Origin of the sequence: Lysinibacillus zambalensis (assembly GCF_040183165.1) — a bacterium.
Lineage (GTDB): Bacteria > Bacillota > Bacilli > Bacillales_A > Planococcaceae > Lysinibacillus > Lysinibacillus zambalensis.
On the sequence record NZ_JBEGDG010000027.1, the window covers coordinates 1 to 54,863 of the forward strand.

The window sequence follows — 54,863 nt, forward strand, 5'->3', positions numbered from 1 at the left end:
TTTCGTTCACCAACTCAAGGTTAGTTACTAAAAACTTTATTGATTACGTTTTGCTTGTTCAGTTTTCAAGGTTCATTACGTTGCTGTTTTCTCAGCAGCAACTTTTATATAATATCATGCCGCAAACTCGATGTCAACAACTAATTTATTTAAAGTAGATGTTGTTTTCAGTAGTTATCTTAACGACTTGTATAATATTACACCCATAATTCAAAAAGGTCAACACTTTTTCTGATAAAAATTTATACTTTTTCATTTCATTGAAAAGCTTCCTATATAATAATTGATTTAATTTCAGTTTAATTCTTAAGCATTTCAACTAAATCATACTTATTGAAAGGTGATTAAATGAGAAATTACATTGTTTTTTTCACGTTTAGAAGTGAGCGACTTTTTGAAAGAGAAGTTAAATGTAAATATAAATTAAACAAAAAGACTCTTTCCTTTTGATATAATTCCATTAATACTAATAGATGACCACTATGCGGAAAGGAGTTATGTAAAAATGTCCTATATGAACAAAGATCTTGCTCGTACATTAGAACAACAACATAAGCGAAGTGTTAGAGGTTTGTTTTTAAAAATCCAAGACTTAAATAATAATTGTACATTATTAAGAAAACGACTTGAACCACATATCGACTTAGCAGTTTATAAGCATGCTATTGATTACGTCAATCAATTCGTTTCTCATACGACCATCCTCAACTTAAAATTCATTACAAATACACAAAATTTAGAAGTCGTTGTGTTACATACACTTTTATTAACGCATATAGTAGAAAGCGAAGATTCGCATACTTTTGAATATGAACATAAATTACTCCAAGGGTATATTCATGAAATATTTGCGTTAAACGATCATGCCAAAGCTCTTTATACAAATCACCAGGAAAAGATGCTTCATTATATGGAATCTCAACCAACATAAAAAAGACGATCTTCGTAGCGCATTACTACTTGATCGTCTTTTTTCTTCATTCAGTTGAAGAATCCCACTTTTAAAGGTGATGAGATAGATATGGATATGGTTCCTTTCAAATGCTGCAAAGACACCTACTGAAATAGAGGGACTCAATCTAAGAGCGCCACGTCCTGTGGCATTACCGAAATGACCGACATCGTGTCGGCCCTCGTGCAGACCTAAGCACAATTCAAAATCCGGACGCATTGTTTATCTGTGCGAACGCGAAGCGACAGCAACAATTACGCCAAGGCGAAATTGATTTTCTTTATTTATTTTCGTCTATTAAACCTTTAATAATCATTGATCGAACTGGTAAGAACTGCTCTCCTGTATCACCATAAGTGAGAATGACATCATCACCTTCTTGTAAATAAATCGCAAGTGGTTCAGTTTCCGAGCTTACCAAATAATTTTCTCCATTATTAAGTAATAATGATACAACTGTATAGTCACCAAGACGTTCCTTGTATACGCGAAGCACCTTTCCACTTACATTTTTCTCTTCTGCCTGTGAACTTCCTTCTACTGTACTTCCTCCGCGACTTAAGGCTGTTTTATATAATTTCAAAGCCTCTTTAGGAGTTGACGCATAAACGGAAATTTCAGGATTTGCCGCAGATACGATGAAATAATTTTGTAAGAAACCATTTGAATCAAGCACCGCAGTTAGCCAGCTAGCCTCACCGTAAAAGTTATACAACACTGGCATTTCTCCAGACCATTTCTTCTCTATAAATTTCTTCTCAATAATTTGCAAGTTACCTTGTGAATCCATATAAGAAGCATCTAAATTTCCAGTGTAATAAGTTGCTTGACCTGTTCGGGCATTTGTTAACGAATAGCCAAGCATTGAATCGACACCTTCTTTAGGGCTCGTAAAGTCTGTGAAATAATACATATCGCCCTTCTCATCAAAAATTGGGCTAACATTTGCCTCTGTTCCCTCATCTGAAGGAAGTTTCACATCTTTCTTACCAAACTTACTATTCCAAAAACCGTGGACATAGTTACCGAAATAACTATTTTGTAAACTTACTGTCTCTGGAGAAACCGCTCCATCAATAAATTCTGGGACATCCTCCAGCTTGATCACTTCTGACTTTCCTGATAGCGCATCTACAAGCACGATCCCTTTTACGTCGAAGCCATTACGTGCTGAAATAAATTCACCATATGAACGGATATAATATGGCTTACCTTCATCATCTATTTCAAGTTGAACATCTCCGCTAAAAATAAGGAATGGATGTTGCAAACGTATATGACGCTCTAAATTTGAGTTTAAATAAGCAGACGGTACATACTTCATTTCCTGCTCAACAAATTTAGGATTATCCGCTGAATCCGTTGCACTCATTATAAAGTAACCAGGAGTCGTTCCTCCATTGAACCATTTAAAGAAACCAGAGAACTCAACTGGTGCTATATAAACATACTCGCCATTCACTTTTTGAATTTGTAAGCGCCCTAACTCGTAATAACTAGTATTCGGTACTTGCCCGAACGCTTTTTTCATCTTATTACGTGCAAATTTAGGAGGCACACTAGCTGGGGTTTGTGTTTCATCGAATGGTTTTATTTCAACCTTTTCCTTCATTTCAGCTGATTCAAATTTTTCATTCGCGTTCCATAAAGGTGCGGATAATACAAACACCGCAACAACTAAACTAGCTAAAAATAAAACACCCTTTATTTTTCTTTCGATACCACTTGCAAGAAGCGCCCCGCCTAATGTTAATAAAATAATAGCAGGCCAAAAAGCAAGCCAGTTTACATCCATTTTTGTCACATAAACTGTTATGCTAGTAGCTAAAAATCCTAGTACAAATACACCTATAAAGAAGTATCCAATTACCTTTTTAGATCCATCTTCTCGCTTTTTCGTTATAAGCGGTGTTAATAAAACACTCGCGATTAATCCAATCACTGCCGAAGCTATTAATAGCTTGGTCATTTCGTTCACCCTCTCTTATCTACTGTCCACTTATTTACGGCTACATACTAAAAAAGTTTCATTCATACGATGAGTATAGAAACCCCTTTGTAGATTTCCTTTACAAAAGAATAAAGGAAATTCTGACATAGATAAAGAATTTCAAAGAAAAGGAGATGAGAAATTTGTCTAAAAAAATTTTATTAACATGTATTATTTTGTTTGGTCTTTATTATATTTTTTTCTTTTCCCATATTACAGAAAGCTTGATACTTATCTTTAAAGTCATACCAATGCTGTTAATCATTATTTTAGCGGCTTTACCCAAAAATTCAGGCGTTAAAAAGTATCAATTACTGATTATTATCGGACTTGTATTTTGTATGATCGGTGATTATACGCTACAGTGGTTTCTAATTGGGCTATCAAGCTTCTTAATCGGGCATATTTTTTATATTTTCGCCTTCTTATCTACTAATGAACGACAAGTACCTACTTGGGCGAAGATTGTCTTACTCGTTTATGGGGTAAGTATGGCTTTGTGGATTGCAGGTACGGTATTTTCATCAGGAGAAGTCGTGCTTGGTATCGCGGTCATTGCCTATATTTCGGTCATATTAACGATGGGTTGGACTGCGATTCGAACAGGTTCTAAATTTGCAACGATTGGGGCTCTGCTATTTATCTCATCAGATTCCTATTTAGCTATTAACAAGTTTGTTATGCCCTTACCATTTTCACACGAGGTAATTATGTTGACCTATTACGGTGCCCAAATACTAATTGCGTTAAGCATTCTTCAATATTCCGAAATCCGAAGTAAAGTGTTACAATAATATCAATTATGCCTCGGTATAATTCCGTTACATTTACCAGAGGCTAGCGGATGTTTGGACACCCGCTGAAAGAAGTTAAACATACACACTAGGAGGCCATACTTATGAAAGAACAAGTAATCGAGCGTTTAATTCGTTATGCAAAAATTGATACACAATCTGATTTCACAAGCGAAACAACTCCTTCAACTCAAAAACAATTTGACTTATTGCATGTACTAAAAGATGAACTAGCTGCAATAGGCTTAACTGATATTACATTAGATGAAAATGGTTATTTATTTGCGACACTCGAAGCAAATACAGATAAAAATGTGCCTACTATTGGTTTTCTAGCACATGTGGACACTACAACAGATTTCACTGGTACAAACGTTAATCCACAGCGCATTAACAATTATGATGGTGATACGATTCAGCTAAATGAAAATCTAGCGATGTCGCCAGCAGATTTCCCTGAGCTTAAAAATTATGTAGGTCAAACGTTAATTACAACGGATGGTACGACATTATTAGGCGCTGACGATAAAGCTGGTATCGCAGAAATTATGACTGCCATGGAGTACCTAGTAAAAAATCCTTCTATTAAACACGGTAAATTACGTGTAGCGTTTACGCCTGACGAAGAAATTGGTCGCGGGCCTCATAAATTTGATGTAGCTGCCTTTGGAGCAGACTATGCTTATACGATGGATGGCGGACCACTTGGCGAGCTACAATACGAAAGCTTTAACGCAGCAGGTGTAAAGGTTGTGACAAAAGGTACGAGTGTACACCCTGGTTCTGCTAAAAATAAAATGATCAATGCTATCACAATGGCGATCGCCTTCCAAAATGAAATGCCTACCGATGCCGTGCCAGAAAAAACGGACGGCTATGAGGGCTTTATTCACTTAATGGGCTTTAACGGTGCGATTGAACATACTGAGCTTACTTATATCGTCCGTGATCATGACCGTCAAAAATTCGAGGCGAAAAAACAATTAATGCTTGAGGCTGCAGCAAAAATTAAAGCGCAATATGGCGAAGATGCTTTAAGCATTACAATAGAAGATCAATATTTTAATATGGGTGAAAAAATTGAACCTGTAAAAGAAATCGTTGACGTTGCACGCACAGCAATGGAAAAGTTAGATATTACTCCGATTACATTACCAATCCGTGGTGGTACTGATGGTTCACAGCTTTCTTACATGGGCTTACCAACACCAAACATTTTTGCAGGCGGCGAAAATATGCACGGTAAATTCGAATATGTATCTGCGGAAACAATGGAAAAAGCAACACAAGTTATTATTGAAATCGTACAGCTCTTTGAACAACAAGGAAAATAGTAACGAAGAAGGGTTCACCCCCTTCTTCATATTTTTTATAAACAGGTGACTGAATTTTCAAATTACACAAAGGACTTTGAGGTGACTGTATTGAAAGAAATTGCATTAGGCATTTTAGCCTCACTTTTTTTGCCGTTACATTTATATTGAATCATGCAATGGAAATGCAGGGCGGTAGCTGGCTATGGAGCGCATCCCTACGCTATTTCTTTATGCTACCGTTTTTACTAGCAATCGTCTTCTATAGAAAAGGCTTTTCTCAACTATCAGGTGAAATGAAAGCACAGCCTGTAGGTTGGCTTCTTTGGAGCTTTATTGGGTTCGTATTGTTCTATGCCCCACTGACATTTGCAGCAGCATTCGGTCCAGGATGGCTCGTTTCCGGAACGTGGCAATTTACAATTGTCGCTGGCGTATTACTCGCTCCCCTATTTGTTTCAGTAGTAGCCGGTAAAACAGTACGTCAAAAAATACCACTTATTTCATTACTAATTTCATGTGTCATTTTAGTCGGCATTTTACTTATCCAAGTACCACAGGCACAATCTGTTCCATTTAAAAGTTTAATGCTTGGCATTTCACCTGTTGTCATCGCTGCTTTTGCATACCCTCTCGGTAACCGAAAAATGATGGAAATCTGTGGCGGACGCATCGATACATATCAACGAGTTCTTGGGATGACCATCGCCTCGATGCCCGCATGGATCATTTTAGCTATTTATGCAATGGCAACGGTAGGGCTCCCTTCAAGTAGCCAAGTCATACAATCATTACTTGTAGGTATAAGCTCTGGTGTCATCGCCACTACTTTATTTTTCATTGCGACTGACCGCGTTCGCAATCATCAAGGCAAGCTCGCAGCAGTAGAAGCAACACAATCAACTGAAATACTCTTTGTCATTATTGGTGAAGTATTGTTGCTCGGCATCGCATTCCCAAATCCAATTGCTCTCACGGGTCTAGGTGTCATCATTGTTGGCATGCTATTACATAGCTACTATACGATGATACTAGGAAAAAAGAGTGCTGTTCCTAGTAGTAGTTCTACTGAAAGATTGGAAATTTAAAAAAGTACATTACTAAATGTAGTGTACTTTTTTTATTCTAAAGGCACTTATATATCATTGTTTTAGATGTTCCTACTATTTCATAATCTTTAAAGCCTAGTTTTTGATACATATTAATGGCCGTGTCATTTTCGAGGTCTACACTAAGTGAAATGGTATTGTATCCTTCATCCTTTGCTTGTTGAATTATTTTATGCATCAGTAAAGTTCCCATCCCTCTTCCTCTTACTTCTTTCGAAACAGCCATTCCTATTTCAGGCGTATTGCCATCAATATAACCATAGCTTTTATTATTGTCATTAAACAACCTATACCAGACTGCACCAACGGATTTATTTTCTGCGTCAACAGCAATCAACACTTTATCTCCCTTTCTCCCCCAACCTACATGATATTTTCTTATGCCAGATGCGTTGAGCAAAGCTTCTTTTGATGGTTTATTCTCAGCAATATGAATAGACTCATATAACATATCTAAAAAGAACTCAAACTCGTTTTTATCTCCTTCGAAGTTTCTAATATAAAGCATAAAATAATCATCCCTCTTTTTTAAGGTATATTATATATTAAATTGTAATTTTTGGTATAATTATTAGAAGTTAAATGTACATTAGGGTTGAGTTCATTTTTAAAGGAATACTTTGAAGATTTATCGGAACATAATCTCATTTTATCGGAACAATTTCAGCTTTTATCGGAATAATATCTCGTTTTATCGGAACAATCGCGGTTTCGATCAAAAAAAGACGACTCAGTCACAATGGAATGAGTCGTCGAGAGATTTTACGTTCCCAAAAAATGAGGGGGGTTTTAGGAGCGCTTTATCATGAACTAGCAAACTTCTGGAGAAAAGTAGCTAAAGTTCATCCTCTCTACACTGTATTGTAGACGAGGAATAATCTTTATACGATAATGATAATCATTATCAATTAAAAAGTCAACAGTAATCTGAAAATTTATTAAAGTTTTTTTAAATTTCTTTCCTCCGAAAGAAATTTATGTCACAATGCCTTCTTCAGTGAACGACGATATTGCCATTGCTTTAGCTGAAAATGTAGAAAACAACCTATACAAAAGCCTGCAATTGCTATTGATGAAGCTACAGCAACCATTCCCGTAAAGATATAGCCAACTACCTGCCATTTAAGCCAGTAACCTAAAATTCCACCTGCTAAACATAAGCTAGCAATACTGGAATTAAATTTTTGCTGCTGCGCATCCTCTGGTATATATGTAGATGGCGCTTTTTTTAGAAACAGCTTCCCTACTCGAATAATAGGATTAAAATTGCATAAAACACCAAGTAAATTTGCTATTAATGGAATTGCTAAAATCCAAAAGACGCCTGATATCCACGTTAGAATGACGCTTACAAAAATCGTCCATTGATTGAGTCGAACGAGCGGTCTTGGAATTGCATGAGGCTGTGACATTTAAAAACCTACCTTTCAGATATGTTTAATGTATTTTACTATATTGCAATCCATTTGTGAAGCAAAAATGATTAATTTATAATAAACCTAATAATGATTGAAAGAAAAGGTGATGACCATGCCAGCATTAACGATGGATCAAGTTCGACAATTGAATTCCTATAGCATTTATACGACAGAACCAAAGCGGACATTATTTACATTAGCTGATATACATAAGGACTTTTACCATCCTGATTTTTTAAACTTGATGATGGGTATTACAGATGCAGCAACGGAAACAGCCGCTATTTCTCACTTTGCACGCCGCTACGGTATGTTTTTTGCTATGCAACTTTACATGCTCGCCGCCTATGATGAGGTGTGGAACGGTAAACCGATCGAGCTTCGTTTTGATGCGGCAAAAGAATTCGACAGTTTTACAGTTGCCATGTTTGTTAACCCAAACGATTGGCGCTATGTCGAGGAGGAAGAACGTCAAGCCGTTATTGAGAAGATTCTATATGATGGGCATGTTATCGTTCAGCAGCTTCGTAAAGTAACATCTATTTCCCCTCTCACTATTTGGGAAAACTTCTTTGGATATTTACTATGGCACTATCATATATTGCTTTCTAATCCCGGTCTTGCTGATCAAGCGATGGAGGATATTGAAACTTTAGAGGACCCTAAAACATGGGCTCGTTTCTCCAACAAATCTTGGTGGGCCCAATATACGGGAGGTCAAAGCCCCACTAATTTAGTGAACGTCCCAGTACGAAAATCATGTTGTTTTTCTAAAGACATCCCTGGTTTAATGGCTTGTGGCTTTTGTCCGATGAAATAAAAAAGTCTTACCCCTCACATTAAAAATATTAATGAAAAAGAATCCATGTTGATCAATCTTTTATTCAAACTGGATTCTTCTTTTTATTTTTGTAGCTATTACTATTTTTTTACTATTACTAAAAAAATTAAAACTTTTTCCAATCTGAGTCGTCTCTTTAGTGCGCGATATCTTACGGAGGATAAAAATGATTAATCAAAATCCATTTGAGGTGATTGAAGAGATTTACGAGGAGCATTACACATATTTGCGGAATTTTTTAATTGGATTAACTAAAAGCTATGACGTAGCCGATGACATCATCCAAGAGTTATTTGCAAAAATCTTAACAGATCCATTAAAAATTCAAGAAGTTACTTATATGAAAAGTTGGTTAGTAAAGGTAGCTAAAAATACACTTCTCGATCATTACAAAAAAAGAAAACCCGAGCTGTTTCATGATGAAAGTGTAATTGAAAATTTATTAATTGATAATCAAACACCCGAATCAAAGGCAATCATAAATTCCCAAATTACAACTACTTTAGGTTATTTATCGACGAGTGATAAGGCCATTTTTTTAGCAAAGTTTCATTATGGTTATGATTACCAAGAAATAAGTGCACTTTTGAATATACCTATCCCTACATTAAAGTCCAAAATATTTAGGATGAGAAAGCAGATGGCTAGAAAGAGGTGAAAAAGATGGAGGATTCCCAAAAGATTCATATTCTTTCGCGGGAGTTAATCTCTGTATTTGATGAGTTAGAACAAGAAACTAAAGAAGTAGTTTTGGAACATATCCAAGACTGCAATGAGTGTAGGCAATTATTTAATGAATTAGCTGAGGGAAATTATCCGATGTTAGAATTGAGCGAAGAAGTAGAAATAAAGCCATTGAAGAAATTAGTTCAGTTTAATCACGGCCTTAAATGGTTATTTATTTCCATTAGAGCTCTCATTTTATTTTATATCCTATATTCCTCTTTTCATTTTTACAACTGGGAACTGTCTGCTGATGCGGCCATTGAATATATCAAAAGTGCCACTTTCATGTTCTATTTCCCAGCAGCTATTTTTTTATCAGTATTCACGATGACCTTTTTCACCAAAAGATGGGTTATACTCTCAATTCTTTTTGATTTAGGGGTTATATTTTTTTTAGACACACTGATATCGATTTTCTATTAATACAAGGGGTGTACGAATTGGGAATGATAGTTTTAGTTGGTTTCATTTTAGGGGCAAGTATTTTCCTTTTTACTTTAATAGCTTTGAAAAAAACTGGAAAGTTCTACTTGGCTCCAATTGTGACATTTTTAATTGCTGTGCTTACTGTCCTATATGGATTGTTCAAAGTGGGAGGCTTTGAAGGGATGGGTTTCGGAATTATTGGAGTAGGCATTTTGACAGCTGCCATAGGCGGGACGTTGTTACTTCCTTTCATGAAAGGTATAAAACAATCTGAATTTAATAAAGTGGATAAATCGATCTTATTGATAGTCCCAGTCCTTATTTTTGCTATTATTGGTTGGACGATTACTTCAAATAAAGGTTATTGTGTCAATGAAGAAGGCGTTATAGAGGCTGGTAACGATACTTCCTCCTACTACGAGGTATCTACGATTTCTGAAGGAATGAAACAAATCCATATCCAATTAGGCGAGAAATATGAAGGAATGCATCTGGAAGTAAAAGATGTAAAGACCTTAGGGAACACTGAAATTACAGTTAAAGTTGTCGATAAAGGAAATGCAAAAGAGGGGCTCCCATTTATAGAGATAGGCCTAGAAAAAATTGTCGAGCCGCTAGTGGTCCAAACAACTGATGGAGAAATAATCAATTCTAAATCTAATAACTAAAAAAACTACTTTAATGTAGTATAGTTAAATACCCTACCTCGAAAATTAATCGACACTATTTTTAACCCCGTCCTAATTCAGAACGGGGTTGTGTTTGTTTGAGCCTTTAAAATTAAATAACTTTATTGTATTTTACATGGCTTTGTTTGTTTATCGTGGCTATAAGTCTATTTTAGATCAGCTTGCGTTGAAAGCCCAGCAGGAACGTAGTGACGAGGATAATCAATTATGCTTCGGCATAATTGCGTCCGGAATCGGCTTTGTGCTGGCACAAAGAACTCCGTTCCGATTATGTGACATCCGCCAAGCCCGCGGAAAGCGCCAACTCGGAGTGAAAATCAACCATTGTTTATTGATACACCTTAATTTATATATTTTTCTTTAGCCTACAAGGTAAGGATTTTTTTGTTATTTATTTTTCATAAACGAGGAACCAATCATTTTGATCCTCATACATATAAGTACCTGTATACCCCTGCTTTAAAAGCTGTTGCTGACCAACTGTATCCCCCATTGAGATCGACTTCTTTTCTGTAAAGATTGGTAGCTCTTGTCGCAAGTCCTTATAAAAAATATATCGTAGCTTATCTACATACTTAATCTTTAATCCCTTTACGACTAATCCTTGAGAAAATTTATCTTTTAAACTAGGGATATTATATGGCTTGACCGTTGAGCATACATAATCATATTTTGCTAAATCGATATGACTCATGACAATTTGGGCTAATGTTTTTTGTAATCCGTAGCCACGGTATGTCGGTGAGACATTCGATATTTCTTGGTATAAAACTTTATGAAATTCATCCTCGCCAATCTCACAGTCATAGCCAAGGTGCTCTTCATCGACAGGTGGGTTCAATAGTGCACGAAAGGCAATTAACTCCTCCCCTATGTAAGCGCCTATCATCATGCCATTGCCGCTTAAAATATAGTCAAATTCCTCCGTGCTTAATGGCTGTAATATACTTTGGTCTGCTAATGATTCATAAACTTCAAGCTGCAATTTTTCAATTTCTTGCATATGTTGAAGGTTTAATGTTGTAACAAAAAACGGCGTTTCCCCAAGCATACCTTCATAAATTTTCTCCATTTCGCCGCCTCCTTAGTCTGTTACAATTGTTGAGAACTTACATAATTCTTTAAGGATTTCTTCATCTACGTCGACACCTAATCCTGGGTTTTCATTTAAACAGATAAATGGAACATCATAGTGTAAGTTTCCGACATCCTTAGAGAACTTTAATGGACCTGTTAATTCTACACTTGTCATTATTTTTTTAGAGAATGCTACGTGGAAGCCAGCTGCTGAACCAACGGATGATTCTACCATTGAACCGATTTGACATTCAATGCCTGCCATTTCAGCCATAACTGCTAGTTTCATAGCAGGATAAATGCCACCACATTTCATTAATTTAATATTAACTTTATCTGCAGCACGCTTTGCGATAATTTCACGCATTTCACGTACACCACGAAGTCCTTCATCAATCATTAATGGAACATCAGATTTTGACTTCACCTCTACCATTCCATCAATATCTTCACTATCTACTGGCTGTTCTAACCAATCGATATTCAGATCTTTTAATGCACGTAAACCTTGTAATGTAGTAGATGCATTGCCCCACCCTTGGTTTACATCTACACGGATTGCAATGTCCTCACCAACTCGTTCACGCACCGCTTTGATACGAGCAACATCACGAGTTACCTCTGTTCCTACCTTCATTTTAAATGATTGATAGCCCATTTCTACTCGATTAGCTGCCTCTTCTGCCATTGCCTCAGGTGTTCCAATGCTCAATACATGGGTAATCGGGAATTTCTCATGATAACGTCCGCCTAGTAGTTGATACACTGGAACTTGTAACGCTTTCCCTGCAATATCAAAACAAGCAATGTCAATCGCTGCTTTTGCCGCTGGGACATCTTTCACTACTTTGTTCATTTTATCGTGAAGCTTTTCAAAGGCCATTGGATTTTCTCCAATGATTGCAGGAGCAAGCTGGTTCTTTAATAGCGCGTATGTGCTTTCCCACGTCTCCCCTGTTACGTGTTCATCTGGTACAGCTTCACCGTAGCCTACAATCCCTGTGTCTGTCGTAACCTTCAAAATAATAGAAGGCATCGTATCATATGTAGCATAACTGATGATAAATGGATCAATAAGTGGTAAATGGATTGCAAAAATTTCTACTTGTTGGATTTTCATTTTTATCAGTCTCCTGTATAATATAGTTGTCGCTAATACGTCGCTAATTATCAAAAAAATATAGAAGCAAAGGAACATGCCTATGTCTACTAAAATAGCGGTTATCTGCTCTAAAGCATTTATGAAGCGTATAAATAGTATCGCACAAAACATAGAGAATATTCAAATAGATTTTTATCTTTACAAGCAACCTACAGAGGCACCTGTTTTGTTAAAGGAAATTAAGCCATGTGATGCCCTTTTATTCGGCGGCACGTTGCCCTATTTACATGCCCAGTCCGCATTGTCAGAGCTACCAATACCTTGGAATTATATAAAACAAGATGAGACGGCTATTTCTACAACTTTATTATCGCTTGTAGCGAATCATGCGGTACCTTTAAATAGAATTTCCATCGATGTTATGAATCCAGCTATTGTCGAAAATGTTTTAACAGAAATAGAGTATGTTGGTCCAAAACCATATATACAGACTATTTCTATCACTAAACTTACTCAATCTATATTGCAGCATCATATCGCTTTATGGGAGGCTAACAGCATTGATTTTGTCATAACAAGTATTCATAGCGTGTTTGATGAATTACAAGCTCTTCAAATACCGGCAATGCGTATGTTAGATGCAACTAACTCCATTATTCAATGCCTAGAAGAAACGAAATCTCAATCACTTCTTACAAAATCTGAATCTGTGAAAGCTGCCGTTGGACTATTAGAGGCTTCTGAAAATAAACCTATAGACGATAACATGCTCACGCAAATCACAGCCATTACGCATTCAACTTATAAAGAAATTTCACCTTATTCTTTTGAACTATATACGACAGCTGGGCATTTGCAAAAGGCACTCGAAAAAGAGAACTTACAGAACTTATTACAACAAACCAATCAATCATTTAAGTTAGCATTTGGGTATGGTCACTCTATAGTTGAGGCTAACCATAATGCCAAAAATGCAATAACATTTGCTAAACCTTGTGAAATTTATATACTCGATGAGCATAAAAACTTGCTAGGTCCATTCCCGAAATCAGAGCTGAGTCTAACTTTAAAAACAGATGATCCCTACATTTTACAAATGGCAAAGCAAACAAGCTTAAGTCCATTAAATATTTCTAAGATCATTCATTTTAGCAGGGAGCGCCAATCAGCTCAATTTACATCTCATAACCTTGCAGAACACTTACAAGTTACACGCCGCACAACAGAGCGCATTATTAAAAAATTAGTGGATAACGGATATGCTAAAGTGGTTGGTGAAGAAATGCCTCACCAACAAGGTCGCCCACGTACAATTTATGAATTGAACTTTGCAGTCTATTGAAAAATGACAAGCTCTCGCAGAAATTTCTTCGTCCGCGAGAGCTTATCATCAGGAAAAGTGACTTTTAACACTTGGATTTAGTCAGCCATGACCATATTAGTATCGTTTAGTTCTTCCTCTTTTTTGCGCTTCTCTGCCGCTTCCATTTCTTCAGGTGTTAGCTTAACAATCGCAAATCCGATATATGCATAAAAAATTGAAATAATAGGTACTAGGAAGTTAATAATTGCATATGGTGCGTATTCCATTGCCCCTACACCCAACGTCGCTAAAATAAAGACTCCACAAGTATTCCATGGGAAGAATACAGAAGTTAGTGTTCCCCCATCTTCTAACGCGCGAGATAGGTTTTTCGAATGTAAGCCACGCTCTCGATACACATTCGCAAACATACGTGATGGTACAACAATTGAAATATACTGCTCAGAACATGTAGCATTTGTTGTAATACATGCAGCAATCGTTGAAGCAACTAAGCTTCCTGTAGATTTAGCAAATTTCACAATGACATCCATAAGTGCTTTTAACATGCCGGAATATTCTAACACTCCACCGAATGTCATAGCCACAATCGTCATTGAAACCGTATTCATCATTGAATCTAAGCCACCACGGTTAAATAGGTTGTCCACCATTTCATTGCCAGTTGAAATAACAAATCCTTCTTGTAAAGCATGTACAGCCATTGTAGGTGTACCGCCTTGTACGAAGATTTGTAGTAAGAATCCTGAGATAATTCCGACAACTAAAGCTGGAATCGCAGGCACTTTTTTCGCTACCAATACAATTACACCAACTGGTACAAGCAATAACCAAGGAGAAATAACAAAACTTTCCTCCATTACTTTTAATGTTGTTAAAATGCTTTCTGATTGCATTGAAATATCCGCGAAGCTTCTTCCCATAATTCCAAATACAACGATTGCAATGACTAAAGCTGGAATAGTCGTATAAAGCATGTGCTTAATATGATCAAATAAGTCGGTACCTGTTAAACCTGCTGCGAGGTTAGTAGTATCCGATAACGGTGACATCTTATCACCAAAGTATGAACCTGAAATAACCGCTCCGGCAATCATTGCTGCAGGGATTCCCATACTTAAACCAATACCCATTCCAGCAACACCGATTGTAGCCATCGTTGACCATGAGCTACCAATCGCCAATGAAACAATTGAACATAACAGCATGATTGTTACTAAAAACCAAGCTGGAGAAATTAATTTTAAACCAAAATAAATCATTGTCGCTACGACGCCGCCACCAATCCATGCGCCGATTGTCAAACCTACTAAAATAATAATAACAATTGCAGGTAAAGCTAGACGTATCCCCTTATACATCATTTCCTCAATTTCCATCCATTTAAATCCATGCATTTTGGCAACTACTGCTGCTACAGTTGTTCCGATAATAAGTGGTACGTGAGGACTTTGCTCTAACACAACTACTGTAATTAACATAGCTATAATCATTATTACAAAAGGCAGAAGTGCCCAACCAGCATTAATATCTTTTTTCATGAATCCATCCCCTTTTTTTGCACCAGTTGCCAAGCTAGTTTGTCAAAGACGCAAATAATTTTTTACGTTTTTTAGCATAATATTCAAAAAATTAAAAGTCAACGCAAAAATTTTATGCTTCTCGAGCGATTTCTACTGTTTTAGCGCAATAAAACGCTTTCAAATAGCTATTTGGAGCAATGCGGAATATTCATATATTTCTATAAAAAAGAAAATAAAAAGGAACTCTATCAAAAGAATTTTGACAGAGCTCACTCTCATAATCATTATTCGTATTCAGGTTTTTTTTCTAACACACAAGCAAGTACTTTCGCAGCGTCCATTAATGCACTTCTTTCAAAAGTCATTTTTGGATGATGCAATCCAGGCGTTAAGTTGGCTCCAATACCTATCATCGTTGCTTTTAATTCAGATTTTTTAACTGTGTAAAAATGAAAATCATCACTTCCAGGTGTTGTGATTTCCCCTGCTAGATGCTCTTCCCCAAGTGTTTCAATAATTGCGTCTTTAGCCATACGTGCGGCAACTGAAGAAACCTCAGCACCAGGTGTAAAGTCTATCCATTTCCAGTCTATATCAATCTCAAACTGCTGTTGGATCGATTTTAAGCCAAATTCAATACGACTACGAAGTAACTCTAGTTGATTATTATGTTGCGCTCGAATATCCAACGAGAAGCTCGCAATGCCTGGAATAATATTCGTACTACCACCATCCGCAACAATCTTCGTTAGCTTTGCAGAATGAGGCTCGAAAGGTGATAAATGTATGCTATTGAGCATTTGTTGTATGGCCATAATCACATCGATTGCATTTTTCCCTTGGTGAGGTCTAGCACCATGGGCATCTGTACCTCGAATAGTTCCTTCTAAAAAATAGGCTGCCCCATGATGAATCGCAGGCGATACCTTACCAAGTGGCAGTTCTTCAATTGGTCTTAAATGAACACCAAATAAATGCGATACACGATCAACCGCTCCTCGCTCAAAGGCAGCACAAGCTCCATTCCCAAGTTCTTCAGCAGGCTGGAAAATAAAACGAACACGATGTTGCAATGGTCGATCTTTCAGCAGTAATAAAGCCCCAAGTACCATCGTTATATTGGCATCATGACCACATGAGTGATTTGCTTGCCATTTCCCATCCACTTCCTGCCATAATGCGTCTATATCTGCACGTACAGCAATAATTTCATCACCTGTACCAATTTCAGCAACTAGCCCCGGAACATCTCCTAACAACCGATAGGATACGCTTAACTCATCTAAAATCGACGCGATTTTTTTTGTCGTCTCGAATTCCTTCCAACTGACCTCTGGGTATTTATGAAAATGTTCAAACCATTGGTAAATTGTTTCCTCTAACACTGCATTTGACATAACCACACCTCTATACGCATTTTTGTTTCCCATTATACATGAAACGAATTCATAAAAAAAAGAGGACAATAACTATAGATTGTGGTTGATTTTCGTTCTGACTGGGCGCGTCGAGTCGTCGCCCAGTCAGAACGGAAATTATTCCGATAAAATGAGAAAACATTCCGATAAAGCGAGATTTTGTTCCGATAAATCTTCAAAGTATTCATCTAAACCAACGAAGGTTGGTCACAAAGGCGTTATCACTCCTCTAACGCTAATCCCCGAGAAGTCGCCCAGCCGGAATGAAGATCCACCTAAATTCATTAGCATACATTCCTACAAATACTACTCCCAACTTTTATGTAAAAAAACAAAGGACTGTGTTAAAAGTAATTTCTACCTTTAGCACAGTCCCTCAAATAAATATTATAAACTTGTAAAAAATCCTTCAGGATATTCTTCATAATGTACCATTGTTAGTTGCTCCTCATTTTTTTCCTCTTCGATATTTAGCTCCAATTCCTGATCCATTAAATACGTTTCAAATTTCGAGTTAAAAATTTTGTCCATTTTTACACCTCCTCGATTCATTTAATTGAATTTTCTGATAAAAGAATTATACAATGACCTTTGCAGAAAAAGCAATAAACGATGCTCATTATGCATAAAAAATATAAAAATAATCTACTTTTTAGATCGAATTTCATCAAAAAGGAGATGGATCAAATTACGATACATCTCCCCTCGTGGTAAGGCCTATAAACCAAGTGCTCGGTACATAATTGCCGTAAATTCTGCACGTGTTAAGTTGTCATTTGGTCTAAAACGACCGTTTTCATCACCTTGTGCAATGTTATGGTCTGCTAATGCGGCAATATATTCACTCGCCCAGTGTGACGAGTCAACATCCTTGAATGTACTATTGCCTTCTGGCGTTAAGCCAAATGCAAGCACCATCACTTTTGCCATTTCGGCACGTGTTATAGAAGCGTTTGGTCGAAATGCTCCATTTGAACCATCCACAATACCCGCTCGTTGTAGTCGTGTAATTTGTTCATAATTTATATGACTTTTAGGGACATCCGAAAAGGTTACAGCCTCTCGGATTGATGTTGGTTGTAATGCACGATCAATCATAAGCACTACATGTTGACGTTGAATCATATCATTTGGTCGGAAAGTGCCGTCTGGATAACCTATAATAATGCATCGCTTGGCAACTTCTTTAATCATATCTTGTGCCCAGTTATGATCAATATCTTTGAAAGTAATGTCACAGCGCTTACTATCCTTCATCCATCGAGCATATAATGTTAGGTCTTCTGTAACTACATCTTTTGAAAAATCCCATGCTTTTGTGAATTTTTTATTTTTATACCAGCCGATAAATATGTGGCCTTTCTTCTTTGGATTAGAAGGAGTTTTCACTATAGCTTTATATACCACTGTTTGCGACGAAATTTTACTGCCTCCGTTAGAATCAAAAGTAACAATATAGTCACCTTCTTGCCATTTTGCATACAACGTTATGTCTGCTGTTACTCTATCTTTCGCAAAGTCCCATACATTTTTAAGCTCCGCATCTTTATACCAACCTTCAAATTGATAGCCTTCTTTCACTGGAGTGGATGGGGCTTTCACTAGGTTGTTATAGCTCACCGTTTGGAACGGCACTTCACTTCCACCATTGGAGTTAAAAGTGACTTTATAGCTTGGCGAACTTCCGCCAGACCCTCCTGAGCCACCAGATCCTCCGCCTGATGCATTATCCCTTGTCCATTTCGCATACAACGTAACATTTTTAGTCACTACGTCTTTTGCGAAATCCCATAGTACTGTCAATTCTTTATCTTTGTGCCAGCCGTCGAATGTATAGCCTTCCTTCTTTGGAACAACTGGCGCTTTCACTAATTCGTTATATCCCACTGTTTGAGATGAAACTCCGCTACCTCCTTTGGCATCAAAAGTAACGATGTAGCTTGCTTTCAACCATTTAGCGTATAGTGTGATATCTTTTTTCACTACATCTTGAGCGAAATCCCATGCCTCTGTCAGCTCTTTGCCTTTATACCAACCTTCAAATGTGTACCCTTCTTTTTTTGGAGGGAATGGGACTTTCACTAATTCATTATATCCCACTCTTTGCGATGAAACTTCGCTGCCTCCATTCGTATCGAACGTAACAGTATAGCTTGAGCTTGCGTTCGACCATTTAGCATATAGCGTGATATCTTTTTTCACCACATCTTGATCAAAATACCATATTGCTGTTAGCTCTTTATCTTTATACCAACCTTCAAATGTGTACCCTTCTTTTTCTGGAGGGGATGGGGCTTTCACTAATTCATTATATATGATCGTTTGCGATTGAACTTCGCTGCCTCCATTTGCATCAAACGTGACAGTCAACGGACTCCACTTAGCATAAATAGTCATTGGTTTAGTCACAGATTTATCCCAACTTATATCAAATTCTTCATCCTCAAACCACCCAAGGAAAGATTTACCACTTTTATTCTGGACGTCAAAAGGTGCTCGACCAGTCCATTGGAATTTATGTTCTCCATAAAAGGTTACAACATCTAATGAATTAGATCTAAATGCGTTCTCTCCTAGTGTTGTCACGTTTGATGGGATATCTACACTTGTTATTTGATTATATGAAAATGCATAGTCTCCTATAGTTGTCACATTTGAGGGGATTCCTACACTTTCTAAATTATTATTAGAAAATGCCCATCCTTCTATGGTTGTCACACTTGAGGGGATTTCTACACTTGTTAATTGATTTCTATGAAATGCCACTAGTCCTATCTTAGTCACACTTGAGGGGATTTCTACACTTGTTAATTGTTTATCGTTAAATGCGAACTCCCCTATTTCTATAACTGGTTTACCATTGATTTTACTAGGAATTACGATATCTGATTTATCACCTTGATATCCTATAACGGCAATACCATTGTCTACATCTTTTGTTATATAATCATCCTCATTATTCATCTCGAGAATGGTACTATCATCCACACTGTTTGACGGTCCCATTTCCTCCTCATCATCATTGCTTGGAGAAGAAATATTATCATCACTATCATTTGGCAATATAGCTTCATCTTCGTTATCTGAAATTACGGTTTCAGCTTCTTTGTTTGGTGCTTCATTCTCATTTTCATATTCACTTGGCAATACAATATCATTCTCGCCATTACTTGTCGCATAAACAGATAGATTACCCAGTGACGATTGAGAGAACATTAAAAGTATTGAAGCCAATAGTAAAAAGGCTTTTTTCATTTTGCAATCTCCTTTCGACATATTTGTAATAAGTGGGTACCCAATAAATAGATACCCTTTATTAACCAGTTATAAATTTTATTAAAATAATTTTTTGATATATGAATTCATCGAAATTATTAAGTTAACCAAAATGAAAAATAGTGTAGAACCTTTTCTAAGTCCTAAACTCTGGTATCCCTTCTGAATCAGGGTCAACACACTTTCCAAAAAAGTTAACTTCCTATCACTTTGATATGTTTGCGATTCAGCACTCGTTGAAAAAGACATACTTAAAAACATCACTACTATTACCACAAATACAAGATTATTCACTTTTTACACTTAACCTATACCTCTAACCGAACTCCTTTAAACATATTTATCCTCTTTTAAGTATTTTCCACTTTTCATCTCTTGCAATGACCGATTATATAGCATTTTACAAAAGGATAAAAATCAATCTTTGCTTACTTTTGAACATATTTTGATAATCAATTTTCTTGAAATTTTATTATTAATTATGTATGTGCTTCTTATTCCACTTTCGTTTTCAACTACAAAAGAAAAAGAATCCGCTCATTCCCGCAGCTTGTAAGTTAAGCAAATACCTGTAAGCATACAAGGCATGCACTTACTAACTCAGAAAATGAGTAGATTCTTATTTTTTAATTGTATATCGGACATAAGCCCTTTACTTTTTACTTAAGCTGCTGTAACACTCGTTTTACTATTTCGATCGTCGTCATCGTTACCTTTATGCTGTGTTACGTATTGGATAACAAACATTGCAATAAAGATGGCTAAACCTGCCCAATCTGAAAACTTTTCTGGATAGATAAGAAGCAAACCAGCTGCAATCGCAATAATACGTTCAAACCAAAGCATTTTGCGATACCAGTAACCGATTACTCCCGCACCAATAGCTACCATTCCTGTGATAGCCGTGAATACTACCCATATAATTTGAGGTATAGTTGTATCTATCATTAACAACGCAGGTGAGAATACAATCATATATGGAATAATAAACGCTGCAATAGCAAGCTTCGCTGAGTTTACACCTGTTTTAATCGGATCTCCCCCAGAGATTCCCGAAGCCGCAAAAGCAGCAAGTGCAACAGGCGGTGTTATATCAGCGATAATCCCAAAGTAGAATACAAAGAAGTGTGCCGATAATAAAACGACTATTGGTACTAATTCCTGCGGTGTATTCGGTGATAATAACGCTACGATTGCCGGAGCAGCAATCGTTGATGTAATGACATAGTTTGCTGTTGTAGGAGCCCCCATCCCAAGAATTAGGGAAGCGATCATGACAAAAATTAGCGTTAAAATAATACTACCACCCGCTAATTCTACTAAACTATTCGCTAAGCTTAAGCCTAGACCCGTTTTCACAACAACACCTACGATAATACCCGCGCAAGCCGTTGCCGCTACGACACCAAGTGCTGTACGAGCCCCCTCTACTAATGCGTCAATAATATCTTTTGGTTTTAAACGTGTTTCCTTATTAAACATCGCGACACCAATAGAAATAATAATACCGTACAGTGCTGCATGCATTACCGGCGTACCAGTTAACATTAAAACGATAATTGCGACGATCGGTAATAGAAGATAAATTTTCTTAAATACTTCTCGACGATTTGGCATTTGATCATCCCGTAAGCCTCTTAAACCTACGCGTTTCGCTTCGAAGTGCGTCATAATCCAAATACCTGTAAAATAAAGTAATGCAGGGATCGCCGCCGCTTTCGCAATATCCCAATACGTAATTCCGCGGCCGATAAACTCAACCATTAAAAACGCTGCCGCACCCATAATCGGAGGCATTAACTGCCCACCAGTAGATGCCGCTGCTTCAACTGCACCTGCGAACTCTTTACGGTAGCCAAGTTTTTTCATCATCGGAATCGTATAGGATCCAGATGTTACAACATTCGCTACAGAGCTTCCCGAAATCGTACCTTGAAGCGCACTAGAAAATACCGCCACTTTTGCAGGGCCACCAATTAATTTTCCCGCAAGAGATACCGCTAAATCATTAAAGTATTGACCAACACCCGTTTTGACAAGGAACGCTCCAAAAAGTAAGAACACAAAAATAAATGTAGCAGAAACACTAATCGGTGTTCCAAAAATCCCATCTGTCGTAAAATACATGAGATTAACAATGCTCTCAAAATCTTGCCCTCTATGTGCCATAAAAGCTGGGAAATACGGCCCGAAATATGCATAAATTAAGAAACCTACAGCAATGATGGTAATCGGTAACCCTACTGCACGGCGAGCTGCCTCAAGTACTAATACAACCGCCACGAGACCTACAATAAAATCTGTTTGAGTAATGGTACCATTACTATTCACAAGCTCTGAATAATTCATTGTCCAATACGAACCTACTACAATGGATAATACCGCTAAAATATAATCGAACCATGCAATTTTATTCTTTGCCGCTTTTTTCCGAGCTGGGAATAATAAGAAAATTAAGGTTAAACCAAAACCTAAATGTATCGTACGCTGAATTTGCGCTGGAAATTGGCCAAAAATTGCTGTGTAAAGTTGAAACAATGAAAATGCTAGTAATCCAAAGAAAATGACATGCTTCATCATGCCCGAAATCGTTCGTACATTGGATTCAATATCATACTTCTCAAGTATTGCTTGTTGCTCTTCTGCTGATATTTGTTCAAATTCTTCTTTTTTTACTTCGTCGTTTGATTTATGCTGTGTCGTCATTTCATCCTTACTCCTTTCCATTGTTCATAAAGCGATAAACGCTTCACCTCAAATAAGTAGGATTTTCCCCTTTGTAAATCCTTTTTTAAATCGTAATCATAATCCTCGTAATCTAATACAAGATCTAAATCTAAATCGCCTATATAAATCGTAAAATTTTCAATAACTTCATAGTCAAACTGCAAAAAATATTTCCCATTTCGCTCTGTTAATGTTTGATTTTCCTCTGCATAGCTTGGCATGCCAATCGCTAAACTCTCATACTCCATCCCTAACATTTGAATACTAGTTCCATCTACGCATTTATAATGTTCGAGTACATCCGTTTTATGGATAGAGTGAGTATATCTAATATCAAATCTATCCTCAGTTGTAAGTGGTATATAATGTACAATCGGGTCATTTAAACGCGTTTCCGTAAATGCGAATACCTTTTGAAGAGGAAGAAAAATGACTATACTGAAGCAAATACATAAAAAAGCTAAAACAATAATTAATGTTCTCTTTTGCACCACATCTTTTCCCCCACACCGATTATGCCTCAGCATAATTGCGTCCGGAATCGGATTTGCGCAAGCACAAAGAACTCCTTTCCAATTCCGTGACATCCGCCAGAGGCTTTAGACCAACAAATGTTTTCTGTGCGAAAGCGCAGTGCTAACGAAGCGTCAACAAAGGGTTTTGCCTGTGCGAAAGCGAAGCGTCAGCGACAACATGATGTTGGTCACTCAGTCGTTGACACAGGACGTGGCGTTTTTAGACTGAGTTCCTATATTTCTAGCAGGTGTCTTTTGTACCTGTCGCTACGCTTTCGGTACAAAAGACACCTGCTGAAATAGGTTAAAAGCTATTCGCGTTTTATCACTACTTAAGGAAGAAAAGAGACTCGAAGCTTTACGCAATCCGAGCCTCTTTGTATTTAAGAAAATAACGTTACATTCGCCTGATAAAACCTACATTTAATCTTCGAGCGTTCTGTTATTTCTTTTCATCAAAGTATTTTTGAGCACCTGGGTGAACATCAATACTGATTCCCTGTAAACCTGTCTCAGCTTTGATAAATTTCCCTTTATCGTGTGAAATTTTATTTGTGTTATCATAAATAGCTTTCGTCATTGAATAAACAACATCTTCTGGAAGATCTTTTTTCACCGCTAGCATTGCAAGCACTGAAACTGTCTCAGTATCTTTCGCAATACCATACGTACCAGCTTTTACTGTATCTTTTGCATAGTAAGGGTATTTAGCGATTAACTCATCCGCTTTACCAGCATCCATACCGATGATATTTACTTTAGTTGTTGCATTTAATGCCTCAACAGCACCTGTTGGCGTACCAGCAGTAATAAACGCTGCGTCGATTTGACCAGATTGAAGACCGTCTGTAGACTCACCAAAATCAAGGTTTTGTACTTTGATATCATCCATTTTTAAACCATGAATTTCAAGTAATTGTTCAGCATTTGCATAAGTTCCAGAACCTGGTGCACCTACAGAAACCTTTTTCCCTTTTAAATCAGCGTATGATTTAATGCCCGATGCTTCAGTCGTTACTAATTGGACTGTTTCTGGATAAAGTGCACCTAGAGCAGCAATTGTATCAATTTTTTTACCATCAAACATCATTGTTCCCTCAGTTGCGTAAAAAGCAATATCTGATTGCACGAAGGCAATTTCACCTTTACCATCTTGCAAAGCTGTCATGTTGGCAGCAGATGCTTGAGATACTTCAGCCGTCGTTTTAATGTCTGTTTCTTTAGAAATTAAATCAGCAAATGTCCCACCTAGTGCATAGTAAGTCCCTTGTGTTCCACCTGTTAATAAGTTCAAAAAATCCGGCTTAGCAGATGCTGTCGAATCACCCTTATCCGAGCCCTTTGAACCTGCTCCGCTATCAGACCCACATGCAGCTAAAATCAATAGCGCAAAGGCACTTAATAGCATTAATAGCTTGAATTGTTTTTTCTTCATAGTAACCTTCCCCCTTGGTTAAAAATAAGAATCTATTTAAAATTATCAAATTTAGTATATTAATGTCAATTAATTTATTGTAAATTCAGTCTTTTATAATTATACTATTTCCCTCAAATCCCTAATATTCCCGCATTAAATTAATAACTTCTTCAAACCGAATTTATCTATATTAAACCATTAAATTCTTTTTTAAGAAAATAATTTTGATTTCTATATGTATAAAAATGCATACTCATTATCGAAGTAATCTTTACTTTCTTCTTCAGCAACAAAGTGCCCAGCCGGAACGGAAATCAACCTCACGCTATGGTGAAAAGTAATGAACTAAAAGTGATGATTTCGGACTTTCATTTGTTGTCGATTTTTACCCTTAAAACAAAAAAACTGTATCTAAAGTGATTTTCTTTAGATACAGTCGATTCATTGTCCTTATTGAATAATGCCACAAGCAATTCTAGCACCAGAATTACCCGAAGGATCCGTTTTATAATCATCCTCTGATTCATGAATGATTAATGTAGTGCCCCCCTCACGTAACAATGAGTTGGCAGCATTTTTTTCTAATGTTAGCCCTTCAGCTAAAAAGTTTAGATCTACTTTACCATCTTCTCCAACTTCTAAATTTGGAAGATCTCCTAAATGATAACCTTTAGGGTTATCCTTCCCATGCTCTTTACTCGTTGGATTAAAATGAGGACCTGCTGATTCAAATGTCGGTGGTTCACACTTCCCAACGGAATGAATATGAATGCCATGTTTTCCTGCTGGCACCCCTGATAGCGCGAGTGTCATCTTAACCCCATTATCCTCTTCCTCAAAATATGCATTGCCATAGCTTTCATTATTTTTACCAATTACTTTCGCGGTTGCAGTTAGCCCTGAATTTGCGTTTACTGCCACTTTTTGCTCCTTCTTTTCAAATAAACTACAACCACCGACAAATACTAATAAAGAAATTATTATTAAGCTCATTTTTTTCATAAAAATCCCTCCTCTTTTTGATGGTTTCCAACAATCCTTCCACTTATGCAACTTCAATAGGAATTTTGCGAATCATTGATTAAGGAGTACATTTTGTAAACTTTAAACAATATAAACAAGGATATCTCCAATTCAAGGAGACACCCTCACAATTACATTAATTTAAAATTTTTACAATTACATTTTTGACGCCCCACTGACGAGCTTGTCCCTCGGTAGGAATAAATACATCAATTTTATTACCTTTTATCGCTCCACCAGTATCTGCTGCAATTGCTTCACCATAACCTTCAACCCAAACCCTTGTTCCAAGCGGGATTACTCGTGGATCTACAGCAATTACCTTTAAGTTTGGATTCGATCTTATATCTGTTCCATTCGCTGTAATTCCCGAACATCCTTCGCAATAAGCTGTATAGGCTGTTGCTCGCATTGTGAACGTTTTGCCCGTAGTTGTCGGAGCACTCACTGATTTTGTACTAGCTGTCGCAGCTGTATTATTACTTGAAGTTGTCGCTTGCTTTTTACTTGATGCCGTTGCTACCGTTGTAGGTCTGCTTTCGGACGTTTTAGGTTTCGCTGCCGAAGCTTTGATAGCCAATGATTCACCTACATAAATTAGATCAGAAGATGCAAGGTTATTCCATTCTTGCAATTCTTCCACTGACACATCATTCACACGTGCAATTGTAAATAAAGTATCTCCAGCCTCAACAAAATGTTGGTCTTTCGGCGAATTATCATTTTTCTTTTCGGCTATATTTAAATTTTGCTCTGGATAAAACCATCTTGCGTCTGAGCCGAACATTGGCTCATAATCTTCTAAAGATAAATTGTAAATTTTCGAGATTCCCCACAATGCATCGAATGGCATAAAAGAAAGTTTGTCCTTTGCAGATGACGGACTGGCAAATAAACTTAATCCCAAGGTTAATGTTACTGCTAAAGCTAAAGCTTGTTTTTTCATATTTTGTAACCTCCACATTTTATTATTTCGCAGTCTTCTGCTAGCACACTAGATTTAGGCTCTTAATGCTAGAGAATACAAGCAATCATTCAGGACAACAGACCTGATATTACGAATTATTGCTAAAAATTCGGAAAAATATACAAGAACGAATATATTTTTGGTAAACAATCAATTTTATGGAGGCAATATTAGAACTCTATTTGCAATCTTTATATGTTGGAAAATAAGTGTTTTTATCCGATAATATGGTAAAGGAGGAGTGTGGGTTGGAAATTAATACAGTAATGTCTTCTCAACTGATGAAGCTACAACATACTGTGCAAATGGGTGTTATGTAAAATGCAGTCAATCTTAATATTGCAGCAGCAAGCGACCATACATCCGTATAAAGGGTCTGTCATTGATATTTTAATTTAACCTACTTCACTAAGGTATAATTGATATCAGGTTAATAAAAATTAGAAAGTTGGTGGCCTTTTTGATTCGAGCGATAGTAATGGATGATGAGCCATTAGCGCTTATAAACATGGAGAAAAAGTTAAAGGAATTTAATTCAATAGAGGTCGTTAGATCTTTTACTACTGTAAAAGATTTGCTTGCAGTTGGGCCAACCTTGGATTTCCAAGTGGCATTTTTAGATATTGAAATGCCTGGCTTGAACGGTTTAGAGATTGCACAGCTTTTAAAAGAATGGGACAAAAATATTTATATCGTATTTGTCACTGCGTATCGAGACTATGCAGTACAAGCATTTGAAATTCACTCCCTTGACTATTTATTAAAGCCTATTTCAAAAGCTCGTTTAGAGACAACTATTAATAGAATCCAAGAACTCCTTCACCTAGAAAATAAACCGAATCCTATAGAAGTACGAAATAAACCCGCACTTACGATCCAATGCTTTGGAGGATTCGTTGTTTTACATAATGACAAAGCGGTCCATTGGAGAACGCTTAAAACAAAAGAATTATTTGCCTTTCTTCTTTCCAATCTTAATAGTCATGTGCCTCGCGATACAATCATCGAAGCTTTATGGGCAGACACGGAATGTAAAAAGGCACGAGTGCAGTTACATACAACAGTTTCCTATCTACGCACCACGCTTTCAACATTGGGTTATTCAGAAGTCATACAGTATGCTAACGGCTGCTATATTTTGCAATTAGAGGATTTTCAATGTGATGCCCATGACTTGGAGCATATTTTAAATGGTAAAACGGAGACTGGCAAGATTGATGTAGAGAGAGCTGAGGCGCTCGTGCAAAATTACCAAGGTGAGTTTATGACCTCATTAGATTATCCCTGGATTACTAGTAAAGCAAGTTTTATGAACAACAAATTTACTCTTTTACTTCATGATTTAGTAGAGCACTATACAGCAATAGATGATGTGGAAAAACGAGAACATATATTACTATTAACAGTAGAACATACCCCCTATTCCGATAAAATTATCCAACAGCTAATGAGGCACTATATAGAAGTTGATCATCGGGCAGGTGCAGTAAAGGTTTACAACAACTTTAAAAGTATATTGATGACGGATCTCGGTATTTTACCAAAGCTAGAAACAACTGAGTTGTTTAACGCTATATCTGTTGAATAATTCTAGGCATCGAGAAAAATACCCTCGATGCCTAAGCTTATTGGTAAACAGGTATTATCAATATGCCTTTTGCTTAATCGTGGAGGCTTTAACTTGAATTTACCTACACCAGATTATTTCTCCCCTTGAAATTATACTCACACCCCTTAACGAAAACTAATTCACAAATAAATATAATTGACACATACAATAGGCAAGAGCTAAGATCTCACGCTACTCTCGCCTGAGAGCGAGTAGCCCGAAGCGGAAACCAACTCTTTCTGATTAGTCTGAAAGTAACTTTTTTTATAAATTTCTTATTCCCATTTTCTAAATTTCATGGCATGGTGAATATAGGCCTTTTAATACATTCAGTAAATTCCGGAGGTTCTTATGTCACTGTTAAAAAAAGCGACAATACGACATTCGCTTTTCATCATTTTAATTTTTATAGTTCTTACTACACTTCGTATACTATGGCTTGCCTATTTTTCCCCTTCCAGTGAACAACCGATTGCCCGGGAAGGTGTATTTGATCTACGGGATCATCAGCTATCCGATAAAGAAGTTCTTTACTTAGATGGGGAATGGGTCTACTATCCCGGATTATTAATAGATCCATTAAATATTGATCATAACAAGTCTCTCCAATCATTTGAACAAGCTACCCGGGTGATTCCTATGCAAGAACCTGAGGCAACCGCAGAACGATACGGTACATATCGTTTAAAAATCTTACTCAATGACAATGCTCCCAAAGATAATCGTTATGCCATTCGGATTCCAGCAGTGTCAACTGCCTCAGCATTGTATCTTAACGGGAAGTTAGTTGAACAGTCAGGAAAAGTAGCTACTGATTCACATAGTCATCACGGTCAAGTCGCTACTTATACGCATTACTTTACAAATGAACAACCTGAACTTGACATAATTTTACATACGTCTAATTTCGATACTGCAATAAGCCCTACTATTAATAAAAAAATCTGGTTTACCTCCGCCTCAGCTATGGCGCACCAACAAATTATTAATAATTTATCTTTTGCTACAATTTCAATAACGCTCTTGTTATTTGCACTTTTTAGTAGCCTTGTGTTCTTGTTTATTTATCCAAAACCAGTTGTTTTACTGTTCACAATAGGCTTTCTTTTACCTTTAGCAGATGAGTTAATTTCACATGATCCATCTATACTCAACTGGTTACATCTTGATTATGTATGGTCTTTTAAGTTATCTTCAATTATTTTTCTAGGATCTTCTTTTTTCTTTGTTCAATTTATGCGTGTTTTACTAGTCAAATATCGTCATGCTAAAAGCTTTCAGTGGCTCTTTGCTTTCTACGCCCTTTCAGCATTTTTCACTATCGTCTTACCGATTAATTGGTTAAACACAATAAACTCTCTTTACTTTATACTGTATGTCATTTCATTTTTATCTGTAGTAGTACTCGCATTAAGAGAGTATCTTGAAAATCAAACACAAAGCACTGCTTTTATTGCATTGGCTGCTCTCGGAACATTAAACGGCATCATATGGGCGTATATCAAATCCAACTATTCTTTTGATATACCAATGTATCCATTCGATTATTTGTTTATGATGCTCGGTTTCTCAGGCTATTGGTTTAAACGGTTTTTTGAAAATAAAGAGCAGATTCATCAATTGATTGCTAAATTACAAAAAGACGATGCTTTGAAAGATGAATTTTTATCTAGTAGCTCACAAAAGCTATGGGATCCTATGAATAAAATGATTACGTTAGGGCAATCCATTTACGATAATCCTAACAATAAGCTTATGGCTGATGATAAACAAAACCTAAAACATCTTATTGATATCGGGAGAAGCATGTCATTTTCATTAAATGACATATTAGACTTTACTCGTTTAAAAGAAGGTAATTTGCATCTCCATAAACAAAACGTCAGCATTCAAGGTACAGTTTATGGCGTTTTTGATTTGTTACGTTTTATAACAATCGGTAAACAGATTCAAATGAGTTCAACAATCCCTAGGTCATTCCCTAATGTGGTGGCAGATGAAAATCGATTGATTCAAATTCTTTTTAATCTCCTACACAATGCCATTAAATATACGAGTGCAGGATCTATAAAAATCAGCGCCCAAATCGAAAATAATATGGCTGTTATCCATATTCGTGATACTGGGTTAGGAATGGATGATGCTATCCAAAGTCGTCTATTTTCCCCTTACGAACAAGGAAATGATAATAATGATGGAATCGGCCTTGGATTATTAATTTCAAAGAGGCTAATCGAATTACATGGAGGAACTTTACAAATACACTCTATTCCTAACAAAGGATCGGATGTCTTTTTCACCTTACCATTAGCAGATGAAAACGTTAATGAGGAGCAATCCTATATCGAGGAAGAGGACACGCATCTTCTTGTTGAAGAAAAAAATTCATCATCTATAACGGAAAAGCAATTCAACATTTTAATGATCGATGATGATCCTGTTAACTTAACAATTATGCGTAGCTTATTTGCAACTCCAGAATATGCTGTTACTACAGTTACTAGCAGTGAGAAGGCATTAGAATTGCTACAGCGAGAAGAATGGGATCTAGTCATTATTGATGCGATGTTACCTTATATATCAGGCTATGCATTAACTGAAATTATTCGAGAGCATTACTCATTGCTTGAATTACCTGTCTTAATATTAACGGCTCGAAATTATCCCGCAGATGTTTATACTGGTTTCGCACATGGTGCAAATGACTATGTGACAAAGCCCATTAATTCTTTAGAGTTAAAGGTAAGGAGTAGAGCCTTAATCGATTTAAAATATAGCATCAATCAACGACTACATTTAGAAACAGCTTGGCTTCAGGCCCAAATACAGCCTCATTTTTTATTTAATACATTAAACTCAATTGCATCACTTAGTACGATCGATACAGACCGAATGATTGACTTAATGCATCATTTTGGTGAATATCTACACGCCAGCTTCGATGCGCGAAATTTACAGCGAGTAGTGTCACTTAAGGATGAGTTAGACCTAGTACGGTCATATCTCTATATTAGTCAGCAGCGATTTGGGGACTTACTAAATATCGAATGGGATATTGATGACAATATTAATATTGATATCCCCCCTATCTCCTTACAAACTTTAGTGGAAAATGCAATTTGTCATGGTGTATTAAAACAAGTAGAAGGCGGTACAGTTTGTATTCGTATAAAAGATTTTCCGAATCATGTTGCAGTAAGTGTTATAGATAATGGGGTCGGGATTGATTCAAGTCTATTAGATGAACTACAATCGTGTAGCTATTCGCCAAACTCTGGTGTAGGGCTACGTAATACGGATTTACGTCTTAAAAGGATTTACGGACAGAGGTTACAAATTAATAGCACGTTAAATGAAGGAACAACTATCACCTTCCACATTCCAAAAAAATAAACGAAAGAGGTCATCACATTCCCAATTGGGTTTGTGGTGGCTCTTTTTTATAATTTCAAGTTACAATTACTTTATTCAATGGAGAATATTAATGGATTTTTTAAAATCAGGGTACATTAAAAATATATAAATAGGAAGGCTACTCAGCATAACGTGGGGTTGATTTCCGTTCCGACTGGGCGCTTTGTTGTTGCTGTCGCTTCGCTTTCGCGCAGAGCAAAGCTTCCTAGGGGCGCCCGATGAGCCGCCCAGTCTCCACTCCAATCAACTTATTTACATGACATACGTTTTAAACAAATGTTATTCCCAACTTTCGGTGATGAGCAAAAAAAAAGAAAGGTTGATACTATGTACAAAATTTACATAATAGAGGACGATATCAATATTTCAAAAATCATTGAGGAGCATTTATCAAAATATCAATTTGAATGCTATACCGTTCAACAATTTAATCAAATAGTAGAAGAATTTCAAGCAATTCAACCCCATCTTGTTATTATGGACATTAACCTACCAACCTATGATGGGTACTTTTGGTCGCGCAAAATCCGCCAGCTATCCAACTGCCCTATTATTATTGTATCTGCTCGTGTTAATGATATCGATCAAGTATATGGGATTGAAAATGGTGCGGATGATTTTATTACGAAGCCCTTCTCGCTAGATGTGCTTATGGCAAAGGTGAATGGTCTTATTCGTCGTACATACGGAGAATATGCTTCCTCCGATTCTAATTCGATCTCCATTGCAAATACAACATTAAATGCTAGTACAGTTCGTCTTTACACCGAAAAGCATGAGAGCCTATTAACATTAAAAGAGATGCAGCTTAGCACATTACTATTTGAAGCTTATCCTAATGTTGTTCCTCGTCAAAAATTGTTAAGTGCCATTTGGGATGATGAAGCCTTCGTTGAGGAAAACACTTTATCTGTTAATATTGGCCGACTACGCAAAAAGTTCGAGGCGATCCAATCTAGACTAGAAATTAAAACAATTCGCGGACTTGGTTATCAATTAGTGGAGGCAGAAGAATGAAGCTCTTCTTTCGAGATCATGTAAGTGTAATTATTCTTTATTGTGTAAGCTTTCTATTATTACCCTGGATTATTCATTCCCTGGACGATTTAGCTTCGCACTATCTTTACTTTATCTTTCTCGTGAGCTTCCTATTTATCGTTTGGCTGATTGGACGTTATTTTCGAAGAAGAAAGCTCTATACTCATTTACAGAAGAGCACATTAACAGGCGATGACCTCCATCTGTATGAACCACAGGCTATGGTGGAGCAGGCCTATAGCCAAAAACTACGACAAATGCAATATCTATACTTAACACAGCAGCAATATTTAGAGGAGCAAGGGAAAGAAAAGCAGCTTGTACTTTCACATTTTGCCCATCAAATGAAAACGCCATTGTCGGTTATTCAACTGATGATCCAATCTAATGCAACTAACCAATCAGAGCACTTGCAAACAATTAATCATGAATGTGATAAGCTGACGTTTACCTTGAATCAGCTACTAACTTATGAACGCACGTCCAATCTAGTGGCTGATTTAAAAATAGAAGCACTTTCATTAAAGGAGCTTACGAAGGAAGTTGTTAATGATTTAAAAGATTATTTCATCGCCAAAGAAATTTTTCCAAAAGTGACGATTGATGAACATACAATTATTTATTCAGACCGTAAATGGTTAAAGATTGTGCTTTATCAAATTATCAATAACGCCATTAAATATGCTGAGGCTGAAAGCTCTATTCAAATCATTTATGATGAAGCTACTTTACGAATTAAAAACTGTGGAGAATCAATTCCGGATAGTGAAATATCACGTGTCTTTGATTTATTTTATACAGGCATGAAAGGAAGAACAAGCGGTGAAGCAACAGGTATAGGCTTGTATTTAGTGAAAAAAATATTAACTATATTAGAGCACCCCTTTACTTTACAATCCCATGAGGACGTCACGACCTTTTCCATAGACTTTTCAAATAGCGTGAAAAAATCATGATGATAAGCCTAATATGACAACTTTGTCATATTGACGTCATTTAACCAAATAGGTAAAATGCTGCTCCTTCTTTATACTTAAGCTATTCAATCGAAGTAAGGGAGTTGTTCAAAAATGGGAAGCTCAATCCTACAATGACCAATTTGCAGAAAGAATATATCGGGGAAATCACATACAAGGCGTTGAATGGCATAGATTTTCAGCTTGGTGAGAATGAATTCGTAGCCGTTATGGGGCCTTCAGGTAGTGGAAAAACAACATTTTTAAATAGCGTATCAACAATCGATCGCCCTACTGCTGGAGAAATTCTTATAAATAATAGAAATCCATATTCTTTAGATGATGAGAAACTTGCAAAGTTCCGTCGTTCGGAATTAGGCTTTGTCTTTCAAGATTTTAATCTTGTCCACACGCTAACGGTGAAAGAAAATATTTTATTACCGTTAACTTTAGATAGCTTACCTGCCGATAAAATGCAGCAACGACTTCTACATGTATCTCAATTTCTTGGAATTGAAGAGCTTCTGCCAAAACGAATTTATGAAATTTCTGGCGGGCAAAAACAACGTGTAGCTATTGCTCGTGCGGTTATTCATGAGCCAAGTTTATTATTGGCAGATGAACCTACAGGGAATCTAGATTCAAAAGCAGTAAACGATGTCATGCACTTATTTAGTTCGATTCATACTGAACTAAAAACTTCTATTTTAATGGTGACACATGATCCTTATGTAGCAAGTTTCGCTAATCGAATTATATTCATTAAAGATGGTAAATTATATAACGAAATTCATCGTGGTCATAATCGCAAACAATTTTACCAGGAAATCATGGACACACTTGCTTTTTTAGGTGGTGGACAGCATGAGCTTTAATCATATCGTTGTACAAAACATTTTACGTGATAAATGGACCTATGTTTCGTATTTCCTTAGCAGTATGTTCTCGATCATTATTTTCTTTTTATTTACAGTCATTGCTTTTCACCCAAGTCTTAATAGTTTAGCTCCAGATTCAACACTTGGCATTTCATTAATGTTAGCAAGTATGCTCGTCTATTTATTTTCATTTATCTTCATTGCGTACTCAATAATGTCGTTTTTGAAAAAGAAAACAAAAACACTAGGCATCTTTATGATTACTGGTGCATCCATGAAACAAATTCGTACACTAGTATTTCGAGAAAATATTCTTATTGGTGTAATGGCAATTATTACTGCAATTGTTTTCGGGCTTGTCATTGCACCGCTCTTCTTAATGGGCACCAAAGTTGTTTTAAAAGCAGAAACTTTCGGTATGTATATTCCGATTAAAGCAATCGTTTTAACTATCGGTTTATTCCTTGTATTATTTGTTGTTATCTCAAAAGTAATGACAAGATTTATTAATAAAGAAGCATCAATTCAGCTTTTAAAAAGTGATACTATCATCGAAAAGCCGATAAAATCACATTATCTTTTATTATTCATGAGCATTATGTTTTCCGTTGGTTTAGGCTATTTTTTAAAAATAGAACATGACATCGTAGGTAGTCTCGGTCTTCTTTTCTATGGAGCATTTTTCGTGAGTGCTCTTTCTACAATTTATCTAATCATCTCACAAGGAATGCGCTTCCTGCTAAAAGCTTTTGAGAGATCGTCAGCCTATATGAAACAAACGAATATGTTACTGGCTTCCAATCTCAACGCAAAAATGAAATCACATGCAAATATACTATTTTTAATCACTATTTTATTAAGCGGTGTATTTTTATGTACAAGCATTTTATTTAGTTCTTACTATAATGTTGAAAAAGATAGTGAGGCGAATTATCCATACAGTTTTCAATATATCGCCCCTCCTAAGGCTGATCCAAGTATGGTAGCAGCGGATATTGAAAGTATTGAAAAACAATTATCTACAGTGGATTCACAAAAATTTTTTATTGAGTTTAAATCGATTGAAAACCAACGACTCGGTTATATGTCAGTTTCCGATTATAACTTATTACACAATGAAAAGATTAGCTTAGGTGCAAATGAATTTATAGCAGTTGCTGGTAATCATCAAATATATCCTATTACTAATGTAAGTGATGACAAATATTTAAAGCAATTTAAGCTTGTATCTGTAAATGAAAAAAATCTATTGTCAACAGGTTTCCAACAAACGTATTTTATTGTGCCTGATGAAGTTTATAACAGCATCGAATATCCTGTCTATAAAACCTATTTATTTGAGCTAGACAATTGGACAGCCCATACAGAGCTGGCGAAAAAAATTATTGAGGATTTCCCACATATATTTGAGGAACGTTATGTAACGTCAAAAATTGAATTGTATGTCGCGGAGATGTTTACAAAAAGTGTTATGTTCTTTATCGGCTCTATGTTGAGCTTGATTTTCTTAAGTGCAGCTATGAGCATACTCTACTTTTATTTACAAACGACACTTCTGCAGGAAAAAGAAAAGTATGTAGGCATACGGAAACTCGGGCTATCTAAAAAAGAGTTATTCACTGTGGTGTCTAAAGAGCTAGCAATCCTTATATTTGTACCATTCGCGATAGCCATTACGATGTTATTCGCTACCCTTTTTGCCATGCGAGCAATGGTTTCAACAGCATTTTTACAAGTCTCTATGGTAAGCTCTTTATGCTACTTTGCTCTGTTCTTCGGTAGTTATATATTTATTCGCAAAAGCTATTTCAAACGCTTGCTTAGCAATTGATGAAAAAATTCGCACTCCTCTCAGGGTGCGAATTTTTCATATTGTTGAAAAACAATTTGGGTCAATGAAATAAAGGATGGCACTTCTGCAAAACGAAACTTCAGCCAACAGATTTTTTTGCGCGAAAGCGCAGTGAAACGTAGCGGCAGCAACATTAAAAAAACTTATGGTGCGATTTTTATTCTTTACCAAAGTACAGGTTTTGCTACCATTAGCCATAACATAATTAGCAATAACAAAATGTACATCCATGCTTTGCGATGTAGTAATGAAGCAAATTTTTGTTGGTCATAGGCAGGTGTATTGAATGTCTGTAATGTCGGTTTGAACGCTCTTGCTAAAAAAACAATGGAGGCAAACATCACGAGGAATGTAAGAACAATCCACGAGGTACTCCAATGATAGCCTGCATGCCACATTAATAAAATACCGGATACAACAAGAACATGCCCCGAATGCTTGACGATCGTTATTGCTCCTTTAAATGCCTCAATATAAGGTGACATTTCAACATGAGACGCTGTACGCATTTTCTTAACAATTGTTAGAACAACGAACAAAGGCCCAATCGAAAGAACAGCACTTAAAATATGTATGTAAAGAAGAATTGTATAAATTGAAATCATGTTGCGTACTCCCCTTTTCACGGAATCGAAAAGGATTTCCTTGTGCTAGCACAAAGCCGATTCCGGACGAAATTATGCGGACACATAATTGATTCATTCCCCCTCATTATAGCATTCAACACAAGTGCGCTTTATCGCCAATTGTGAATCCTTTGTAAACGCAAATTGAATCATTGTTAGATATTAGCTCAACATCCGACTAATCACAATTAACTATTTTTAATTTCCATTAATTTTACTACTGACACATTATAGTAAATTTGGTATAGTTTCATAAGATTGAAATATTACATATTAAGGGAGAGTTACCGTAATGAAGAAATTTTTCAAGTTCGGATGTGGCGGATTAATACTATTAGTTGTATTAATCGTTGCATTAGCTATGTGTAGTACTGATGATGATAAACCATCTACTGGATCGTCTGGAGAAAAAGTAGAAACATCATCTACAAAAAAGGAAACTACTGATGGTTCTAAAAAGGTTGATGCAAGTACACAAAACGTTGATGCTTTAGGTTTAAAAGTTGGACTTGGTGAAATTAAAATCACAAAAGGGAAAATACAAGTTGGAGTAAATGTTCATAATACTAAGGATAATAAAGTTACTTTTTATCCAGATCAAGGATCAGCAGTCATCGGTGATATGCAATTAGATGCTAATTTGTTCCTAACTGATGGTGATGTTTCTGGTGACATTCAAGGAGGAGTTAAGAAAGAAGCTGTATTAGAATTTTTAGCGCCAGACGGGAAAGATATCGATGTAGAAAATGTCAAAGAAATCAAATTAATGTTTGGTAATGTATTCGATGACAATACATTTGAATCGCAAGATGTAACATTCACAGTTCCAGTTAAATAATATATTATGCCGCTCAAAACGAGTGGCTTTTTTCTACAATAAATTTGAGAATCTTGATCAGTTTTTCAAATGACTTAATAATAATTCCTCCCCCTGTGTTTATAAACTTTCTTATTGGGGAAAATTTAATATACCCTTTACAATATATTAAAGAAGTAAAAAACATGATTAATCAACACATTTAAAGCAATACCGAAAAGAATAGCCTATCATAATTGGAGACACCGTATGCAATGATGTTATGTGAGCAGTTTGTTCCTGACAATAATAGCAAATATGCTTGGTGATACACCTAGATAATTGTAAATTTGTATCCCTAGACTCTTCGAAACATATTATAGTAACATGCACATATAGAACAAAAAGGAGTGATTTTTATAGGTATTCATCAATTTTTTACAAGTCTTAATGATTTAGAGCGTATTATTCGATGCCCTGGACGTTTCAAATTCGAAGAGCACAATGTGGCTGCTCACTCTTGGAAGGTATCACAGTATGCAATGTTTTTTGCCACACTTGAGGAAATGAATGGAGCTACGATCAATTGGAAATCATTATATGAAAAAACCATCAATCACGACTTTGCTGAAGTATTTATCGGCGATATTAAAACTCCGGTAAAGCACGCAAGCCCTGAGCTAAAAAAAATGCTTGCACATGTGGAAGAAAAAATGATGGAAAAATTCATTATTGATGAGATTCCGCAAGAGTTTCAAGCTGTCTTTATTGAGCGCATGAAAGAAGGTAAAGACAGCACTATAGAAGGTCGCCTCCTCGAGTTTGCTGATAAGCTTGACCAATTTTATGAAGCCTTTGCGGAGCTAAAACGCGGAAACACAGATAAAGAATTTGTGTATATGTATCAATCCGCTCTTTCCAAGCTTTTAGCTATTCCACTCGAAGCTACGGTTCACTATTTCCGTACTGAGATCCTGAAGGATGCTGTGAAAGAAAAAACACATATTGATATTCAAGCTTTGACAAATGAAGTGTTAACATCAAATTAAATAGGTGCATGTACAAGTTTTCCGAACGAATGAACTCGCGGAAGGCTTTTTTTATTTCCTCCAAAAAGTCGTATAATAGAAAGGAGCGATTGGAGGGAAGCTTTTGTCACAGGAATGTTCAATTGTAGAGGATTTATTACCTTTGTATAAAAAACAAGCGATTCAAGCAAATACTATTCAATTTGTCGAACACCATTTAGCTAATTGTGAGCATTGTCGGCAGCTCGCTACTTCAAAGCAAGCACTAGGCAATCCTTTACTTATGAAAAAAACAGTATCATTTTTCCATCTTGTTTTTATCGTACTATCCTTTATGTTTGCCATTAACTCTTCCTTACTTGGCAATCAAACAAGCTTTGTTGTATCGTACGCAATTTTCGGCTGTCTTACTTATTTCTTTTACAAAAATATTTGGATTGTTTTTGCCATCAGCTCTGTACCTGTTTTTGTATGGGCTATTATTGACAATATCAATAACCCACTCTATGTCACCTACTACTCTTTTGCAGAAATCGGTACACTGTTGATTGGAGCTAGCTATATAGCACTTTTACATACTATTTTCGCACTAATCGGTGCTGCTTTTGCTATTTTATTTCGTAAGTTTAAAAGATAATGTTCCACCTTGCAGAAAGAAGTTGTCTCAAGTATTTGAGACAACTTCTTTCATCACCAATTATACCCGTTCATAAGTTCAACATCCCCTAGCATTACATTAGAAATACCTTCTAAATCTTGAAGCATCCATAGTTGCTTTGTCGGCCCTGTTACAACAGCGCCATAAGCTTGAAATCCATTCTTTTTTATATAATCATAGCGTTCTTGTAAATGACTTAAACCTAGAAATCCTTCATAATAGCTTTCCTTTTCAGTTAAAAGCTTTTCCATATTTTTCAGCATCCAACGCTGGCTATCCCTCAAACTTGTATAGTCCTGTGCTTCAGATATATGTGAATAATCATCACTAACTGTTAAGCCACCTGATAGCCCGAATCTATCATAAATTGTAATTATGCCACTACTGCGGTCATAAGAAGTTGGTTCAAAGGATTTAAACTCACCTGTATATAATGGCATCCAAACGATTCGGACACCGTACGGAGCAAGCATTTTTTCCAATTCTTTAGGCTCTTTAAATGTTAAAGTCGAAAATGCCATTTCCGCTACAGCTCCCTCAGGCAACTTATCCAACGCCTTCCATACATTGTTGTTAAGTTGAGATGAGGTTGCTTTTCCCGTCACAGGATCTTCTGGTAAATTAAAATTAAATTGTTGTGAAGTATTTGTCGACGATAAGTTCATACTCATAGATGAATTAGAATTTAACATTGATTTTTCAACACGCATTTCACCAACTACTACTTTTTCCTTTCCTACCTGTTTCTCAAGTGAATAACTTATTTTTTGTGTTAGTAATGGTGTTATTTCTGCAGGCAAATCCATAGAATATTGACCTTTAATATTTGGATGTTGCCATTCAAGTACTATTAAAGAATTATAAGCATGCTTAAGATCCGGACGCGTTTTTTCAAAAACAATGGACACCCCTGCTATATAGAGAGCATAAATAATGAGGCATATTAGCAATATACGTAGCACTCGAAATGTTAACGCAAAACGATATTTTCTTAAAATCTTTTTTTCATTCTCCTGCGACCATTCAGTCATGTTGAAAACCTCCATTCTTTTTTACTATTTCTTCTAACCTTTTGCGGGCACGATGCAAAAGTATTTTCACCTGCCCCTCAGAAAGCTCTAGTGCCTCCTGCAATTCTAAGTAGGTGAATTGTTCATATTCACGTAAATATAAAATCGTTCGGTAATTTTCTGGCAAAAATTTCAGTAACGCCTGTACATCTTGTGCCACTTCTTGCGTTAAAAAATCCTCTTCTGGTAACCCATATGGACTTAGCATTTCATCTTTCCAAAATAAGTGTGCGAACGGAATTGTCCTTCGTCTCTTTTGCTTGCGCCATTCATCTAGGTACGTGTTCCGTGCTACTTTGAATAACCATGCTCTCACATCCTCTTCTTTATAAAACGACAACGATACCGTGGCTCGTACAAATGTTTCTTGAACTAAATCTTCCGCTATATGTACTGATCCAGACATCTTCAGCAGAAAATAATATAACGATTTCGCGTATTTCTCATAAAGTTGCTCTAGCTCGTTTTTCCGCTGTCTGTCCATGCCCTCTCCCCTCATTTCGTTTATTCCCAAGTAAAACGTATATCTTTCCTAAATGTTACAGTAATTACTAATTTTTATTAAAATTAATTTTACCTTGTTGTAATTGCGTCTGGATTTTGAATTGTGCCCACACATTTGATATTTAGACACTTACTGAATAAAAATAAAAAAGAGTCGATTTAGAATGTCCTTCCAACATTAAGTTGGAACACTTCATTTCACGACTCTTTTTTCAGTAATTATGCTTTTTTTACGAACTCTGACTTTAATTTCATTGCACCAAAGCCATCGATTTTACAATCAATATTGTGATCGCCTTCAACGAGACGAATGCTTTTCACCTTTGTCCCAATTTTTAATGTTGAAGAACTACCCTTAACCTTTAAATCCTTAATAACTGTAACAGAATCGCCGTCCGCAAGTAGATTGCCATTAGCATCCTTTACGATTAGCGTATCTGCCTCCTGCTCCGTCCCATCAGTGCTCCACTCATGTGCGCATTCTGGACATACAAAGTTCGTTCCATCCTCATATGTGTATTCAGAATTACATTTCGGACAATTTGGATAAGCTGCCATTTCTGCTTCCTCCCTATACTTTTTTCTAGGTAAACCCTATATATGCCCCTTTATCTTACATACTCCGCCCTACTAAGTAAAGGTTGTTCGTATTTTTCGTTCGCATTTGTGAATAAAGTATGAATCGGTTTCATGTTTTTGGAGATATATCATTTTGAAAACGTTTGAATTGGGACACTCGCCCATTGACTTTTTTGTACAAACCATCTTACTTGCAAGTTTGTTTAACATGCCTTATTATATCCTTAAAGGCTGCATTGTTCGTACAATATTAAGTTTTAACCTTTAAGCTGTAAAAGGGAGTTTTATTATTGGAGTTGGAATGACGGGCCTCACACCATGGTGCATGAGGATAAGCAGGAAAGCTTCTGCGAACACCCACTTTGAGGAGTGGTGGTTTAAAACTTTCTATAATAACTACGGCATACGCGGCTTTTTAATTTAATCATACAGCCACAAGGCTTTTGAACGAATCACTCTTCATTATTGGAGGGTGATTTTTTTATGCGATTTTCTATCGTGAGCAAAATTTAAAACCAACCCTGAAAAAGCAAAAAAAGCCCTCAAATTGAGTAGCCTTTGTAATTGGAATCTTAAGAATGAAATGTAAAATTAAATAACCTTCTGTTAGTATTAAAGGATAGGAGGAGGAATTATATGAGATTAATTACTTTTATTACTACGTTATTGTTGGCATTTGTAATAATGCCTATAGGAAACGTTCATGCGGCTTTGACTCAATTTAGTGATGTTTCTGAGAAGCATAGTAACTATGAGGAGATAATGTATTTGTTAGAGAAGGGAATCGTAGCGCCTACGAAAACATATGGCGTGAATGATATTGTAACGCGTGAGGAAGTTGCGGTTATGATAGCAAAAGCAGTCGGACTTAGCGGTACTCAAAGACCTACAAATTTCAACGATGTCCCTGAACATAGTCCAAATAGTGGTTATATCCAGTCTGCAGTTGAACAAGGAATTATTAAGGGCTATGATGATGGCACATTTAAGCCAAACGTAAAAGTTACACGTGGTCATATGGCTACTTTCATCGCACGTGCCTTTAATTTACCAAGTGGCAAACAAACTTTTAAAGATGTTCCTAAAAATAGCACAGCATATGAAGCGGTCCAACAACTAGTTGCAGCGGGAATTACGAATGGCTATGAGGACGGGACATTTAGACCTTCGAACAATTTAACTAGAGGTCATTTTTCAGCATTTTTAGCACGCGCGCATAAATATGAAAATGCTACTGAAGAGAAGGAAGCTGTTGAAGAGCTAATAATCACCGAAAAGCCATACATAATAGATTTAGATTATTTAACAGATGAAGAAAAAGAATTGGCAACATTAATCAATGAATACCGAGAATCATTAGGGCTGAATCCATTCACAATTTCAAGGTCACTAACTACAGTAGCGAGGGCGCATGTAATCGATTCTAATAATTATTCCCCATCACAAGGGGTGGATCAGCGGGGAATTGATTGTAATTTACATAGTTGGTCTGCCAATGGTTCTTGGTCACCAGTTTGTTATACAGGCGACCACCAATATGCCAAACAAATGTGGGATAAACCGCGCGAATTAACGTCTTACAATGGAAATGGCTACGAAATTTCAGCTAGAGGTGGCATGGGTATAAGTCCTTCACGTGCGCTTGACTTGTGGAAAAATTCTACGGGACATAACAATGTCATTATCGGTGCTGGAAGTTGGTCCACGTTAACAGTAATGGGTGTAGGGATTAATGGAGACTATGCACATGTGTGGTTTGGAAAAGAGCCTGATCATGCTTTACCAATAGAGTAATTAAGCATAAATAGGGTTCCTACCAGCAAAACGCTGAAAACATATGCTAAGGACTCGTTTAACAACCTATCCAATAATCCATGTCCAGTATAGATTAAATATTAGGTTTTTGAACACTCTCGAATGGCTTTAGATCAAACAAATCACCTTCCATTATTGGAGGGTGATATTTTTTTATTAACATGAGCTGATATTGGTTATCTTTTTTGTTCAATTAATTAGTCATTTCTTTTTTGAATTGTAAGGGAATCAGTCTTAGGGCTGAGAGAAAGCACCGCCTAAAGTTTGTTTCTAACTAAAAAGGAAAAGTGTTACAATTAAACAATAAAGGCAAAATATCAATCGGAGCATTAAGGTTTATCAACAAAAATCTGGGATAACTTTTATTAAACAGCGTCTTGATTTTAGAATCCTCATTGATTTTCGTTCTTGTGCGACTCATGAATAGAAAGGAGAAATTATTTTGGGTATGAAAATATGGTGGGCCCTAAATATTGTATGGCTATTCATTTTTGCTGCTGGGGCATTATTTGTTGGATTAAGAACAGTTGATTCTGCTGGGGTAGTTCAAACTCCTGAACTTAAAATGATAGCTTTCATTATTTTGGGTATTGTATTTTTATTCGTTGTACTATTCCAACTAATACTACTCATTTTTATTCATTTTGCTCGAAAAGGTGCCACTAATACTTCAACAAACAGAGGATCTTAACAACGGTGGTCTTTGTAGTTTTCTAAGTCACTTTAAAGTGGCTTTTTTATATGGCTGAAGTTAAAATACCTCATGTTGTTGGACCTATTTAGCCATCCAAGATTGCAATAACCACGCACTTTAATCATAAAAAACTGCCCCCTATAGATGTGTCTATCTATTGGAGGGCAGTTCAACTTTTATTAAATTACGAAACCTACAATTGTAGCCGTTAAAATACTAACGAGTGTTGCTCCATACAACAACTTTAAACCAAAACGAGCAACTATATCCCCTTGTCTTACGTTCAAACCTTTTACCGCTCCAGCAATAATACCGATAGATGCAAAGTTTGCAAAGGATACAAGGAAGACTGAAATAATACCTACTGTATGTGCACTCATAGACTTCGCTGCTTCTCCAAGGCTTGTCATTGCAACAAATTCATTCGTTACTAATTTAGTCGCCATAATTCCTCCGGCAGTAATAGCCTCCGCCCAAGGTACACCCATTAGGAAAGCAATTGGTGCAAAGATATAACCTAAAATATCTTGGAAGGATATACCTAAAATCATATCAAATAGTGAATTGATTAAATCCATTAATGCTACGAAACCGATTAGCATAGCTCCAACAATGATAGCTACTTTAAAGCCATCCATGATATATTCTCCAAGCATTTGGAAGAAAGTTTGCTTATGCTCATTTTCAATTTTTAAAATATCTTCGCTTTCTTCTACTGTATACGGATTAATAATTGAAACAATAATAAATCCGCCAAACAAGTTCAATACGATTGCCGTTACAACATATTTCGGTTCAATCATCGTCATATATGCACCAACAACAGACATAGAAACGGTCGACATTGCCGATGCGCATAATGTATACATACGCTGTGGATTAATTTTATCTAATTGCTTTTTTACAGTAATGAATACTTCAGATTGACCTACCATTGCAGACGCAACAGCATTATATGATTCCAATTTCCCCATGCCATTTACTTTACTTAAAAGTAAACCTATCCATTTCATGAAGAAAGGAAGAATTTTAAAATGCTGTAAGATCCCTATCAATGCAGATATAAATACAATTGGTAATAACACATTTAAGAAGAAAGAATACTCCCCTTCATTTGCTAAACCACCAAAAACAAAAGTTATGCCCGTACTTGCGTAAGACAATAATTGATCAAATACTTTTGTAAATCCTTTAATTAGAACATAACCAAACTTTGTATTTAACAGTAATGCTGCAAATAAAAATTGGATGATCAACATAATAATTATGTTTTTATATTTTATTTCTTTTCTGTTTTTACTCATTAACAGAGCTAAAACAAAAACAAGTAGCAATCCACAAATGGATATTAAGTAATTCATGAGTTCCTCCAATATTGATAATTTTTAGGATTTAGATATCCGAAACTACAAAGACATTTTTTGCTCATTATGCTCCGTTATTGACACTTAAATAACAGCCATAAATGTAAAACTGAAAGTATGTAGTTAGACGTCAGACAAATAACTTCACTATACCATTGTTTTTAGTAGCAATTCAATAGTTAAAAGAAAAAAACTCTACGAAAAGTGTATACGCTTACACGATTGCTTTATAAAAAAAGACCATCATGTCTGATGGTCTCCGCTTACTACAAGGTTTTGTAAAATTAATGCAAATTATACTGATTTAAATGAACTTATGAAGATAAATTATCACTCATAAATCCTTCAATTTATTTTATAAAAATATGTGATCTTTTACGGCAGATACTTAGTTGTTTATAAATGCGCTTATAAGTACGTACAAAAACGCTCGTATAACCATGTACATTTTTGCTCACCAATGTATATTACAACTTTACTTGGAGTGGCGAGCATGATAGCCTTTTTCGGCTAGCCAGCCCTTGTAGTAGCTGGGTTTTGGCTGCCGATTCATGCGAGTAGAGGTCTCCAAGTCAAGTTGTAATTATTCATACACATGAATAGAGAAGTACATTTTGAGCGAAAGTGTACATGTTTAGACAAGCAAAAATGTACATCTCGATGCGGACATTTATAGTTGTTCATTTTTTTATAAAATTCAATGCTTGTCGGGTAGATTTAATAAGTGATACATCACCTTTAAATTCTCTTAACTTTAATGTTTCTTTAAAGCATTTTTCTGCCTCTGCAATTTCTCCTAATTCTAACAAACACTTTCCTCTATGTTGCATGGCAAAGTCCACATATAACAAATTATTGTTTGCCTTACATTTATCTAAAACATCGTTGAAGATTTCTAATGCTTCCATTGGATTACCATTATATTTAATTGCCTCCCCTAGGCGTATTAATGACACGATTTCTCGATTGCTATCGTTCTGGTCGCAGGCAATTATAATGCATTCCGATAAAATATTAATGGCTTTTTGTGGTTCTCCGTAAATTCTATATAAATTCCCCAGCGTTCCCATTAGAAAATATTTCTCATCTTCACTCTTTGTATTTACAAGTAAATTTTCAGCAATGTCTATCATTTCTTTTAATCTAAACGGATTAGAAGTTTTTTCACGAAGATACTCATTGTGATCAAAATAAATGATTTCGCTTATTGTCAAAAGACAGTTTTTAAACTCTGAAAAGCTCATTTTTGAATACCTCCAATTGTTTTTTCTGACCTTTAGCGTGAACCGCACTTAAAACGAGGATGTAACTCCATGTTAATCTTGAAAAAAGCTATCTTCTTTTTGTATAATTCCTCTCCATTTTGCGCATATATGGTAGTAACAAGGGAGGTTATTACATTGAAAAAGTTATTTTATTTATTTTTACTAGCCACACTTTTATTATCAGCTTGCGGGAAAAATACTGCTCCAAAGGAAGTTGCTGTCGATAAAGATAAAAATACTTCAGTTGAAGATATAGTAGGAGCTATCGTTAAAAATAAATTCACTGTGGAAGAAAAGAATGGCACCGTATCAATCTCTATACAGGATACTGATGTGAAAAAAGGTATGAAAAATCAAATGCTAAAGGATTCCACTAAAATATTTGCAGAGCTGTCTAAGCTACCTAGTGTTAAAACTCCATCTATTAGTTGGTCTGCTCCGTTAACAGAACCAAATGGGAACAAATCTATGAACGAACTGTTAAATATTTACTTCAGTGAGGAAGATTTTAAAAAGACTAATTGGGCAAACTATACCCAGCTAGATATTGAATCTACTGCTACTCATTATCATCAAGAGGCTTCTTTAGGACAATAGAGCATTTCGATGACAAGATACCCCCCTTGTGTATACACAAAGGGGTATCTTTTTAATTGCTTCAACTAAAGATTTTTGTAATAAATTTCCTATCAAACACCTTTTCTTCCCTTCCCTATTAAAGGCGGCACTTTAATACCACTCGGGGTATAAAAGATAGAAAATTTTTATCTGTCGCTTTGCTTTCGGTACTTAAAACATTTGCTGAAAAGAATTTAAATCCCCTCTGTGTTCATTAGTACTAGTCGCCAGCCATCGGGATCTTCAATTGTGACGCCTTTTTCAGCCCAATATGTATTTTCTGGCTCCACCTCAGGATAGCCCATTTGCAATAAACGTTCGGCAATACGCTGTATGGTTGCACGCTTTGGAATATATAGTACGAGCAAATTATCCTTTGTTGGTGCTGGGCAAGGACTTTCTTCTATATGCTCTATAAATTCTAAATGATAGCTAGCATTCGGAAGACCAATCATGATGCCAGTGTAGCCTCGATGTCCTGAAAAAGAGCCTATTTTTTCTAACCCTACGCCTTCGCAATAAAATTTTTCAATTTCCTTTATTTTATCAGTCGGTCTTGCTACACGTACCTGCGCCACCTGTAATTCATCTGACCATCGCTGTCTCATAGTTAATTTTCTCCTTTTCCATCATTGTATAATAGCAAAATAGAGCTAGAGAACAGCCAATAGTCTGAAAAATCACAATCAACGTTTATGCTCTTCAGAAATACCCGCGCTTGAAGGCAAAATACCCGCGAAGTTGATTGAATTACCCGCGAAATCCATGTAAATACCCGCGAAGCGAAAATTCTACTTTAACGAATCACAAATTTTATCTGCAGCTGCTAATGGATTTTCTTTTTCTAAATAATATTCCTCAGCTGACCAATATCTTCTTTGGTACTTATTTAGTCGTTCTTGAAAATCGCCAAGATAGGTATCCCTTTGTAACACTCTTTCCTCTCGAACTGTTCGAGGAATGTCTAGAAATAAACGATAATCATAAAAGTTCTTCCATTCATGTCTTAAAAGGAATACTCCCTCAATCATAAGAATACTATTCGTTTTTAATTTTATTTTTCTATCGTTAACGGTATCTGATGATTGATTATAAAATGGGAGTTGGAATTGTAACTTATTTTTATGCAAAGGTAACAACATACTATTTCTAATCAATTCAACATCCCATTGTAAATAATAGTATTCATACCATTCTGCATGGCCAGTATCATAACGTTTACTGCTTTCTACGATGTAATTATCGATATGGATTACTTCTACAGCACAAATCAATTGTAGCTCCTCCGCCAGTTTGCTAGCTACAGTGGACTTGCCTGCACCACCTAATCCATCAATCGCAACAATGAACGGTCTCTCTTTTATAGACCTATCTCTAAATCGCTTTATAATATCGCACTTCAGCTCATGTATATCCATTTATTGTTACTCCTAATAAAAAAATAACCAGCTCTATCAAAGAACTGGTTTCATTTAATTTATGATGATCAATTATGCCTTGGCATAATTGCGTCTGGAATCGGCTTTGTGCTTAGGCCTGCACGATGCAGGTCAGTTCGCCGTTATCGCATGGATGCGATGATTTTAGGCTAACATCCCCTAAGCACTCCTTTCCAATTCCGTGACATCTGCCGGAGGATTTAACTTCTTTCAGCGGGTGTTTGGACATCTACCGAAAAGTAGCTTAAATCCGCACTCATCTCACCATCTATAGAGGTGGGAGACATTTGCTGAAAGATGTTAAAGCAACACTAAAAGAAGCAGCGGTCTTCTCTTTTACTTCCTCTAACTCGACACCCTCTGCTAGTTCTATAAGCTGCATCCCTTCATCTGTAAAATCGAAAACAGCCAAATCTGTAATTAATCTATGCACAACGCCTTTTCCGGTTAACGGTAGCTCACATCGTTTTTTTATTTTTGACTCACCGTTTTTATTGACATGCTCCATCACGACTACTACTCTTTTCGCCCCGACTACAAGGTCCATGGCGCCTCCCATACCTTTCACCATTTTCCCCGGAATCATCCAGTTCGCAAGGTCCCCCGTTTCAGATACTTCCATGCCACCTAAAATAGCCAGATCGATATGGCCTCCACGAATCATGGCAAATGATTCGGCACTGTCGAAGAAGGAGGCACCTGGAATTGCAGTGACCGTTTCTTTACCTGCATTAATTAAATCAGGATCGACCACGTCTTCTGCTGGATACGGACCAATGCCAAGAAGCCCGTTTTCTGATTGTAAAAGGACGTCATAATCAGATGGAATTGCATTGGCTACTAGCGTTGGAATACCAATACCTAAATTGACGTTCATGCCATTTTGTATTTCTTTTACTGCTCTATATACTATTCTTTGTCTTGTATCAGCCATTTACGCATCCCCCTTTTTTACCGTCAAACGCTCAATACGCTTCTCATAATTGCCACCTAGCAAAACTCGCTGCACGAACACACCAGGTGTATGAATATGATCTGGATCTAGCTCTCCAACTTCAACAATTTCTTCTACTTCTGCAATCGTAATTTTTCCTGCCATTGCAGCTAGTGGATTGAAGTTACGTGATGTTTTTCTGAAAACCAAATTGCCAAGCTTGTCCGCCTTCCATGCTTTGACTAGTGCAAAGTCTGCGATAATACCTTTTTCTAAAATATATTCCTTGCCATCAAAAACTTTTACTTCTTTCCCCTCAGCGATTGGTGTTCCGACTCCAGTAGCTGTGTAAAAACCCGGAATCCCAGCTCCGCCAGCTCGCATGCGCTCCGCTAACGTACCTTGTGGTGTCAATTCTACTTCAAGCTCCCCGCTTAAAAATTGCTGCTCAAAAATTTTATTTTCACCTACATAGGATGCGATCATTTTTTTAATTTGTTTATTTGCTAATAAAAGGCCTAAACCCCAATCATCCACACCGCAGTTATTGCTTATGACCGTTAAGTCCTTTGTTCCCTTTTGGACTAGCGATGCAATAGATTTTTCAGGGATTCCACATAGCCCGAAGCCCCCTACTGCTAACGTATCTCCATCTTTAATATCGACGATGGCCTCCTCAAACGAATTCCACACTTTCCCCTTCCCCATATCGAAACCTCCTAAAATTTCTCGTTTATTAAGAAAAATTCTACCTTACTATCATTTTATAAGTAAAGGAATAAATTAGAATACTATTTATTCTAAAAGTGCATAAATCAATTTTCAGAACGTATTGTATGGAGTAGTTGCTTTAATGCAAAGGATTGATAAGTATTTTTCTTCGTAATAACGCCTAAACGCCATGGCATGTCAAAGTTAAGTAACGGAACAATTTTGACATTTCTGTTCGTCTGCTTTGCGGCAATTGAATATGGTAAAAGTGTCACTCCTAAGTTCGAGGATACTAGCTCCACTATTAAATCCCACTGTGAGCTTTTATAGCCGATTATTGGTGTAAACCCTACACTTTTACATGATTTAATAACATAATCATGTAATGTGAATTCCTCTGTAAAGATAATGAATGTTTCATTTTTTAAATCTTGTAATCGAATATGTTCTTGCTGAGCTAGAGGATGGGACTCATTGATAAAGACAAAAAATTGGTCTTCCACAAATGATTGGACAGAAAATTTCCTTTCATCTGTAGGTATAACGACAATTCCCATATCAACATCACCATTCTCTACTAACGTTCCGATCATTTTAGCTCCCCGTTCCACAAGCTCTAAATGCACCTTAGGATATCGCTTATGAAACTTTCGAGCAATTTCAGGGAAAAATAGTGTGCCGATTAGCGGTGGAATTCCTAATTTAATCGTACCTGTTTTGATGTTCGATAAATCATCCAATAATATATGTAAATCGTGTACAGAACGTATTATTTTTTGTCCTTGTTTAAAAACAATACTACCAGCGTCTGTTAATTCTATATTACGTGTAGATCGGTTTAACAACTCTACATGAAGAGCATTCTCCAACTTTTTAATGCTTTTGCTTAATGAAGGCTGTGATATAAAGCATTCATTAGCTGCCTTTGAAAAACTCCCATGTTCAACAACGGTCATAAAAGCTTTTAAATCTCGCAACTCCATATAGATACCCCCTATTTATTCTAATTTGTTATAAAAAATATTCCAAAACTCCCTATTTAGTAATAGATTCTCCTCATTTTCTACTTATCCTTCTTCTTAAAAACATGTGGACTAAACATAATAGCCACAAGGCTTTGTTATGATTTAAATCACAGTTTATTCTGCGACAGTAATCATTCGTTTATTTCTAGATTACGTTCGTTTTATCGTTCTTGATTCCTATTTTATCTTTATTTATTCATTTCCCTATGTACAATTAGCCATAAGGGATGGCAGAAAAGGAAAGGGGATTTCAAACATGAAAACGTTAACAAGAATTTCAAATGCTATCATGGAAAAATATTTACCTGATCCATATATTTTTGTCACTATACTAACAGTATTAACGTTATTATTAGGGGTTGCATTAACAGATGCTTCTCCGCTCGATATGGTGACATATTGGGGAGGTAGTTTTTGGAGTTTACTAGAATTTACAATGCAAATGGTGATTGTCTTAGCTGCAGGCCATATTTTAGCGAATAGTCCTGTTTTTAAAAAAGGATTAGCAGCCATTGCAAGTAAAATAAAAACAACCGGTATGGCCATTATTATTGTTACATTTGTATCGCTAATCGCTTGCTGGATTAACTGGGGATTCGGACTTGTCATTGGCGCCCTATTTGCAAAGGAAATTGCTCGTCATGTTAAAAAAGTAGATTATCGTTTATTAATTGCTAGTGCCTATTCTGGCTTTGTTATTTGGCATGGTGGATTAGCTGGCTCAATTCCGTTATCCATCGCAACTGAAGGTCATAAGTTTGCGGATATTATGGGGATTATCCCAACAAATATTACATTATTTTCAACGTATAACTTGTTTATAGTCATTGTGATTGTCTTCACATTACCATTCTTTAATCGTTGGATGATGCCAAAAGAAGAAGACTCGGTCGAGGTTGACCCTACTTTATTAGTAGAGGAAAAAACAAAGTTGCCTAAACCTGAAAATAACTTTGCTAGCCGTTCTGAAAGAAGTTATATTTTAACAATTTTAATCGCTATTATTGGACTCGTATTTTTAGTACATCATTTTATGACGAAAGGCTTTGTTCTTGATTTAAATGTGATCAATACGATTTTTATTGTGTTGGGGATCATTTTTCACGGAACACCACAGCGTTTCCTAGCTGCTGCACAGGATGCTATTAAAACAACAACAGGCATCGTTTTTCAATTTCCGTTTTATGCAGGGATTATGGGTATGATGACCGCTTCTGGTTTAGCTGCTGTATTCTCAGAATGGTTCGTCAATATTTCCAATGAACATACTTTCTATTTGTTTACATTTTACTCTGCAGGACTTGTTAACTTCTTTATACCATCAGGCGGTGGACAATGGGCGGTACAAGCTCCTATTATGCTAGATGCTGCAACCACTTTAGGTGCCGACTATGCTAAAACTGCCATGGCAATCGCGTGGGGTGACGCTTGGACAAATATGATTCAGCCGTTCTGGGCACTACCAGCCCTTGCCATTGCTGGCTTAAAGGCTAGAGATATAATGGGCTTCTGTTTATTCATTTTAATCTTCACCGGCATTATTATTAGCATTGGCTTCCTGTTCTTCTAGTTGGATATAAAGTACTTCACGGAATATTTATCCGTGAAGTTTTGATTTTTAGAAAGTGATCCCTACTACTAAAATAAATTTCCCCAAAAATTTAGCCGCAAAAAAAGCCCTTAATGGGCTTTTTCTAATGCCAATTTAATGCCAAAGCCAATTAATACTGCACCTGTCAATCCTTCGATTACAGCTTTCGTCCTTGGCTTTTTCATAAATGCGCTAATTTTATCTAATAAGTAAACATAAAACACAAACCAAAATCCTGTTAATGCAGTATAAATTAGTCCCATAATAAGAAACGGTATAAATGTACCGCTCTTGCCATCTACAAACTGAGGTAAAAATGTGAGAAAAAATACAGCCACCTTTGGGTTTGTTACGTTCGTTAAAAAGCCTTGCTTAAAGCATGATTGCTGCGAATATTTATGATCAATTTGGGTCTCATCTTGCACTACAGGAGGCTGCGAACGTATTGTTCGTAATGCCCATAAAGTTTTGATTCCTAAATAACATAAATAGACCGCTCCGACGTATTTTAAAATGGCAAATACATATGCTGACTTGACAACAATCGCGGAAAGTCCAATAACCGCTGCAAATGTATGAATCAATAATCCACAGCACGAACCGATTAAAGTCTGTAAGCCCCCTTTTCTACTTACGGTAAGTGTATTTTTTGTTGCAATCGCCGTATCTGGACCAGGCAAAATAATTAATAAAATACACATTAATAAAAAGACAGACATGTTCACCACTTAAATACCCTCCCTTTTAATCAGAAAATTATAAAAATAATTTTAACATATGTACAATTACACCAAAAGACGTAATGAGAAAATTTATCCAAAGTAATTATAATTGACATACAACCATAAGGTGTTATATATTCATAACACCTTATGGTTATATTTTTTTATAAAGGAGTTCATTTTAAATGACTGAAAAACTAGAGAACATCGTTAAAACAGTTACACTCAATGCACCGATTGAAAAAGTGTGGGAAACAGTAACAGACGCTGAAAAGATTGCTTCTTGGCTTATGCCAAACAATTTCAAGCCAGTTGAAGGGCATGAATTTACAATACAATCACCGTTTGGTCCTTCACCATGTCGAGTAGAACAAGTAGATGCTCCTCATTTTGTTCGTTTTGCGTGGGATACAGATGGATGGTTTGTCACTTTTGAACTGAAGGAAATTGGTGAGCAAACAGAATTTACATTAACTCATGGTGGCTGGAAAGAAGCTTCACATATCATTCCTAAAGCTAACATGCCTGCTGAAGCTATTCGTACAACAATGGATGGTGGCTGGACAATGCTTATCGGCAAAAAATTAAAAGAAGTTGTGGAATCACAATGACACCACTTGCTGTAAAGTATGATGTTTTTCAAGCAATTGCTGATCCAACAAGACGTCATGTCCTACAGCTACTTGCCTCAAGTGATAAACCGATCTCACTTATTTCTGAGAATTTTTCTATTAGCCGAACTGCTGTCGTAAAGCATTTAAAAATTTTAGAACAAGCTGAGCTAGTCTCTTCTCAGAAAAAGGGACGAGAAAAAGTGTACACATTACATGCCGAAAAACTTAAAGAAATTGAAGATTGGCTACAGTATTTTGATTTATTTTGGGTAATTAAACTGTTACAACAAACTTTTACAAGCCTATACAAACCTGTATAGAAGCATAGATTTATAACAGAATACCCTTCGTATCAAGCAATTGGTGCGAACTCCACGTTAATTGCTTTTAACTCCTAAAGCCTTGTGACCAAAGCGGAGCTGGAAACGGCAGACGT

Annotated in this window: 50 protein-coding genes, 1 other RNA gene and 1 pseudogene; 26 read left to right on the plus strand and 26 right to left on the minus strand. The window is 36.3% G+C overall.

Going from position 1 to position 54,863, the window contains the following annotated elements; genetic code table 11:
* Nucleotides 1–505: 505 nt before the first annotated feature.
* The gene (locus tag ABNX05_RS22865) at nt 506–931 is read left to right on the plus strand and encodes a hypothetical protein (RefSeq protein WP_349661796.1); all 426 of its coding nucleotides are present in this window, start codon (nt 506–508) and stop codon (nt 929–931) included.
* 301 nt (nt 932–1,232) lie between these two features.
* Here ABNX05_RS22865 and ABNX05_RS22870 read toward each other — a convergent pair whose 3' ends face one another.
* A complete protein-coding gene (locus ABNX05_RS22870) occupies nt 1,233–2,921 on the minus strand; it encodes a hypothetical protein (RefSeq protein WP_349661797.1) in 1,689 nt (562 codons plus the stop codon).
* 155 nt (nt 2,922–3,076) lie between these two features.
* On the opposite strand from ABNX05_RS22870, the gene ABNX05_RS22875 reads away from it, so the two are divergent.
* From ABNX05_RS22875 to ABNX05_RS22885, 3 genes and pseudogenes are all read left to right on the plus strand, one after another.
* Nucleotides 3,077–3,736 (plus strand): lysoplasmalogenase, encoded by a 660-nt coding sequence (locus tag ABNX05_RS22875; RefSeq protein WP_349661798.1) that lies wholly within the window; start codon nt 3,077–3,079, stop codon nt 3,734–3,736.
* Between the two features lie 104 nt (nt 3,737–3,840).
* Nucleotides 3,841–5,070, plus strand: a complete 1,230-nt coding sequence (gene pepT / locus ABNX05_RS22880; RefSeq protein WP_349661799.1) for a peptidase T — start codon at nt 3,841–3,843, stop codon at nt 5,068–5,070.
* 90 nt (nt 5,071–5,160) lie between these two features.
* A pseudogene (locus ABNX05_RS22885) lies at nt 5,161–6,137 on the plus strand (DMT family transporter).
* Between the two features lie 37 nt (nt 6,138–6,174).
* On the opposite strand, the gene ABNX05_RS22890 reads toward ABNX05_RS22885, so the two are convergent.
* On the minus strand, nt 6,175–6,666 hold the full coding sequence (locus ABNX05_RS22890; RefSeq protein WP_349661800.1) for a GNAT family N-acetyltransferase: 492 nt from the start codon (nt 6,664–6,666) through the stop codon (nt 6,175–6,177).
* A gap of 472 nt (nt 6,667–7,138) precedes the next feature.
* Nucleotides 7,139–7,570: a DUF4395 domain-containing protein gene (locus tag ABNX05_RS22895; RefSeq protein ID WP_349661801.1), complete on the minus strand. Its 432-nt coding sequence runs from the start codon at nt 7,568–7,570 to the stop codon at nt 7,139–7,141.
* Nucleotides 7,571–7,688: 118 nt separating this feature from the next.
* Between ABNX05_RS22895 and ABNX05_RS22900 the strand changes: the two genes are divergently transcribed.
* From ABNX05_RS22900 to ABNX05_RS22920, 5 genes are all read left to right on the plus strand, one after another.
* Nucleotides 7,689–8,396 carry a Fe-S oxidoreductase gene (locus ABNX05_RS22900; RefSeq protein ID WP_349661838.1) on the plus strand — a complete coding sequence of 236 codons (708 nt, stop codon included), beginning with the start codon at nt 7,689–7,691 and terminating at the stop codon, nt 8,394–8,396.
* Between the two features lie 187 nt (nt 8,397–8,583).
* Nucleotides 8,584–9,075 carry an RNA polymerase sigma factor gene (locus ABNX05_RS22905; RefSeq protein WP_349661802.1) on the plus strand — a complete coding sequence of 164 codons (492 nt, stop codon included), beginning with the start codon at nt 8,584–8,586 and terminating at the stop codon, nt 9,073–9,075.
* Nucleotides 9,076–9,080: 5 nt separating this feature from the next.
* Nucleotides 9,081–9,566: a hypothetical protein gene (locus tag ABNX05_RS22910; protein WP_349661803.1), complete on the plus strand. Its 486-nt coding sequence runs from the start codon at nt 9,081–9,083 to the stop codon at nt 9,564–9,566.
* A 23-nt stretch (nt 9,567–9,589) separates the two neighbouring features.
* Nucleotides 9,590–10,237, plus strand: a complete 648-nt coding sequence (locus ABNX05_RS22915) for a YesK family protein (RefSeq protein ID WP_349661839.1) — start codon at nt 9,590–9,592, stop codon at nt 10,235–10,237.
* Nucleotides 10,238–10,331: 94 nt separating this feature from the next.
* A complete protein-coding gene (locus ABNX05_RS22920) occupies nt 10,332–10,622 on the plus strand; it encodes a hypothetical protein (RefSeq protein WP_349661804.1) in 291 nt (96 codons plus the stop codon).
* Between the two features lie 27 nt (nt 10,623–10,649).
* Here the strand turns inward: ABNX05_RS22920 and ABNX05_RS22925 are convergent, their stop codons facing one another.
* Both ABNX05_RS22925 and ABNX05_RS22930 read right to left on the minus strand, forming a co-directional pair.
* The gene (locus ABNX05_RS22925) at nt 10,650–11,330 is read right to left on the minus strand and encodes a GNAT family N-acetyltransferase (RefSeq protein ID WP_349661805.1); all 681 of its coding nucleotides are present in this window, start codon (nt 11,328–11,330) and stop codon (nt 10,650–10,652) included.
* 12 nt (nt 11,331–11,342) lie between these two features.
* Nucleotides 11,343–12,455, minus strand: coding sequence for a mandelate racemase/muconate lactonizing enzyme family protein (locus ABNX05_RS22930; protein ID WP_349661806.1), 1,113 nt, complete (start codon nt 12,453–12,455; stop codon nt 11,343–11,345).
* Nucleotides 12,456–12,537: 82 nt separating this feature from the next.
* On the opposite strand from ABNX05_RS22930, the gene ABNX05_RS22935 reads away from it, so the two are divergent.
* On the plus strand, nt 12,538–13,779 hold the full coding sequence (locus ABNX05_RS22935) for a hypothetical protein (RefSeq protein WP_349661807.1): 1,242 nt from the start codon (nt 12,538–12,540) through the stop codon (nt 13,777–13,779).
* A 77-nt stretch (nt 13,780–13,856) separates the two neighbouring features.
* Here the strand turns inward: ABNX05_RS22935 and nhaC are convergent, their stop codons facing one another.
* The 9 genes from nhaC to ABNX05_RS22980 form a co-directional block, all read right to left on the minus strand.
* Nucleotides 13,857–15,302, minus strand: coding sequence for a Na+/H+ antiporter NhaC (gene nhaC / locus ABNX05_RS22940; protein WP_349661808.1), 1,446 nt, complete (start codon nt 15,300–15,302; stop codon nt 13,857–13,859).
* Between the two features lie 266 nt (nt 15,303–15,568).
* Nucleotides 15,569–16,681, minus strand: coding sequence for an amidohydrolase (locus tag ABNX05_RS22945; protein ID WP_349661809.1), 1,113 nt, complete (start codon nt 16,679–16,681; stop codon nt 15,569–15,571).
* A gap of 408 nt (nt 16,682–17,089) precedes the next feature.
* Nucleotides 17,090–17,233, minus strand: a complete 144-nt coding sequence (locus tag ABNX05_RS22950) for a hypothetical protein (protein ID WP_349661810.1) — start codon at nt 17,231–17,233, stop codon at nt 17,090–17,092.
* A 186-nt stretch (nt 17,234–17,419) separates the two neighbouring features.
* Complete coding sequence (locus tag ABNX05_RS22955; RefSeq protein WP_349661811.1) at nt 17,420–19,957, minus strand: InlB B-repeat-containing protein; 2,538 nt, start codon at nt 19,955–19,957, stop codon at nt 17,420–17,422.
* A gap of 684 nt (nt 19,958–20,641) precedes the next feature.
* Nucleotides 20,642–22,684 carry a TRAP transporter permease gene (locus ABNX05_RS22960; RefSeq protein WP_349661812.1) on the minus strand — a complete coding sequence of 681 codons (2,043 nt, stop codon included), beginning with the start codon at nt 22,682–22,684 and terminating at the stop codon, nt 20,642–20,644.
* A complete protein-coding gene (locus ABNX05_RS22965) occupies nt 22,681–23,199 on the minus strand; it encodes a DUF1850 domain-containing protein (protein ID WP_349661813.1) in 519 nt (172 codons plus the stop codon). The genes ABNX05_RS22960 and ABNX05_RS22965 overlap by 4 nt, the downstream gene beginning before the upstream one ends.
* Nucleotides 23,200–23,662: 463 nt before the next feature.
* The gene (locus tag ABNX05_RS22970; RefSeq protein WP_349661814.1) at nt 23,663–24,655 is read right to left on the minus strand and encodes a TAXI family TRAP transporter solute-binding subunit; all 993 of its coding nucleotides are present in this window, start codon (nt 24,653–24,655) and stop codon (nt 23,663–23,665) included.
* Nucleotides 24,656–25,087: 432 nt separating this feature from the next.
* Nucleotides 25,088–25,639, minus strand: coding sequence for a superoxide dismutase family protein (locus ABNX05_RS22975; protein ID WP_349661815.1), 552 nt, complete (start codon nt 25,637–25,639; stop codon nt 25,088–25,090).
* Between the two features lie 157 nt (nt 25,640–25,796).
* Complete coding sequence (locus ABNX05_RS22980; protein ID WP_349661816.1) at nt 25,797–26,606, minus strand: 3D domain-containing protein; 810 nt, start codon at nt 26,604–26,606, stop codon at nt 25,797–25,799.
* 481 nt (nt 26,607–27,087) lie between these two features.
* On the opposite strand from ABNX05_RS22980, the gene ABNX05_RS22985 reads away from it, so the two are divergent.
* The 6 genes from ABNX05_RS22985 (at nt 27,088) to ABNX05_RS23010 (ending at nt 36,353) form a co-directional block, all read left to right on the plus strand.
* Entirely contained in the window at nt 27,088–28,215 is a 1,128-nt protein-coding gene (locus tag ABNX05_RS22985) for a response regulator (RefSeq protein ID WP_349661817.1), read from the plus strand.
* 372 nt (nt 28,216–28,587) lie between these two features.
* Entirely contained in the window at nt 28,588–31,629 is a 3,042-nt protein-coding gene (locus tag ABNX05_RS22990; protein WP_349661818.1) for a hybrid sensor histidine kinase/response regulator, read from the plus strand.
* Between the two features lie 348 nt (nt 31,630–31,977).
* Entirely contained in the window at nt 31,978–32,667 is a 690-nt protein-coding gene (locus ABNX05_RS22995) for a response regulator (protein WP_349661840.1), read from the plus strand.
* The gene (locus tag ABNX05_RS23000) at nt 32,664–33,644 is read left to right on the plus strand and encodes a sensor histidine kinase (protein WP_349661819.1); all 981 of its coding nucleotides are present in this window, start codon (nt 32,664–32,666) and stop codon (nt 33,642–33,644) included. Before ABNX05_RS22995 ends, ABNX05_RS23000 begins: the two co-directional genes overlap by 4 nt.
* Nucleotides 33,645–33,778: 134 nt before the next feature.
* On the plus strand, nt 33,779–34,519 hold the full coding sequence (locus tag ABNX05_RS23005; RefSeq protein ID WP_349661820.1) for an ABC transporter ATP-binding protein: 741 nt from the start codon (nt 33,779–33,781) through the stop codon (nt 34,517–34,519).
* On the plus strand, nt 34,509–36,353 hold the full coding sequence (locus tag ABNX05_RS23010; RefSeq protein ID WP_349661821.1) for an FtsX-like permease family protein: 1,845 nt from the start codon (nt 34,509–34,511) through the stop codon (nt 36,351–36,353). Before ABNX05_RS23005 ends, ABNX05_RS23010 begins: the two co-directional genes overlap by 11 nt.
* Before the next feature lie 185 nt (nt 36,354–36,538).
* On the opposite strand, the gene ABNX05_RS23015 is transcribed toward ABNX05_RS23010, so the two are convergent.
* Nucleotides 36,539–36,979 carry a DUF2269 family protein gene (locus ABNX05_RS23015; protein WP_349661822.1) on the minus strand — a complete coding sequence of 147 codons (441 nt, stop codon included), beginning with the start codon at nt 36,977–36,979 and terminating at the stop codon, nt 36,539–36,541.
* A gap of 313 nt (nt 36,980–37,292) precedes the next feature.
* Here ABNX05_RS23015 and ABNX05_RS23020 point away from each other — a divergent pair, with 313 nt between their 5' ends.
* The 3 genes from ABNX05_RS23020 (at nt 37,293) to ABNX05_RS23030 (ending at nt 39,461) form a co-directional block, all read left to right on the plus strand.
* Complete coding sequence (locus ABNX05_RS23020; RefSeq protein WP_349661823.1) at nt 37,293–37,838, plus strand: hypothetical protein; 546 nt, start codon at nt 37,293–37,295, stop codon at nt 37,836–37,838.
* Between the two features lie 368 nt (nt 37,839–38,206).
* Nucleotides 38,207–38,845 (plus strand): YfbR-like 5'-deoxynucleotidase, encoded by a 639-nt coding sequence (locus tag ABNX05_RS23025; protein ID WP_197144881.1) that lies wholly within the window; start codon nt 38,207–38,209, stop codon nt 38,843–38,845.
* A 103-nt stretch (nt 38,846–38,948) separates the two neighbouring features.
* Nucleotides 38,949–39,461, plus strand: coding sequence for a zf-HC2 domain-containing protein (locus tag ABNX05_RS23030; RefSeq protein ID WP_349661824.1), 513 nt, complete (start codon nt 38,949–38,951; stop codon nt 39,459–39,461).
* A gap of 53 nt (nt 39,462–39,514) precedes the next feature.
* On the opposite strand, the gene ABNX05_RS23035 is transcribed toward ABNX05_RS23030, so the two are convergent.
* The 3 genes from ABNX05_RS23035 to ABNX05_RS23045 all read right to left on the minus strand — a co-directional run bounded on the left by ABNX05_RS23035 (nt 39,515) and on the right by ABNX05_RS23045 (nt 41,614).
* Entirely contained in the window at nt 39,515–40,513 is a 999-nt protein-coding gene (locus ABNX05_RS23035) for an anti-sigma factor (RefSeq protein WP_349661825.1), read from the minus strand.
* Nucleotides 40,506–41,036 carry a sigma-70 family RNA polymerase sigma factor gene (locus tag ABNX05_RS23040; protein ID WP_079563051.1) on the minus strand — a complete coding sequence of 177 codons (531 nt, stop codon included), beginning with the start codon at nt 41,034–41,036 and terminating at the stop codon, nt 40,506–40,508. Before ABNX05_RS23040 ends, ABNX05_RS23035 begins: the two co-directional genes overlap by 8 nt.
* 239 nt (nt 41,037–41,275) lie before the next feature.
* On the minus strand, nt 41,276–41,614 hold the full coding sequence (locus ABNX05_RS23045) for a zinc ribbon domain-containing protein YjdM (protein ID WP_079563050.1): 339 nt from the start codon (nt 41,612–41,614) through the stop codon (nt 41,276–41,278).
* Nucleotides 41,615–41,860: 246 nt separating this feature from the next.
* Here ABNX05_RS23045 and ssrS point away from each other — a divergent pair.
* The 3 genes from ssrS to ABNX05_RS23060 all read left to right on the plus strand — a co-directional run bounded on the left by ssrS (nt 41,861) and on the right by ABNX05_RS23060 (nt 44,141).
* Nucleotides 41,861–42,053, plus strand: a non-coding RNA gene (ssrS, locus tag ABNX05_RS23050) — 6S RNA.
* A 218-nt stretch (nt 42,054–42,271) separates the two neighbouring features.
* Nucleotides 42,272–43,429, plus strand: a complete 1,158-nt coding sequence (locus ABNX05_RS23055; RefSeq protein WP_349661826.1) for a CAP and S-layer homology domain-containing protein — start codon at nt 42,272–42,274, stop codon at nt 43,427–43,429.
* A gap of 469 nt (nt 43,430–43,898) precedes the next feature.
* Nucleotides 43,899–44,141: a DUF3923 family protein gene (locus ABNX05_RS23060; protein WP_349661827.1), complete on the plus strand. Its 243-nt coding sequence runs from the start codon at nt 43,899–43,901 to the stop codon at nt 44,139–44,141.
* A gap of 182 nt (nt 44,142–44,323) precedes the next feature.
* Here the strand turns inward: ABNX05_RS23060 and ABNX05_RS23065 are convergent, their stop codons facing one another.
* The gene (locus ABNX05_RS23065) at nt 44,324–45,505 is read right to left on the minus strand and encodes a NupC/NupG family nucleoside CNT transporter (RefSeq protein WP_349661828.1); all 1,182 of its coding nucleotides are present in this window, start codon (nt 45,503–45,505) and stop codon (nt 44,324–44,326) included.
* A gap of 683 nt (nt 45,506–46,188) precedes the next feature.
* The gene (locus tag ABNX05_RS23070; protein WP_349661829.1) at nt 46,189–46,752 is read right to left on the minus strand and encodes a tetratricopeptide repeat protein; all 564 of its coding nucleotides are present in this window, start codon (nt 46,750–46,752) and stop codon (nt 46,189–46,191) included.
* Nucleotides 46,753–46,908: 156 nt separating this feature from the next.
* On the opposite strand from ABNX05_RS23070, the gene ABNX05_RS23075 reads away from it, so the two are divergent.
* On the plus strand, nt 46,909–47,370 hold the full coding sequence (locus ABNX05_RS23075) for a hypothetical protein (RefSeq protein WP_349661830.1): 462 nt from the start codon (nt 46,909–46,911) through the stop codon (nt 47,368–47,370).
* Between the two features lie 215 nt (nt 47,371–47,585).
* Here the strand turns inward: ABNX05_RS23075 and ABNX05_RS23080 are convergent, their stop codons facing one another.
* The 5 genes from ABNX05_RS23080 to ABNX05_RS23100 form a co-directional block, all read right to left on the minus strand.
* The gene (locus tag ABNX05_RS23080; RefSeq protein ID WP_349661831.1) at nt 47,586–47,999 is read right to left on the minus strand and encodes a VOC family protein; all 414 of its coding nucleotides are present in this window, start codon (nt 47,997–47,999) and stop codon (nt 47,586–47,588) included.
* A gap of 183 nt (nt 48,000–48,182) precedes the next feature.
* On the minus strand, nt 48,183–48,809 hold the full coding sequence (locus ABNX05_RS23085) for a kinase (protein ID WP_349661832.1): 627 nt from the start codon (nt 48,807–48,809) through the stop codon (nt 48,183–48,185).
* Nucleotides 48,810–49,098: 289 nt separating this feature from the next.
* A complete protein-coding gene (locus ABNX05_RS23090; RefSeq protein WP_349661833.1) occupies nt 49,099–49,764 on the minus strand; it encodes a 3-oxoacid CoA-transferase subunit B in 666 nt (221 codons plus the stop codon).
* Nucleotides 49,765–50,472: a CoA transferase subunit A gene (locus tag ABNX05_RS23095; RefSeq protein WP_349661834.1), complete on the minus strand. Its 708-nt coding sequence runs from the start codon at nt 50,470–50,472 to the stop codon at nt 49,765–49,767.
* 107 nt (nt 50,473–50,579) lie between these two features.
* Nucleotides 50,580–51,458, minus strand: coding sequence for a LysR family transcriptional regulator (locus tag ABNX05_RS23100; RefSeq protein WP_349661835.1), 879 nt, complete (start codon nt 51,456–51,458; stop codon nt 50,580–50,582).
* A gap of 298 nt (nt 51,459–51,756) precedes the next feature.
* On the opposite strand from ABNX05_RS23100, the gene ABNX05_RS23105 reads away from it, so the two are divergent.
* The gene (locus tag ABNX05_RS23105; protein WP_349661836.1) at nt 51,757–53,070 is read left to right on the plus strand and encodes a short-chain fatty acid transporter; all 1,314 of its coding nucleotides are present in this window, start codon (nt 51,757–51,759) and stop codon (nt 53,068–53,070) included.
* A 110-nt stretch (nt 53,071–53,180) separates the two neighbouring features.
* On the opposite strand, the gene ABNX05_RS23110 is transcribed toward ABNX05_RS23105, so the two are convergent.
* Entirely contained in the window at nt 53,181–53,810 is a 630-nt protein-coding gene (locus ABNX05_RS23110) for a LysE family translocator (protein WP_349661841.1), read from the minus strand.
* A gap of 188 nt (nt 53,811–53,998) precedes the next feature.
* Between ABNX05_RS23110 and ABNX05_RS23115 the strand changes: the two genes are divergently transcribed.
* Together ABNX05_RS23115 and ABNX05_RS23120 are read left to right on the plus strand one after the other, a co-directional pair.
* Nucleotides 53,999–54,424, plus strand: a complete 426-nt coding sequence (locus tag ABNX05_RS23115; RefSeq protein WP_079563037.1) for an SRPBCC family protein — start codon at nt 53,999–54,001, stop codon at nt 54,422–54,424.
* Entirely contained in the window at nt 54,421–54,747 is a 327-nt protein-coding gene (locus tag ABNX05_RS23120) for an ArsR/SmtB family transcription factor (protein WP_349661837.1), read from the plus strand. Before ABNX05_RS23115 ends, ABNX05_RS23120 begins: the two co-directional genes overlap by 4 nt.
* The last annotated feature ends 116 nt before the right edge of the window (nt 54,748–54,863 follow it).

Coding starts and splice junctions, on each gene's coding strand:
- ABNX05_RS22960 (WP_349661812.1), bottom strand. CDS start 22,684: ATGACGACACAGCATAAATCAAACGACGAAGTAAAAAAAGAAGAATTT.
- ABNX05_RS23000 (WP_349661819.1), top strand. CDS start 32,664: ATGAAGCTCTTCTTTCGAGATCATGTAAGTGTAATTATTCTTTATTGT.
- ABNX05_RS22915 (WP_349661839.1), top strand. CDS start 9,590: ATGATAGTTTTAGTTGGTTTCATTTTAGGGGCAAGTATTTTCCTTTTT.
- ABNX05_RS23040 (WP_079563051.1), bottom strand. CDS start 41,036: ATGGACAGACAGCGGAAAAACGAGCTAGAGCAACTTTATGAGAAATAC.
- nhaC (WP_349661808.1), bottom strand. CDS start 15,302: ATGAAAAAAGATATTAATGCTGGTTGGGCACTTCTGCCTTTTGTAATA.
- ABNX05_RS23100 (WP_349661835.1), bottom strand. CDS start 51,458: ATGGAGTTGCGAGATTTAAAAGCTTTTATGACCGTTGTTGAACATGGG.
- ABNX05_RS22975 (WP_349661815.1), bottom strand. CDS start 25,639: ATGAAAAAAATGAGCTTAATAATAATTTCTTTATTAGTATTTGTCGGT.
- ABNX05_RS23090 (WP_349661833.1), bottom strand. CDS start 49,764: ATGGCTGATACAAGACAAAGAATAGTATATAGAGCAGTAAAAGAAATA.
- ABNX05_RS22900 (WP_349661838.1), top strand. CDS start 7,689: ATGCCAGCATTAACGATGGATCAAGTTCGACAATTGAATTCCTATAGC.
- ABNX05_RS22905 (WP_349661802.1), top strand. CDS start 8,584: ATGATTAATCAAAATCCATTTGAGGTGATTGAAGAGATTTACGAGGAG.
- ABNX05_RS23115 (WP_079563037.1), top strand. CDS start 53,999: ATGACTGAAAAACTAGAGAACATCGTTAAAACAGTTACACTCAATGCA.
- ABNX05_RS22990 (WP_349661818.1), top strand. CDS start 28,588: ATGTCACTGTTAAAAAAAGCGACAATACGACATTCGCTTTTCATCATT.
- ABNX05_RS23070 (WP_349661829.1), bottom strand. CDS start 46,752: ATGAGCTTTTCAGAGTTTAAAAACTGTCTTTTGACAATAAGCGAAATC.
- ABNX05_RS22930 (WP_349661806.1), bottom strand. CDS start 12,455: ATGAAAATCCAACAAGTAGAAATTTTTGCAATCCATTTACCACTTATT.
- ABNX05_RS22925 (WP_349661805.1), bottom strand. CDS start 11,330: ATGGAGAAAATTTATGAAGGTATGCTTGGGGAAACGCCGTTTTTTGTT.
- ABNX05_RS22910 (WP_349661803.1), top strand. CDS start 9,081: ATGGAGGATTCCCAAAAGATTCATATTCTTTCGCGGGAGTTAATCTCT.
- ABNX05_RS22890 (WP_349661800.1), bottom strand. CDS start 6,666: ATGCTTTATATTAGAAACTTCGAAGGAGATAAAAACGAGTTTGAGTTC.
- ABNX05_RS23060 (WP_349661827.1), top strand. CDS start 43,899: ATGAAAATATGGTGGGCCCTAAATATTGTATGGCTATTCATTTTTGCT.
- ABNX05_RS23010 (WP_349661821.1), top strand. CDS start 34,509: ATGAGCTTTAATCATATCGTTGTACAAAACATTTTACGTGATAAATGG.
- ABNX05_RS23005 (WP_349661820.1), top strand. CDS start 33,779: ATGACCAATTTGCAGAAAGAATATATCGGGGAAATCACATACAAGGCG.
- ABNX05_RS23095 (WP_349661834.1), bottom strand. CDS start 50,472: ATGGGGAAGGGGAAAGTGTGGAATTCGTTTGAGGAGGCCATCGTCGAT.
- ABNX05_RS23035 (WP_349661825.1), bottom strand. CDS start 40,513: ATGACTGAATGGTCGCAGGAGAATGAAAAAAAGATTTTAAGAAAATAT.
- ABNX05_RS23120 (WP_349661837.1), top strand. CDS start 54,421: ATGACACCACTTGCTGTAAAGTATGATGTTTTTCAAGCAATTGCTGAT.
- pepT (WP_349661799.1), top strand. CDS start 3,841: ATGAAAGAACAAGTAATCGAGCGTTTAATTCGTTATGCAAAAATTGAT.
- ABNX05_RS22935 (WP_349661807.1), top strand. CDS start 12,538: ATGTCTACTAAAATAGCGGTTATCTGCTCTAAAGCATTTATGAAGCGT.
- ABNX05_RS22895 (WP_349661801.1), bottom strand. CDS start 7,570: ATGTCACAGCCTCATGCAATTCCAAGACCGCTCGTTCGACTCAATCAA.
- ABNX05_RS22950 (WP_349661810.1), bottom strand. CDS start 17,233: ATGGACAAAATTTTTAACTCGAAATTTGAAACGTATTTAATGGATCAG.
- ABNX05_RS22995 (WP_349661840.1), top strand. CDS start 31,978: ATGTACAAAATTTACATAATAGAGGACGATATCAATATTTCAAAAATC.
- ABNX05_RS23105 (WP_349661836.1), top strand. CDS start 51,757: ATGAAAACGTTAACAAGAATTTCAAATGCTATCATGGAAAAATATTTA.
- ABNX05_RS22865 (WP_349661796.1), top strand. CDS start 506: ATGTCCTATATGAACAAAGATCTTGCTCGTACATTAGAACAACAACAT.
- ABNX05_RS23065 (WP_349661828.1), bottom strand. CDS start 45,505: ATGAATTACTTAATATCCATTTGTGGATTGCTACTTGTTTTTGTTTTA.
- ABNX05_RS23085 (WP_349661832.1), bottom strand. CDS start 48,809: ATGGATATACATGAGCTGAAGTGCGATATTATAAAGCGATTTAGAGAT.
- ABNX05_RS23080 (WP_349661831.1), bottom strand. CDS start 47,999: ATGAGACAGCGATGGTCAGATGAATTACAGGTGGCGCAGGTACGTGTA.
- ABNX05_RS23020 (WP_349661823.1), top strand. CDS start 37,293: ATGAAGAAATTTTTCAAGTTCGGATGTGGCGGATTAATACTATTAGTT.
- ABNX05_RS22955 (WP_349661811.1), bottom strand. CDS start 19,957: ATGAAAAAAGCCTTTTTACTATTGGCTTCAATACTTTTAATGTTCTCT.
- ABNX05_RS23015 (WP_349661822.1), bottom strand. CDS start 36,979: ATGATTTCAATTTATACAATTCTTCTTTACATACATATTTTAAGTGCT.
- ABNX05_RS22870 (WP_349661797.1), bottom strand. CDS start 2,921: ATGACCAAGCTATTAATAGCTTCGGCAGTGATTGGATTAATCGCGAGT.
- ABNX05_RS22945 (WP_349661809.1), bottom strand. CDS start 16,681: ATGTCAAATGCAGTGTTAGAGGAAACAATTTACCAATGGTTTGAACAT.
- ABNX05_RS22970 (WP_349661814.1), bottom strand. CDS start 24,655: ATGAAGAAAAAACAATTCAAGCTATTAATGCTATTAAGTGCCTTTGCG.
- ABNX05_RS23110 (WP_349661841.1), bottom strand. CDS start 53,810: ATGTCTGTCTTTTTATTAATGTGTATTTTATTAATTATTTTGCCTGGT.
- ABNX05_RS22875 (WP_349661798.1), top strand. CDS start 3,077: ATGAGAAATTTGTCTAAAAAAATTTTATTAACATGTATTATTTTGTTT.
- ABNX05_RS23045 (WP_079563050.1), bottom strand. CDS start 41,614: ATGGCAGCTTATCCAAATTGTCCGAAATGTAATTCTGAATACACATAT.
- ABNX05_RS23055 (WP_349661826.1), top strand. CDS start 42,272: ATGAGATTAATTACTTTTATTACTACGTTATTGTTGGCATTTGTAATA.
- ABNX05_RS22980 (WP_349661816.1), bottom strand. CDS start 26,606: ATGAAAAAACAAGCTTTAGCTTTAGCAGTAACATTAACCTTGGGATTA.